General features: G+C 33.3%; 57 protein-coding genes and 1 pseudogene. 49 read left to right on the forward strand and 9 right to left on the reverse strand.

Annotation, left to right across the window (positions count from 1 at the left end):
• Nucleotides 1-554: 554 nt before the first annotated feature.
• Nucleotides 555-1,919, forward strand: coding sequence for a phenylacetate--CoA ligase family protein (locus tag ACMV0E_RS06375; protein WP_416085550.1), 1,365 nt, complete (start codon nucleotides 555-557; stop codon nucleotides 1,917-1,919).
• Between the two features lie 113 nt (nucleotides 1,920-2,032).
• Here the strand turns inward: ACMV0E_RS06375 and ACMV0E_RS06380 are convergent, their stop codons facing one another.
• The 4 genes from ACMV0E_RS06380 to mnmG all read right to left on the reverse strand — a co-directional run bounded on the left by ACMV0E_RS06380 (nucleotide 2,033) and on the right by mnmG (nucleotide 7,503).
• Entirely contained in the window at nucleotides 2,033-2,857 is an 825-nt protein-coding gene (locus tag ACMV0E_RS06380; RefSeq protein ID WP_416085551.1) for a hypothetical protein, read from the reverse strand.
• Nucleotides 2,858-4,051: 1,194 nt separating this feature from the next.
• Nucleotides 4,052-4,711 carry a hypothetical protein gene (locus ACMV0E_RS06385; protein ID WP_416085552.1) on the reverse strand — a complete coding sequence of 220 codons (660 nt, stop codon included), beginning with the start codon at nucleotides 4,709-4,711 and terminating at the stop codon, nucleotides 4,052-4,054.
• Between the two features lie 163 nt (nucleotides 4,712-4,874).
• On the reverse strand, nucleotides 4,875-5,627 hold the full coding sequence (gpmA, locus tag ACMV0E_RS06390) for a 2,3-diphosphoglycerate-dependent phosphoglycerate mutase (RefSeq protein WP_416085553.1): 753 nt from the start codon (nucleotides 5,625-5,627) through the stop codon (nucleotides 4,875-4,877).
• On the reverse strand, nucleotides 5,620-7,503 hold the full coding sequence (mnmG, locus tag ACMV0E_RS06395) for a tRNA uridine-5-carboxymethylaminomethyl(34) synthesis enzyme MnmG (protein WP_416085554.1): 1,884 nt from the start codon (nucleotides 7,501-7,503) through the stop codon (nucleotides 5,620-5,622). Before mnmG ends, gpmA begins: the two co-directional genes overlap by 8 nt.
• A 238-nt stretch (nucleotides 7,504-7,741) precedes the next feature.
• Here mnmG and ACMV0E_RS06400 point away from each other — a divergent pair, with 238 nt between their 5' ends.
• The 4 genes from ACMV0E_RS06400 to ACMV0E_RS06415 all read left to right on the forward strand — a co-directional run bounded on the left by ACMV0E_RS06400 (nucleotide 7,742) and on the right by ACMV0E_RS06415 (nucleotide 9,677).
• Nucleotides 7,742-8,644, forward strand: coding sequence for a restriction endonuclease (locus tag ACMV0E_RS06400; RefSeq protein ID WP_416085555.1), 903 nt, complete (start codon nucleotides 7,742-7,744; stop codon nucleotides 8,642-8,644).
• A complete protein-coding gene (locus ACMV0E_RS06405) occupies nucleotides 8,631-8,777 on the forward strand; it encodes a hypothetical protein (RefSeq protein ID WP_416085556.1) in 147 nt (48 codons plus the stop codon). Before ACMV0E_RS06400 ends, ACMV0E_RS06405 begins: the two co-directional genes overlap by 14 nt.
• On the forward strand, nucleotides 8,764-9,435 hold the full coding sequence (locus tag ACMV0E_RS06410; RefSeq protein WP_416085557.1) for a M48 family metallopeptidase: 672 nt from the start codon (nucleotides 8,764-8,766) through the stop codon (nucleotides 9,433-9,435). The genes ACMV0E_RS06405 and ACMV0E_RS06410 overlap by 14 nt, the downstream gene beginning before the upstream one ends.
• Before the next feature lie 122 nt (nucleotides 9,436-9,557).
• Nucleotides 9,558-9,677: a JAB domain-containing protein gene (locus ACMV0E_RS06415; RefSeq protein ID WP_416085604.1), complete on the forward strand. Its 120-nt coding sequence runs from the start codon at nucleotides 9,558-9,560 to the stop codon at nucleotides 9,675-9,677.
• Between the two features lie 19 nt (nucleotides 9,678-9,696).
• Here ACMV0E_RS06415 and ACMV0E_RS06420 read toward each other — a convergent pair whose 3' ends face one another.
• From ACMV0E_RS06420 to ACMV0E_RS06430, 3 genes are read right to left on the reverse strand one after another with little or no spacing between them, the layout of a single operon-like run.
• Nucleotides 9,697-10,149 carry a SoxR reducing system RseC family protein gene (locus ACMV0E_RS06420; protein ID WP_416085558.1) on the reverse strand — a complete coding sequence of 151 codons (453 nt, stop codon included), beginning with the start codon at nucleotides 10,147-10,149 and terminating at the stop codon, nucleotides 9,697-9,699.
• On the reverse strand, nucleotides 10,127-10,522 hold the full coding sequence (locus tag ACMV0E_RS06425) for a molybdopterin synthase catalytic subunit (protein ID WP_416085559.1): 396 nt from the start codon (nucleotides 10,520-10,522) through the stop codon (nucleotides 10,127-10,129). Before ACMV0E_RS06425 ends, ACMV0E_RS06420 begins: the two co-directional genes overlap by 23 nt.
• Nucleotides 10,522-10,758 carry a MoaD/ThiS family protein gene (locus ACMV0E_RS06430; RefSeq protein WP_416085560.1) on the reverse strand — a complete coding sequence of 79 codons (237 nt, stop codon included), beginning with the start codon at nucleotides 10,756-10,758 and terminating at the stop codon, nucleotides 10,522-10,524. Before ACMV0E_RS06430 ends, ACMV0E_RS06425 begins: the two co-directional genes overlap by 1 nt.
• Before the next feature lie 747 nt (nucleotides 10,759-11,505).
• On the opposite strand from ACMV0E_RS06430, the gene ACMV0E_RS06435 reads away from it, so the two are divergent.
• The 5 genes from ACMV0E_RS06435 (at nucleotide 11,506) to ACMV0E_RS06455 (ending at nucleotide 15,136) form a co-directional block, all read left to right on the forward strand.
• Nucleotides 11,506-11,682, forward strand: coding sequence for a hypothetical protein (locus tag ACMV0E_RS06435; RefSeq protein WP_416085561.1), 177 nt, complete (start codon nucleotides 11,506-11,508; stop codon nucleotides 11,680-11,682).
• A gap of 168 nt (nucleotides 11,683-11,850) precedes the next feature.
• Nucleotides 11,851-12,045 (forward strand): hypothetical protein, encoded by a 195-nt coding sequence (locus tag ACMV0E_RS06440; RefSeq protein WP_416085562.1) that lies wholly within the window; start codon nucleotides 11,851-11,853, stop codon nucleotides 12,043-12,045.
• Between the two features lie 131 nt (nucleotides 12,046-12,176).
• Nucleotides 12,177-13,508, forward strand: a complete 1,332-nt coding sequence (locus tag ACMV0E_RS06445; RefSeq protein ID WP_416085563.1) for a radical SAM protein — start codon at nucleotides 12,177-12,179, stop codon at nucleotides 13,506-13,508.
• Nucleotides 13,501-14,403: an ABC transporter ATP-binding protein gene (locus tag ACMV0E_RS06450; protein WP_416085564.1), complete on the forward strand. Its 903-nt coding sequence runs from the start codon at nucleotides 13,501-13,503 to the stop codon at nucleotides 14,401-14,403. The genes ACMV0E_RS06445 and ACMV0E_RS06450 overlap by 8 nt, the downstream gene beginning before the upstream one ends.
• Entirely contained in the window at nucleotides 14,390-15,136 is a 747-nt protein-coding gene (locus ACMV0E_RS06455; RefSeq protein WP_416085565.1) for a hypothetical protein, read from the forward strand. Before ACMV0E_RS06450 ends, ACMV0E_RS06455 begins: the two co-directional genes overlap by 14 nt.
• Here the strand turns inward: ACMV0E_RS06455 and ACMV0E_RS06460 are convergent.
• Nucleotides 15,133-16,359, reverse strand: a complete 1,227-nt coding sequence (locus tag ACMV0E_RS06460) for a TraB/GumN family protein (protein ID WP_416085566.1) — start codon at nucleotides 16,357-16,359, stop codon at nucleotides 15,133-15,135. The two genes, ACMV0E_RS06455 and ACMV0E_RS06460, sit on opposite strands and share 4 nt — an antisense overlap.
• A 676-nt stretch (nucleotides 16,360-17,035) precedes the next feature.
• On the opposite strand from ACMV0E_RS06460, the gene ACMV0E_RS06465 reads away from it, so the two are divergent.
• From ACMV0E_RS06465 to ACMV0E_RS06635, 35 genes and pseudogenes are all read left to right on the forward strand, one after another.
• The gene (locus tag ACMV0E_RS06465) at nucleotides 17,036-17,554 is read left to right on the forward strand and encodes a hypothetical protein (RefSeq protein ID WP_416085567.1); all 519 of its coding nucleotides are present in this window, start codon (nucleotides 17,036-17,038) and stop codon (nucleotides 17,552-17,554) included.
• A gap of 60 nt (nucleotides 17,555-17,614) precedes the next feature.
• Nucleotides 17,615-18,703 (forward strand): radical SAM protein, encoded by a 1,089-nt coding sequence (locus tag ACMV0E_RS06470; protein ID WP_416085568.1) that lies wholly within the window; start codon nucleotides 17,615-17,617, stop codon nucleotides 18,701-18,703.
• A 187-nt stretch (nucleotides 18,704-18,890) separates the two neighbouring features.
• Nucleotides 18,891-19,517, forward strand: a complete 627-nt coding sequence (locus ACMV0E_RS06475; RefSeq protein ID WP_416085569.1) for an ATP-binding cassette domain-containing protein — start codon at nucleotides 18,891-18,893, stop codon at nucleotides 19,515-19,517.
• A complete protein-coding gene (locus ACMV0E_RS06480) occupies nucleotides 19,514-20,251 on the forward strand; it encodes a hypothetical protein (RefSeq protein WP_416085570.1) in 738 nt (245 codons plus the stop codon). The genes ACMV0E_RS06475 and ACMV0E_RS06480 overlap by 4 nt, the downstream gene beginning before the upstream one ends.
• Nucleotides 20,252-20,260: 9 nt before the next feature.
• A complete protein-coding gene (locus tag ACMV0E_RS06485; RefSeq protein ID WP_416085571.1) occupies nucleotides 20,261-21,013 on the forward strand; it encodes a hypothetical protein in 753 nt (250 codons plus the stop codon).
• 138 nt (nucleotides 21,014-21,151) lie between these two features.
• The gene (locus tag ACMV0E_RS06490; RefSeq protein WP_416085572.1) at nucleotides 21,152-21,667 is read left to right on the forward strand and encodes a hypothetical protein; all 516 of its coding nucleotides are present in this window, start codon (nucleotides 21,152-21,154) and stop codon (nucleotides 21,665-21,667) included.
• Nucleotides 21,664-22,119, forward strand: coding sequence for a radical SAM protein (locus tag ACMV0E_RS06495; RefSeq protein ID WP_416085573.1), 456 nt, complete (start codon nucleotides 21,664-21,666; stop codon nucleotides 22,117-22,119). Before ACMV0E_RS06490 ends, ACMV0E_RS06495 begins: the two co-directional genes overlap by 4 nt.
• A 69-nt stretch (nucleotides 22,120-22,188) precedes the next feature.
• The gene (locus ACMV0E_RS06500; protein ID WP_416085574.1) at nucleotides 22,189-22,584 is read left to right on the forward strand and encodes an SPASM domain-containing protein; all 396 of its coding nucleotides are present in this window, start codon (nucleotides 22,189-22,191) and stop codon (nucleotides 22,582-22,584) included.
• On the forward strand, nucleotides 22,527-22,766 hold the full coding sequence (locus ACMV0E_RS06505) for an ATP-binding cassette domain-containing protein (RefSeq protein WP_416085575.1): 240 nt from the start codon (nucleotides 22,527-22,529) through the stop codon (nucleotides 22,764-22,766). The genes ACMV0E_RS06500 and ACMV0E_RS06505 overlap by 58 nt, the downstream gene beginning before the upstream one ends.
• A gap of 40 nt (nucleotides 22,767-22,806) precedes the next feature.
• Nucleotides 22,807-23,235, forward strand: coding sequence for an AAA family ATPase (locus ACMV0E_RS06510; RefSeq protein WP_416085605.1), 429 nt, complete (start codon nucleotides 22,807-22,809; stop codon nucleotides 23,233-23,235).
• Nucleotides 23,228-23,926 carry a hypothetical protein gene (locus ACMV0E_RS06515; RefSeq protein ID WP_416085576.1) on the forward strand — a complete coding sequence of 233 codons (699 nt, stop codon included), beginning with the start codon at nucleotides 23,228-23,230 and terminating at the stop codon, nucleotides 23,924-23,926. The genes ACMV0E_RS06510 and ACMV0E_RS06515 overlap by 8 nt, the downstream gene beginning before the upstream one ends.
• A 118-nt stretch (nucleotides 23,927-24,044) precedes the next feature.
• Complete coding sequence (locus ACMV0E_RS06520; RefSeq protein WP_416085577.1) at nucleotides 24,045-24,497, forward strand: MFS transporter; 453 nt, start codon at nucleotides 24,045-24,047, stop codon at nucleotides 24,495-24,497.
• 96 nt (nucleotides 24,498-24,593) lie between these two features.
• Nucleotides 24,594-24,872: an autorepressor SdpR family transcription factor gene (locus ACMV0E_RS06525; protein WP_416085578.1), complete on the forward strand. Its 279-nt coding sequence runs from the start codon at nucleotides 24,594-24,596 to the stop codon at nucleotides 24,870-24,872.
• Nucleotides 24,865-25,629 carry an SdpI family protein gene (locus ACMV0E_RS06530; protein WP_416085579.1) on the forward strand — a complete coding sequence of 255 codons (765 nt, stop codon included), beginning with the start codon at nucleotides 24,865-24,867 and terminating at the stop codon, nucleotides 25,627-25,629. Before ACMV0E_RS06525 ends, ACMV0E_RS06530 begins: the two co-directional genes overlap by 8 nt.
• A gap of 23 nt (nucleotides 25,630-25,652) precedes the next feature.
• Nucleotides 25,653-26,084: a DUF3887 domain-containing protein gene (locus ACMV0E_RS06535; protein ID WP_416085580.1), complete on the forward strand. Its 432-nt coding sequence runs from the start codon at nucleotides 25,653-25,655 to the stop codon at nucleotides 26,082-26,084.
• A 25-nt stretch (nucleotides 26,085-26,109) separates the two neighbouring features.
• On the forward strand, nucleotides 26,110-26,883 hold the full coding sequence (locus tag ACMV0E_RS06540; protein ID WP_416085581.1) for a YhfC family intramembrane metalloprotease: 774 nt from the start codon (nucleotides 26,110-26,112) through the stop codon (nucleotides 26,881-26,883).
• A 95-nt stretch (nucleotides 26,884-26,978) separates the two neighbouring features.
• Entirely contained in the window at nucleotides 26,979-27,188 is a 210-nt protein-coding gene (locus ACMV0E_RS06545; protein WP_416085582.1) for a hypothetical protein, read from the forward strand.
• Nucleotides 27,189-27,221: 33 nt separating this feature from the next.
• Nucleotides 27,222-28,268 (forward strand): DUF1648 domain-containing protein, encoded by a 1,047-nt coding sequence (locus tag ACMV0E_RS06550; protein ID WP_416085583.1) that lies wholly within the window; start codon nucleotides 27,222-27,224, stop codon nucleotides 28,266-28,268.
• Nucleotides 28,269-28,291: 23 nt separating this feature from the next.
• The gene (locus tag ACMV0E_RS06555) at nucleotides 28,292-28,456 is read left to right on the forward strand and encodes a hypothetical protein (RefSeq protein WP_416085584.1); all 165 of its coding nucleotides are present in this window, start codon (nucleotides 28,292-28,294) and stop codon (nucleotides 28,454-28,456) included.
• Between the two features lie 32 nt (nucleotides 28,457-28,488).
• Nucleotides 28,489-29,172, forward strand: coding sequence for an SdpI family protein (locus ACMV0E_RS06560; protein WP_416085585.1), 684 nt, complete (start codon nucleotides 28,489-28,491; stop codon nucleotides 29,170-29,172).
• A gap of 20 nt (nucleotides 29,173-29,192) precedes the next feature.
• A complete protein-coding gene (locus ACMV0E_RS06565; RefSeq protein WP_416085586.1) occupies nucleotides 29,193-29,396 on the forward strand; it encodes a hypothetical protein in 204 nt (67 codons plus the stop codon).
• A gap of 3 nt (nucleotides 29,397-29,399) precedes the next feature.
• On the forward strand, nucleotides 29,400-30,074 hold the full coding sequence (locus ACMV0E_RS06570; RefSeq protein WP_416085587.1) for a DUF1648 domain-containing protein: 675 nt from the start codon (nucleotides 29,400-29,402) through the stop codon (nucleotides 30,072-30,074).
• Nucleotides 30,061-30,267 (forward strand): hypothetical protein, encoded by a 207-nt coding sequence (locus ACMV0E_RS06575; RefSeq protein ID WP_416085588.1) that lies wholly within the window; start codon nucleotides 30,061-30,063, stop codon nucleotides 30,265-30,267. The genes ACMV0E_RS06570 and ACMV0E_RS06575 overlap by 14 nt, the downstream gene beginning before the upstream one ends.
• Nucleotides 30,268-30,278: 11 nt before the next feature.
• Nucleotides 30,279-30,947, forward strand: a complete 669-nt coding sequence (locus ACMV0E_RS06580; RefSeq protein ID WP_416085589.1) for an SdpI family protein — start codon at nucleotides 30,279-30,281, stop codon at nucleotides 30,945-30,947.
• 20 nt (nucleotides 30,948-30,967) lie between these two features.
• Nucleotides 30,968-31,159 (forward strand): hypothetical protein, encoded by a 192-nt coding sequence (locus tag ACMV0E_RS06585; protein ID WP_416085590.1) that lies wholly within the window; start codon nucleotides 30,968-30,970, stop codon nucleotides 31,157-31,159.
• A 57-nt stretch (nucleotides 31,160-31,216) separates the two neighbouring features.
• Entirely contained in the window at nucleotides 31,217-32,251 is a 1,035-nt protein-coding gene (locus ACMV0E_RS06590) for a DUF1648 domain-containing protein (RefSeq protein ID WP_416085591.1), read from the forward strand.
• 73 nt (nucleotides 32,252-32,324) lie between these two features.
• Nucleotides 32,325-32,750, forward strand: a complete 426-nt coding sequence (locus ACMV0E_RS06595) for an SdpI family protein (protein WP_416085592.1) — start codon at nucleotides 32,325-32,327, stop codon at nucleotides 32,748-32,750.
• A gap of 223 nt (nucleotides 32,751-32,973) precedes the next feature.
• Nucleotides 32,974-33,646 (forward strand): annotated as a pseudogene (locus ACMV0E_RS06600) (ABC transporter transmembrane domain-containing protein); the annotation flags it as partial.
• 114 nt (nucleotides 33,647-33,760) lie between these two features.
• Entirely contained in the window at nucleotides 33,761-34,561 is an 801-nt protein-coding gene (locus ACMV0E_RS06605) for an ABC transporter ATP-binding protein (RefSeq protein WP_416085606.1), read from the forward strand.
• A 482-nt stretch (nucleotides 34,562-35,043) separates the two neighbouring features.
• Nucleotides 35,044-35,202, forward strand: coding sequence for a transposase (locus ACMV0E_RS06610; RefSeq protein ID WP_416085593.1), 159 nt, complete (start codon nucleotides 35,044-35,046; stop codon nucleotides 35,200-35,202).
• 246 nt (nucleotides 35,203-35,448) lie between these two features.
• Nucleotides 35,449-37,392, forward strand: coding sequence for a PqqD family peptide modification chaperone (locus ACMV0E_RS06615; RefSeq protein WP_416085594.1), 1,944 nt, complete (start codon nucleotides 35,449-35,451; stop codon nucleotides 37,390-37,392).
• A 185-nt stretch (nucleotides 37,393-37,577) separates the two neighbouring features.
• Complete coding sequence (locus ACMV0E_RS06620) at nucleotides 37,578-38,609, forward strand: ABC transporter ATP-binding protein (RefSeq protein ID WP_416085595.1); 1,032 nt, start codon at nucleotides 37,578-37,580, stop codon at nucleotides 38,607-38,609.
• Complete coding sequence (locus tag ACMV0E_RS06625; RefSeq protein ID WP_416085596.1) at nucleotides 38,581-39,405, forward strand: ABC transporter permease; 825 nt, start codon at nucleotides 38,581-38,583, stop codon at nucleotides 39,403-39,405. The genes ACMV0E_RS06620 and ACMV0E_RS06625 overlap by 29 nt, the downstream gene beginning before the upstream one ends.
• On the forward strand, nucleotides 39,395-40,198 hold the full coding sequence (locus ACMV0E_RS06630; RefSeq protein WP_416085597.1) for an ABC transporter permease: 804 nt from the start codon (nucleotides 39,395-39,397) through the stop codon (nucleotides 40,196-40,198). Before ACMV0E_RS06625 ends, ACMV0E_RS06630 begins: the two co-directional genes overlap by 11 nt.
• A 1,450-nt stretch (nucleotides 40,199-41,648) precedes the next feature.
• On the forward strand, nucleotides 41,649-41,864 hold the full coding sequence (locus ACMV0E_RS06635) for a hypothetical protein (protein ID WP_416085598.1): 216 nt from the start codon (nucleotides 41,649-41,651) through the stop codon (nucleotides 41,862-41,864).
• Between the two features lie 12 nt (nucleotides 41,865-41,876).
• Here ACMV0E_RS06635 and ACMV0E_RS06640 read toward each other — a convergent pair whose 3' ends face one another.
• Nucleotides 41,877-42,092 (reverse strand): hypothetical protein, encoded by a 216-nt coding sequence (locus ACMV0E_RS06640; protein WP_416085599.1) that lies wholly within the window; start codon nucleotides 42,090-42,092, stop codon nucleotides 41,877-41,879.
• 374 nt (nucleotides 42,093-42,466) lie between these two features.
• On the opposite strand from ACMV0E_RS06640, the gene ACMV0E_RS06645 reads away from it, so the two are divergent.
• The 4 genes from ACMV0E_RS06645 to ACMV0E_RS06660 all read left to right on the forward strand — a co-directional run bounded on the left by ACMV0E_RS06645 (nucleotide 42,467) and on the right by ACMV0E_RS06660 (nucleotide 46,256).
• The gene (locus ACMV0E_RS06645) at nucleotides 42,467-43,102 is read left to right on the forward strand and encodes a metal-dependent transcriptional regulator (RefSeq protein WP_416085600.1); all 636 of its coding nucleotides are present in this window, start codon (nucleotides 42,467-42,469) and stop codon (nucleotides 43,100-43,102) included.
• On the forward strand, nucleotides 43,102-43,323 hold the full coding sequence (locus ACMV0E_RS06650; RefSeq protein WP_416085601.1) for a FeoA family protein: 222 nt from the start codon (nucleotides 43,102-43,104) through the stop codon (nucleotides 43,321-43,323). Before ACMV0E_RS06645 ends, ACMV0E_RS06650 begins: the two co-directional genes overlap by 1 nt.
• Before the next feature lie 12 nt (nucleotides 43,324-43,335).
• Nucleotides 43,336-45,354 carry a ferrous iron transport protein B gene (gene feoB, locus ACMV0E_RS06655; RefSeq protein WP_416085602.1) on the forward strand — a complete coding sequence of 673 codons (2,019 nt, stop codon included), beginning with the start codon at nucleotides 43,336-43,338 and terminating at the stop codon, nucleotides 45,352-45,354.
• A 218-nt stretch (nucleotides 45,355-45,572) separates the two neighbouring features.
• The gene (locus tag ACMV0E_RS06660) at nucleotides 45,573-46,256 is read left to right on the forward strand and encodes a DUF554 domain-containing protein (protein ID WP_416085603.1); all 684 of its coding nucleotides are present in this window, start codon (nucleotides 45,573-45,575) and stop codon (nucleotides 46,254-46,256) included.
• The last annotated feature ends 109 nt before the right edge of the window (nucleotides 46,257-46,365 follow it).

Raw genomic sequence — 46,365 nt, forward strand, 5'->3', positions numbered from 1 at the left:
GTAGCTTCTTAATTTTTAATCTCTCCATTTTTAACCTCCTTAAAATCTTAATATTTTTTGTTCAAAATTCAACTTCCTATTTACTTTTTATGCTACTCTCATATTGCACCACTTCCTTTAAAACATACCTCTTAATAATTCTGCTATTTTATTCCTCTGTAGTCTGTAATCCTTCTCAGCAGATTTATTTCTGCGCTAATATTCTTCTCATAAATTTCTCCTCATATATATTATAGACGCTCAAACTCCAAAAAAGTTCCATTAATTTCGAAGGAATTTTTGCAATTTTTCAATAAAACTTTTTACTTCATGCGAGTAATTCTTTAACACATTCTCTTTCTTGAATCTTTTCCTGTTTCCGCTAAAGAATATAAGACGATATATGAGTCTATATTTTTCCAACTCAATAAACTTATTTCTTAAGTAAGGCTTTTCTAAATGCCTCTAGATACATAAAAACTTACGGAGACTTGCATTTTTTTTTAAAAATTTTTAAAATAATAAGAGAAGCTCAATCTAGATTAAAAAATACTAAAGTAAAAAAGGGGTGATATATGCAAATTAGAAAGATCTTTGTAAATGGGATAGTTTACCCGCTAATGGAAAGAATCAAAGGTAACAAAATTAGAGCATATTATAAAGAACTTAAACTAACAGAAAAATATGATAGAGCACAAATAGAGGCATTACAAAGGGAAAAATTAAAAAACCTTCTTTTGTATTGTATAAAAAATGTGCCTGCTTATATGCATCTTGCGTATTTAGAACCAATGATAAAAGAAGATCCATTAGAGGCTCTTAAAAGTTTCCCTGTACTTACTAAAAAAGATTTTTCTAAAGAACCTGAAAAGTATTTATCTCTCAATGTCGACAAAAGTAGTCTTATTCATTATACTACGGGTGGCTCAACTGGCTTACCTGTAAAATTCTATGTCGACAGACCCACTTTGGAGCATTACGCGGCAGCTAGATTGCGGGGTTTATCATGGTGGGGCATCGAAATTGGAGATCCATGTGTAATGATCTGGGCCTCTCCAATTGAGCTCAATAGATATCAGAATAAATTATACAGATTAAAAGAGAGACTTTTGAGGAATATAATACTATTTTCAGCATATGATTTACAGCCAGCGAAAATAGCTGACCTTGTCAAAATAGTTGACTCTTATAAACCTGTGTACTTCTATGGTTATGCATCTGCATTGTATGTTTTTGCTAATCTAATGGAAAAGCAAAATCTAACTTTTGCCACTCGATTTAAAGGAGTGGTTTCTACCGCTGAAACTTTGTCCGATGAACAACGCAAAGTAATTGAGCGTGCTTTTGGTGCTCCAGTTATAAATGAATACGGCGCAAAAGATGGAGGCATAATAGCCTACCAATGTCCTGATGGCAATATGCATGTAACCGAAGAGAATCTTGTTCTTGAAGTATTAGATATTAAAACTAATGCAAGAGTGGAGGATGGGCAAAGTGGTCTTGCAACTATAACCGATTTAACTAATTATTCTATGCCAAGAATCAGATATCAACTTGGGGATGTTATAACATTATCTAATAAAAAAGGTTGTCCCTGTGGAAGACAATTAAAAATTCTTGAAAGAATAGAAGGAAGAGAAGATGATGTGTTTGTTTCACAAAGCGGAAGACTAATTCACGGAATCTACTGGGCCCATATTGTAAGAAATATGAACGGGATTCAACAATTCCAATTAATACAGCATGACTTAAACAATGTTACACTACGCATAGTGCCTAATCCTTCATTGTTTGATCCCAAAGAGGTTAATAACTTGGTAAAAAGAATCTATGAAGCCTTAGGAAATGTTAATGTACAGATTGAGTATTGTGACGAAATTAAACCATCTGCTTCTGGTAAAATAAGGTATTCAATAAGAAATTTCCCTTTAAACTTATAATTCTTGTATCTTTTGGATTTATTTGTGTTAATCTTGTCAAAAGCCAGGAGGAGCATATCTAAAAAGATATTGAAACTCACTCCTGGCTTTTACCTTAGTTAGGAGTAATTTACTTAATCAATTATTTCAAATTTGAAATTACCGAAGTTACCACCTGGTAGTACGTATTTAAATGTAAATGTAGTTCCAGTGCCGGTAGCCATAATCCAATAGTTGTTTGGGGAAATTTTTGTGGTAGTGTACCACCCATTAGTCGAAGTCCACAATACTATACGTGCATAATTGTTTCCTGTAGCTGACCAATTTGGCGTTATCTTAATCCTCTTTCCACCTGGATTAGTTATAGTAATAGTATAGACCATTCCGTAATTTCCACCTAGTTGTGAGCTTCCTAGAACATCAGTGCCATTTTCATATTCATTTTGATTAAGACTTGGGCGCCATTCTGACAATACAAATGATTGGTAGCTTGAAGCATCTATTAATGTTGAATTCGATAATCCATCATTTTGGAAAAAGCCTGTTGTAGTACTAGAACCAGATGCGGAGTCTCTACTGTAACTAAAAACCTGTTGTGCAGTAGCAGAAGTAGGGCCATGAAAAATTCTCACTTTTACATTAGATAGACTCGACTTTATCTTGACCTTCTCGTTTACTAATTTTGCTGTTGGTGTATCCACATATACCAAAAATGCGTAGCTGTAGCCTGACAACGAGAGTGTTGTAGCTCCTATGCCCATTTGATAGTCCCTTTGAAGAGGAGCAGTTAAATCTAACTCACTTGATTGGTCCGTATTAGAATATCCTGTTGTTTTTGCATAAACAGTAATAGTCGCACTTGAAGCATTAGGGTTATAAATTGCTATACCAATTCTTTTAGTAGTCCCTGTTAAATTGTGGTGATATAGTTCTATATCATATGTGTAACTGGAAGACAAGGTCTCTTCTATCGTATATCCGTCTGAGCTTGGGATGTTCTCCGGGTTATCAGAAAAGATATATTTATTCCCACTGTGGGAAAAGTAAGCCCGATTTGTATAGCTGAAGCATTAGACGGAATCTGGAGTATCAGCCCACTTAAGATAACAGCTATACCTATAATCCTTGCAATCTTAACTGTAGTTGATTTTAAAAAATTTTCTATTTAATGTCCTCAACATAAATGCCTCCTTGTTTTTAATTTTTGGTTTTTCTTTTTCCGCAATTTTTTCTATTTTTTTCCTTTCTCACCTTCCTTATACCAGGAGCCTTGCCCTCGTTTTAAAGCATCACTCCCCAATCCCAAGGGAGATTCCGCTCCTGCAGTTACTCAAAGAGATATTTTAAACCTAAATTGAGCGATTTTTTATCACTCTAAAAAAGTTTAGTACTTTTTTGAAAAAATTGTAAGTTTTTGGAGCATATTTTTCTATTTTTGTATTTTGTTCTATTTAAAGTAGTGTGAATGCGCGCAATATCATGAATAATCTGGATAGTTTTACTGTATTTTATGAATTCTAAGCATAGTTACCCTATCTCTAATTGTTTTGGGAAGAAAATCTTACGGAATTGATTAACCTGTCTTTAATCTTCCGAAAGCTGCATTATTCGTGAGCAAATTCTACATTAAATCCATGTTTTACCCAAAAAATATATGAAAAATTTGGAGAATCGCTCAGATTAGGTAATTAATAAAATTAATTCTTCTCTTTACAAGATAAAAACTTTTTGTATACCGATTACCAATATAATTAGTGTTAATTATTAAAACAATACCAAAACGTAATTAGAGTTCTCTATAAGGGAGTACTGCGAAAGTATTTGGCGGTCTCATGTTATTGAGCTTATGTAATTATTCCTCATTTCTTATTTAAGTTGTTATTATATTCAATTAAGTTTGATGCTTGTTCTACCGGTAATATCCGGCTTACTGCTTCTTTTGTAAGAAGTTTTAAAAGGAATTTTCTATGAGAGCATACCATGATTTGAAAAACGGGGAGGTGATTGTTACTTCCACTTTATCTTGCATAAAATTAAAGCCTTACAACGTAACTCCTTAAAACTGCAGATAATTAAATTCCATTTTCTTTTAAATCAAGAATTATTAGAGAAGTTCATGCGGAAGACAATTTTTCATCTATAATATAATCTTGCTACTTTATTGAAACTGTAATTTGTCCAGTGTAACTTATAGTAATATTCGTCGAATTGTATATAATTATATAATATCTATGGTCAATATCGAGATTGAGACTGTGACTCATTGAACCACTTGACGAAAGCCATGATCCTACTTCTGTATTTGTAGTTGAATCTTCAACCACCGCAAGGATTGGAGTTCCACTTGGTGACCAATTTAAAGACAGGTTCATCCAATCACAACTGGAAGGTAGGTTATAAATAACAGCCTCTTCTCCTCCAAGAGAACCACTTATTGGATAATAGGAATAAAACTCTGGATTAATAGATACATTTTTGTTTGATTCAGAATTTTTACTATCTAGATTTGGATTATAAGATGGAGGAAATTTTATAGATTTTTTTGAAAGCTTTGAGTAGTTTTCTGCTAATACTTTCAAATATGCATACTCTTTTGCTAGCTCCTGAGCATTTTTAAGGAAAGATATGTCTATATTTTGAGTTGTGATTTTATAAGTATCATCTGGATGAATCATAACTTTGTTTAATTGATCTGCAGCTAAAGTATTTTGATTCGATTGGGGAACGACTCCCAATAATGTTAACAAAAGCATGCCAATTAGTGTCAAAATGATTACTTTTTTCGTTTTTGCTACACCTCCAATCAAAAACATTGTAGCACTTTTTAAAAATTTATCAATATTCAATTAGAAAAATTTTTGCATATCGTTTAAGATTAGAAAAATTGAAATAGCCTCTCCATTCTGAAAATTTAAAAAAGGCTCTCTTTAATGTAAAAGAGAGCCTTAAGGAGGATAAAAATGAAAAAGTTAATCTTTATTTGGGATTTTCTTTTATCTGATTTTTAACTCTTTCAATTGCTTCCTGAAGGGTTTTTTCATCCGCAAGGTAGTAATGATTGACTGCTTTTAAGTTTTCATCAAACTCATAAACAAGTGGAATTCCTGTTGGTATATTGAGGTGTGGAATTTCTTCATCAGAAATATTATCAAGATATTTAACGAGTGCTCTTAGAGAATTTCCATGCGCAGAAATAATTACTCTTTTCCCTTCTTTTACCATTGGAGCAATTGTAGAATGATAGTATGGTAGCACTCTGTTTAACGTGTCTTTTAGCGATTCAGAAAGTGGAATTTCATCGTCTTTCAAATCTTTGTATTTGGGGTCAAATCTCGGATTTCTTGGATCATCTTTATCAAGCGGTGGGGGTGGAACATCGTAAGACCTTCTCCACAGAAGTACCTGTTCTTCGCCATATTTTTTGCTCATTTCTCCCTTATTAAGCCCTTGAAGTGCTCCGTAGTGCCTTTCATTTAATCTCCAGTGTTTGTATTCAGGTATCCACATTAAATCCAAATCTTCAAGTACAATCCACAGAGTTTTAATTGCTCTCTTTAGGACAGATGTAAAGGCAACATCAAAAATATACCCTTGCTCCTTTAATAACTTTGCTGCAAAATGTGCTTCCTCGATGCCTCTTTCTGATAAATCAACATCTGTCCATCCTGTAAATCTGTTCTCTTTATTCCAAATACTTTCGCCGTGCCTTAGCAAAACCAATTTATACATTTTCATCACCCTTCCTTTCTTTAAGGTACATTATTAACATCTGGATATCAGACGGTCTTACGCCTGTAATTCGCATTGCTTGTCCAATAGACTTCGGCTTTATCTCCGAAAGTCTTGTCCTTGCTTCCTTTGAAAGCGATGGTACTAAATTATAGTCAATATCATCTGGAATTTCAAAACTCTCAAATCTCAAGAACTCTTTTGCTTTATTCATTTCACGCTGAATGTATCCTGCATATTTTGCCTCAATTTCAATTTCCATAAGGATTTCGTCATCAAAATCAACAAACCTTGAGTCAAGTTTCTTTAAAGTATCCTTTGTAAAATCTTGCCTTTTAAGAAGATCAAAAAGGGTTAAAGGTTGGTTTATTTCCTTTACTTCAAGTTCTTTTAGCTTTTCTACGTTTTCTTTGTTTGGGTATATTGTCGTTTGTTCGAGGATTTTTTTAATCTCTTCAAGTTTTCGCTCCTTTTCCTCAAACATTCTAAATTTCCATTCTTCAACAACACCTATTTCATAACCTTTTCTTGTAAGTCTTAAATCTGCGTTATCTTGTCTTAAGATTTGTCTATATTCACAATGCGATGGTGTAATTCTATAAGGCTCAAATAGTTCCTTAGTTAGAAGGTCATCAGTCATAACACCAAGATATGCTTCATTTCTTCTTAAAATAAATGGTGCCTTACCTTGTACTTTGAGAGCCGCATTTATACCCGCAAGTAGGCCTTGACCTGCTGCTTCATCGTATCCAGTTGTGCCGTTAGGCTGTCCTGCAATGAAAAGCCCTTCAATGAGTTTTGTTTCATAAGTGAGGTTTAACTGCGTTGGTATAATGTAATCGTAGTCAATTACATATGCGGGCCTTATTATTTCAACATTCTCAAGCCCGGGGATTGTTCTTAATACTTCAAGTTGCATATCATAAGGCATTGACATATACATTCCCTGCATGTACATTTCATTCGTGCCAAACCCTTCTGGCTCAAGGAAGAATTGGTGTCTTGTTTTGTCCGGGAACCACCGTACTTTTTCTTCCATTGAAGGGCATGTTCTTGGTCCTGTCTTAACCATTAGTCCCGCAACTGATGGTGAAAGGTGCATATATTTTCGTGTCACTTCTATTGTTTTTTCATTAGTCCATCCAAGGTAAGAGGGAATTTGATTGTCGTAAACTTTTGGCTTATTCCAAAAAGAAAAGTGTAGCGGAACAAAATCACCAACTTCCTCTTGGAATTTGCTCAAATCAATAGATCTTTTATCAACTCTCGGCGTTGTCCCTGTATTAAATCGAGACATTCTGAAACCTAGTTCTTTAAGTTGATTTGATAGCGCATTTGAAGGAGGTTTAATCCACCTTCCTGCTTCCATCGACCAGGAAGAAATGTATATACGTCCACTTAGATATGTACCAGTGGTTAATACCACAGCATCAGCATAAAAGACACTGCCATCTGCAACTTGAACCCCTTTTATTCTATTTCCCTCAATGATAAGTTTTTCAACAAGCCCTTGCCTTAGGTGTAAATTGGGCTGATTTTCTAAGCGCTCTTTCATTTTTCTTGAATAGGCCCATTTATCAACTTGTGCTCTCAAACTCCAAACAGCAGGACCACGCGAAGTATTAAGCATCTTAATCTGAGTTAGTGTTTCATCTGTGGTCATTGCCATTGCCCCACCCAGTGCATCAATTTCTCTTACAACTTGTGATTTTCCAGGGCCACCAATAGCGGGATTACAAGGCATCCAGCCAATACTGTCGTTATCAATTGTAATAATAAGGGTTTGAACACCCATTCGTGCAGAGGCAAGAGAGGCTTCTACCCCTGCATGTCCTCCGCCTACAACAATTACACCATAATATTTTTCCTTCATCATAGTTTATATTATACACGTTTAAGACATATTCGTAAAGTTAAGAGAACAATCTTGCGAATAAAATCTCTATGAACGGCAAAAAGATAACTTTAGGGCAACTTGAGGAGCACATCTTTAAGGCTTGGATATTTGTAAACGGATTTAAAAGGAATAGTATAAAAGTGTAAATACTCTAAAAAAAGCTTATGGAAGATCTATTGAAAAGCGAAATTAAATTATTTAATAAAGGAGGATTAAAATGATCCCAAAATTTCATAAATTAATGAAACCTATGCTTCAATTCTTACAAGATCAAAAGGATCATACAATAGATGAAGTCGAAGACTACCTTGCTAATCTTTTTAAACTCACTAATGAGGAGAGAAACGAGCTTTTGCCTAGTGGTAAACAAAGGGTATTTAAAAATAGAGTCTATTGGGCAAGGACATACCTGAACAAGGCAAAACTTGTTGATGTCCCAAAAAGGGGAAGTATAGTAATAACAGACCGGGGGTTGAAAGTCCTTAAGGACAACCCATCGGAAATTGATGTAAAATATCTAACGAAGTTTAACGAATTTGTCGAGTTTTATAAAGGCTATAAAAAAGAGAAGTCTACCGAGATAGATATTCAAGAAGCTACTCCAGAGGAAGTTATTTTCCAAAAGATAGAGGAACTTAATAGTATCATAAAAAGTGACCTTAGAAAGAGAATTATGGAGGCTTCTCCTAGATTTTTTGAGCGCTTGATCCTTGATCTTATCGTAAGTATGGGTTATGGTGGCTCCTTTGAAGAGGCAAGTAAGCTTCTTGGGAAGAGTGGGGATGAGGGTATTGATGGTGTTATAAAAGAAGATGTCTTGGGCTTAGACAAAATTTATCTTCAAGCAAAACGATGGGATAACTCCACAATAGGAAGAAAGGAAATTCAAGCATTTGTAGGGGCACTTCATGGAAAGGTAGCAAAAAAAGGAATATTTATAACCACATCGACTTTCACAAAAGACGCACTTAAATATGCTGAAAAAATTTCCGATATGAAGGTTGTTCTAATTGATGGTGATAGATTGCTTGATTATATGTTAAAATATAATGTTGGTGTAGAGCAAAAAACAACAATTGAGATAAAGAAGGTTAACGAAGATTACTTTGAAGAATATTAGAAGTGGAGTAAAAATGTATTCAGGCTTTGATTGGAGAATTAACATAAGGGATGTAAATCCTACTGAACCAACAAGGAAAATTATTGATACTACTAATTATACTTATGGGAAAAGATTTAATGGAAGATTTTAAAATTTCAGAGATAATTCGATCAAAAAGGAAAACAATTGCACTCATCATAAGTGATAATGCTAAACTTATCGTTAAAGCACCAGATAAAACATCTATTGAAGAAATTTATGAGGTTGTTAAGAGGCATAGAAGATGGATTAAAAAGCATATTGAGTTTGTTAAAGGTCTTCCAAAAGATAAGGAAAAACAATTTACTGAGGGAGAGAGTTTTCTACTTCTTGGAAAAGCATACAGTCTCTTTCTTTCAAGAGATAGCGAAACTCCTCTTAAATTTGATAATGGTTTTTATCTTGATGAAAGATATAGAGAAAAGGCAAGGGAACTTTTTATTGATTTTTACAAGAAAACTGCAAAGGCTATCATTAGCGAAAGAGTGGATTATTATTCTAAGCTTACAGGAATAGAATATAAGGGAATTAAAATAACAAGCGCAAAAAAGAGATGGGGCAGTTGCTCAAGAAATAACAACTTGAGTTTTACTTATAATTTGATTATGGCGCCTCTTTCAGTTATTGATTATGTTGTGGTGCACGAGTTGTGTCATGTTTTAGAGCATAATCATTCAAAAAATTTTTGGGATAAAGTGAAAACAATAAAACCAGATTATGAAGATGCAAAGAAGTGGTTAAAAGAAAAGGGACATTTGCTTTATATTTGAGGTGATGAGATGGATCTAAATTCCTATGAGTCTGCTATCGAATTTCTCTTAAGGAACCGGCTTTATCCTGTGAAGAAGAATTGAAAAACAAGCCAATATCATCCATCTCATGAAACTGAACCATCAGAAGACTTGCTTTTAACAAGAGATTAATCGAAGCGCTCAATATTATAAATATCAAAGTGCTTGATCACATTATCCTCGGCAAGAATTTTGAGGAAAATTTTAGCCTTTGTAAATAACGGCCTTATATAGACATTACTACATTAGGGGTTTTATTATTTCTCTCGAAATTATCTTTGTGGTGTAAGAGTAGGGTTTTACATATCTATCTGCTAATCTTACAATAAAAATTCCAATTGAAAGAGATACAAGCGTTGTGATGAAAATTGTAAAGTCTTTCAAATTCGAAATTTTAATGTTATATCCAAATTCTAAAATTGAACCTATAACAGCGCCTACAACAATGAATATCATTGGTATGCCATAAACTATAAATAATCCTCTATTTAAGTCTTTTTCGCTAAATTCAAACTCTACATAATCACCTATTTTTGCGTCAATTGTGTTTTTTACCCAGACTGTCTGCCCTTCTTTTAAAGAGTTATTTGAGCACTCATTCTTTAAAGCACAAGAGGAACATTGGGATTCTCTTGGTGCGACAACCTCTATATATTCGCCATGGATTGCTTTAACTGTTCCTGTTCCCTTCATATTTAATCTCCTTCCAAATTGGTACAGATTTTTTAACTTCTTCAATAATCCATTTTGTAATTTCAAATCCCTCTTCTCTATGTCTTGAAGAAACACCAACATATAGAGAGGTTTCCTTTAAGGGAATATCGCCAAGTCTATGAACAATGATGACATCAAGAATACCATCTCTTTTTAAAGCCTCTTCCTCGATTTTTTTAAGTTCTTGAATTGCCATCTCTTCATATGCAGTGTATTCAATTGAAGAAACATCGCCGTCTTCGAAACCTTTTCGTGGCTCTCCAAGAAAAACAACAATACTTCCTCCTTCTTCGTTTCTTAAAAGTTCAGTAAGTTCAGATTCATTAATCTTACCCTTAGTTAGTTTTACCATTATCCGCCTCCAACAGGTGGAATAACCGCAACTTCCTCATCACCTTTAAGTTCATAGTTAAGTGTTTTGTATTCTTTATTTACCGCAAAGGCGCAGGTATCCAGAAGATAAGAGATCTGAGGTAAACTCTCTTTGAGTACATCTTTAAGCATGCCTAAAGAACCCCTAAACTCTAATTCAATTGCATCTTTTCCAGAAACTCTTTTTACTTCTCCAAATAAAAGCACCTTAATCATACATATATTATAACTAAAAAAGTAATAGTTGCGAATAAGTGATTAGAATATTCTTAAGAGTTAAAGGTAACCTTTTATCTTTTGTATAAGTTTTTTGAAAAGGGATTGCTTTGTTATATAGTTTAAATTTGTGTCTTACTTTGTGATGAAATGCATTCTTTTGATTAATTCAAGGATGGTTTTTTCACTCTTACAAAACAATAAGTTTGTTTAAGAAGAAAGAATCCTTATAAATCAAATAATCTCTTATGTGTTTAGCTCAGGGAAAGCTTTTTCCCTATCTTAATGTGGCATTTTTGTCAAATACCCTTCACTTGGTAGATGCCCTCTACTTTAACCTTATAAGGCAAAATTATTATTTGGAAGAGTATTGATGGAACATCCTAAAACTTTTCTTTCAATACGTTAAGCATGCATAGTTACATTAATAAATGTTATTTAGAGTTTAAATAGTATAGGAGTTGAAAGAACATTATATATTATGAACGTAGAATCTTTAGCGAACTCAATATAAAGCTGATACGCAAAAGCAGATCGGATTTTTTATTTCTATCCCTTTTACAGCAAGACTCTCAAAAGAAATCTTTCTTAGGCGTAGGAATACGAATACTTATCAATTTATACAAACTTCTTTGTGTAAAATGGAAATAATATCAAGTAGAGTAAGTAATGTGATTGTTGATACGAATTTAAAAAACATGTTTAAAGAAAGGGTTCTAAGAGTAGAATCTAATTATTTTATTCATTGTGTTAGTTCTTTATGTTGTACTGGATAGAATAATGGTTAGCAAAGGATTATACAAAGAGCAGTCTCTATCCAATATCATATATGAACTGAAGAAACTTAAAGTTGCTGAGACAAACAACGGCAAGAAGTTCTTAACAGAAATGTCAAAAACAAAAAACCATTTACAAGGAATTTGATGTCCCACTTCCAGAGATAACATAGTTATATAGAGTATATTTTACCTACCTAAAATTTTCGATTTTCTAAAAATTTTAAAAAATTTTTCAAAAACCCCTTGACTTAAAAAAAAATGACTATCATTTTATAGAAGTATAAAAAAGGAAAAGCATAAAAGGAGATTTAATATGGGACTTACTGAAGTAGGAATACCAGAAAAGTCCGCAGTGTCAATTAAGAATACAAGAATCTTAAGCATTACATTCCCAAACATCTTTGATGTTGCAACCAAGCGCAACTTTATCAAAGCATCCTGTTTAGTAAGCCATGGCTTAAATTTCTTAAAGAAAGGAGATGAAAAACATGGAAGTATTGGTAGATAAAAATCCCGCGGAAGAAGCCAGATGTGGGGTGTGTATTAGTGGTAACAACGTAGAGTAAGTTTATTTTTGCCATATATGCAGGGAATTTATCCCTGCATATATGGCTTCAAGGAAGGAGGATGAGTTTGTTCATGCTTAAAAAATCTCGATTAGTTAAAAGGATTTCCTATAATGAAGAAAAGGACATACTGTTGTCCAATCTAACTGGTGATTTAGTTTTGGTTAATAAGAATGTAAGTAGTTTGCTTGATAAGTTCGAAAATCCTCAAAATGAGTATAATTTTACCGGAAAAGAAAGGGATATAATAGAAAAATTAAAAAATGTTGGATGCCTAGTAGATAGTGAAATAGACGAAATGGAACTGCTAAGGAAACAATTTGAGTTTTACAGAAAAAATAGTAAATCAGGATACGCCTTTTTTGTCACTACTTCCTGTAATTTTAATTGTAAATATTGTTATCAGGAAAAGAATAATCTTTCGATGTCAGAAGAGATGGCATTTAAAATTGTTGAGTTTATAAGTAGTTCATTAGTTACATCCAACGAAGACAGTGTAATGGTCGAATTTACAGGAGGAGAACCTCTTTTGCAATTTCCACTTATAGAAAAGATTATTAATAGACTTGAAAAACTCTCAAAAGAGAAGATATTTAATATAGGATTGGCAACAAACGGGTCTTTATTATCAAAAGAAGTCTGTAGTTATTTAGGCTCACACAATTGGGCATGGGTACAAGTAACACTTGATGGACCAGAAGATATTCACAATACGCTACGTCCTTATTCTAACGGAAAAGGTAGTTTTAAAGATGTAAAGGAAGGTATATCTAATGCCTTAGGCTTTTGCCGGAAAATCGTAATAAGAACAAATATTGATAAAACTAACGAAAGTTATGTTACAACATTGTGGCAATCTCTAAAAGATGAGGGCTTTTGCAGGGAGAATGTATATCTTTCTCCTATGCTTACAGGAGCGCCTCTTCAATCTTCTAAGAACAGAAAACAAGTTTGTTACACACCGGATATGGGTAGTGAAAAACTCACTAGATATATAGACCTAGCTCACAAACTGGGATTTAAAACAACATATTACATTCCTCGTTTTATGTACTGCGGAATTTTGATGACAAGAAATAATTTGATGTTTTACCCTGATGGGAGTATTTTTACATGCTGGTATGCAACCAGTGGGTTAAAAGGGGAACTTATGATAGGTAATATTAATAATAATCCTATATTTAATGAAAACAAAGAGAAATTAGATCGTTGGAATGTGCTGGATTATGAGAAATGTAGAACATGTGATATTGTTAGTTTTTGTGGCGGCGGATGTATCGCAAATGCTTTAGCAAATGGAAAGGATAACTTAGAGCCAGAATGCCCGCCTTATGCTTATAGGTTTGAGGAATATATAAGAGGATATGTGAAATACAAAATGCTTGGAGGCAACAAAAATGGATGAAACTTCTCCTGCGGTTTTTGTAAGTAATTTATCAAAGGTATATTCAGACGGTACAAAAGCACTAGATTCTGTATCGTTTACCATTGATGATGGAGTAACATGTATAGTAGGACCAAATGGAGCAGGTAAAACAACCTTAGTAAAAATAATAGCTACTCAACTAAAGCATACATCCGGTACAGTTGAAGTCTTAGGTTACGATATCGAAAAGGAAAAAGACGAAATAAAGAAGAGAATCGCAGTGGTTCCACAAGAAGGTTTACCAGTAAACGAACTGACACCTTTTGAGCATGTTTATTACTATCTATTGGCAAGAGGTGTGGATAAAGAAAATGCATATAAAAATACAGAATACATTTTGAAGACTCTTGATTTATGGAAGATAAAGGATAAAGTTGCCTTAAATCTTTCAGGCGGCCTAAAAAGAAGGGTTTTGATAGCTATGGCGTTAGCTACCAAAGCAGATCTTATTCTTCTGGATGAACCGACCGTCGGTTTGGACCCTATTTCGAGAAAAGAAACCTGGGATTTTATAGCAAATATCGGAAAAGAAGGAACAAAAACAGTTATAACCACACATTATATGGAAGAAGCAGAAGCATTGGCAAAGGAAGTAATAATAATAAATAAGGGTAAAATAATTGACAAGGGTAGCCCTCAAGCACTCAAAAGAAACTTGCGATTTGACAAGAAAATAGCTGTTGGAAAAAACGTTGAAAGAAACTTCTTGGAGCGTTTTGGAAAAATAGTCTCTTATGGGAACGTTTGGTTCCTCTATCCGGATAACTTAAATTTTACTATTAACGAACTTTTAAGTAAAAACATCAGCGTCCAAATTTTGCCGACATCACTTGAAGATGTTTTTATAGAGGTGATAGCAAATGAAAAGAAATAAATTTAGGCAACTGTATGGGATAGTAGCAATTTATGCGATACCTCTTATTAAAAGAAATCCAATCTGGATGATTACCTCTCTAATTATACCCTTTTCTTTTGTTGTAATGTTCTATTTTGTCGGAGGTAAAAATTTAAGTGTCCAAGCTCCAGTTGGTGCTTTGACCATTTTATCTTTTAATGCAGGACTTGTGAACCTTCCACAATACCTTGTTATGAGTAAGTTTCGTAAATTCCATTACTATTTCATCTCTGCGCCTATCTCTGCAATACTGTATAATTTGGGTATTGCTATTGCAATGCTTATCCCCACAATACCTGGATTAATTATAATGTTACTTTTATGTTATATTTTAAGAGCAAAATTCTCAATCTTGGGGATTGGAGCCCTTATCCTAACAATTTTATTAACATGGGCAATTGGCAGTTTGTTTGGTTTCCTAATAGGTATGAGCTTCAATAGTCCTATGTACATAAGCGCGATTGCAAATACAGCAGGTCTTTTATTGGGGACTCTTCCTCCAGTCTATTATCCATTAAATTACGTATCTTTTGCTTGGAGAAATGTTTTGTTAATTATTCCTACTGTTAGTTCTGCACATTTGATGAGGTGGGCATTGGGAACAATAAAAGTTTCGATAGCGGAAATAGTATTATCTTGCGTTATTCTATTAATTTATGTTTTTATATTCACTATCGTTGTACAGAGAAAGACACAGTGGATGGAGAGCTAACCTCTGTATGGCAAAGAAGATTTATAAAGAATTACAGCATCATATAAGGTTGGAGAAATAAAATAACCTGCCCTATCATAAAAGGTGTAGTCTCCTAAAGTTGTTATATCTATTAATATTGGCATTTCTTTAATACTTTTCATAAGAGTTTCCTCTATTGATCCTCTGGGAACGTTTATTTTTCTTACGGTATTGGCGTAAATTGATGTGTATATTTCGCCCTCGGTAGGTAGAATATCAATAGAATAAACTTGATTTGTATAGTTCTTAGCCAGATATTCGCCTAACTTTGAAAAAGAACAATCCCATGAGAACGTATATTTTGCAGTGTGCCAGTTACCAAAAACCCCTATTACCTTTTTTCTTTTCTTTTTCACCAATTGCGTATATGTCTCAACAAACCTTTCTTTTAAAAATTTCTCGCGAAGTTCATTAGAGCCATCTTTAAGGATTTGACTGCTTAACCTATTATACTTAATAAGTTTCCATATTTCTTCGAAGTCTCTTTCATTTGTCTCCTTAATTATTTCTTCCTTATATTCTTCGAAAGTATTTTCTAATGTTTCCATTATCTTAATATTCATTTCCTTATTTTGCATCCAAAAAGGAGAGAGGCTTTTTAAAATTCTCGCTTTTAATTGAGCCCCGGATAATTTATTTACATATTTCTCAATTTGGTAGATTAAAGCGTAGTTAAAATGGTCTACATCAATGCTCCATATTCTAATCTGTTTATAAGAAGGCAAGATCGCATTAAATTCGTAAAGTCTTCTAAAAAAGTTTCCTTCGTCCCCGATAATTCTATAATATCGATAATCACCAGTTTGTAAGTATTTGTTATAAATCCGGGTAAAACTGTATGGAAATTCAACAAATAAGTCCCTATAACCAAATTTATTAAGATGTTTTATACATTCAATAAGAATATCGTAAGATTCTTGAGAGTGGTGTGCCCCTACTCCAAATAAAATAATTGGATGACACTTTGTAACTTGTCCTAAAAAGTTATCAAACTCCTCACTATTAATTTTATAGCTATTAAATTTTGCATGTTGAATAAATATTTTCCTTTTCTTCTCAAACTCTACAATGCAATTTTTGCCAAAATCCAACAGCCACAGTTTGTCTTTTCCTTTAGTAACTACCAACCAAGATTGATTCTTTTTAACAAGTAACAAGTATCCCTCATGATAATCAACTTTAGTTTTTACCTTATATTCCATGACACATATTGGATCTTCTACTTGTATTTCTTGAACTTTAATTTCCTCAACTCGCCCTTCATTATTGAACAAATTTTCAATGAACTTTTCGCTTGGAAATACGGGCTTAAATACATATTGTAAAGCTTCAGAAAATTTTTCTTCATTATATAGTTCTACAAGTTTTTATATTGTGTCCTTAGGCATCATATATTTTATTGTACCCTAAATTTAGAATCAAGCAAATTTTTTATCGCTCTAAAAAATTAGAGTACTTTTTTGAAAAAATTTGCAAGTTTTTTTAGTGTAATTTTTCTGTCTTTGTATTTTATTATGCTTAATGTGATTCAAACGCATCACAGCAATCTTTATAAGTCTTTTTCTTATTTTTGGAATTTTTTCATCTTTTTTCATCACATCACTTCAGCAATATGACACCGCTTTATCACTTAACAGGTAGAAACACTTTTTTGTGTGTGCCCAAATTTATTTCTCTGTAAACTTCGCTTTTCGTGAGCAGATTATTAAATAATTTGAATTTTTAGGTTAGGTTTTATGAAAGCAACTTTTACCTACCTAAAATTTTCGATTTTCTAAAAATTTTAAAAAATTTTTCAAAAACCTCTTGACTTTAAAAAACAAATGACTATCATTTTATAGAAGTATAAAAAAGGAAAAGCATAAAAGGAGATTTAATATGGGACTTACTGAAGTAGGAATACGAGAAGAATCCGCAGTGTCAATTAAGAATACAAGAATCTTAAGCATTACATTCCCAAATATCTTTGATGTTGCAGACAAGCGGAACTTTATCAAAGCATCCTGTTTAGTAAGCCATGGCTTAAATTTGCTCAAGAAAACAGGCATCATGTTTTTCTCTTTCCAACATCAATACATACAAACATCGCCTTCTCAATTTCTTGCTTCATACACTTCATCTCCTTTCTCTTCCTTCCGAAGAGTTAGGCATTTGCCCCTACACTTCTACCACCACAGTCTTGTTTCAAAAAAGAGATTTACCTCAAAAGACACTCCCAACTTAGTTAACAGTATTTCAGGTAGAAGGCAGGATAAGCATTCTTATTTAAGGGATAAGGAAAACCTTTTCCAAGGAGGAAACAACTTTCTCTTGCCTTCTCTTAGGGAGCAACATATTAATGCTTTTAATAAGGCTAATAGAAAGATAGATTTTAGACCTATCTACTCTATAGTCTAAACATATTATACAAGGAGGTGGAAATGAGGATTGGGAAGTATGTAAGATTTTTGACTTTTGATGATAGAATTTTTGCCTATAATGGCGATAAACGGCGGTTTATGTGAGGTAGAACAGACAGTCTATGAGAAAATAATGGAAGGAAGATTTGATGAAATAAGGTTAGTAGATCCAACTATTTATAATGAGCTTAGAAAAACCTTTTACATTGTCTCTGATGATTTTGATGAACTTTCATTTGTAAAATATCAGACATGGAAATCGAAATTTAAAAACGATGTTTTTGCTATAACTATTGCGCCAACTATGGATTGCAATTTTAAATGCTTTTATTGTTACCAACAGGATTATAAACAGCCCGAATATATGAGTAAGGAAACCGCAGATAAGGTAATCTCCTTTATTAAGCAACTAATTAACCAAAATACTAAAGTTTCGGTAGCGTGGTATGGTGGCGAACCCTTGCTTGCAATAGAGGTTATCGAGTATTTGTCAAAAGGATTAAAGACAATTTTATTTAGCGAAGAAAATAAGAATAAAATTAGTTCAAAATTTACATCTTCATTGGTCACTAACGGGTATCTTTTGAATGAAAAGAATTCAAAGATCTTATCAGAAGAATGCAATATTAAGATTGTACAAGTTACTATCGATGGTCCTCGAGAAATAAATGATAGAAGACGTCCTCACAAAAATGGTGGTCCTGTTTATGATATAATTGTAAAGAATTTAAAAGACAATGCACATTTTTTTGAGCGAATATTAGTTAGAATTAATGTAGACAAAACGAATGAGTGGTTTATTTCAGATTTGCTAGAAGAATTAAAAAGTATGCCCAATAATATTCATCCATACTTGGCACCTCTACATACTGATAACGTATCAAATGTTACTTTCTCTGGAATATGCTACGATTCCAAAGATTTCGGACTAGAGGTTGAAAACCGACCTGAACTTGTTGGTCTTCTAAAGTATCCCCAGCCAAATTATGGAGTTTGTGGTGCTACAAAAGAGAATTCTTTTTGTGTAGATCCTGAGGGTTACCTGTATAAATGTTGGAATGAAGTAGGTCAGAAAGAGAAAAGCATAAGCAGTGTCGAATCTCATATAACAAATTACAAAAAGATACTTAAAGTGGATTACATTTGACCCTTCCAACTATTCTGAATGCGGAGAGTGTCCTATATTACCGATATGCAATGCTGGCGGCTGTCCTTACAGGGTACTATTTCCCGAGGAAACGGGCCACGCAAAAGAATGTCTATCAGACAAGTTTAATTTGGAAAAGAATAACTACAATTATAAAATATTGTAAAAAGTCATAGGGAGGTTCGAAGTGACGCAAATTTTGATGGAAAATGTGAGTTTTAAATTTGGAAGATCCTTTAGAATCTTGGAAAATTTTTCATTAGAGGTAAAGAAAGGAGAGTTATTGTATCTGGAAGGTCAAAACGCTTCAGGGAAAAGTACTGTTTTGAAAATCTTATTGGGCATAATAAAACCAGACCAGGGTATAGTGAAAATTTTGGATAAAAATCCTTATTACAATCCTGAAGTATTGAAAAAAGTGGGTGCTGTCGTCGATGGAATGGGTTTCTACGTCGATTTGAGTTTAAAAGAAAATGTTCTGCTATTTGCAAAAGAAAAGGGCATAAATGACGAAAGTGTGAAGATGCTTGAGAATTATATAAAAATGTGGAATATTGATTTTGAAACTATTTACAAAAAATCATCTCATGGGATGAGAAAGATAGCACAACTCACTTTTTCTATTATGGGAGATCCTGAAATCCTTATATGGGACGAGCCAGAACTTGCTCTTGATGAAAAGCGACAGGAGGTTTTACTAAATTTAGTAAAGGACTACAAATCCAGACAAAAAACACTTGTTATTGCAGGGACAAACCCTAATTTCTATGGAAATCTTATTGATAAAACAGTTCACAAGGAGGTAATACTATGAAGATTCTATTTAAGCAAAAACATTGGATAGTGGTACAAACAATATTTTTTATCTTAGCTATATTGGCGTCAATTGGTTTTATGAAAGAGGTTGATAAACCGGTAGGTGGTCTTGCAATAGGTTTACATATGATTGCTAACACACATGAGTACACAATTCCAATTCTTTTTATTCTATTTTCAGACCTTATATTCAATGTTGAGTATGTGTACGGAACATTTCTTTCATATTTATTGTGTGGCCAGAGCAGGAGAAGGTGGATGTTAAAAAAATCAATAAGCTTTTATATCTTTATCCTGCTTCAATTTTCAATCACATTTATTGCTATGTCTTTAGTCTCAGGCTTAATTTTAGGACACATTGGATTTGAGGGATTAAAAAGTGTAGATAGTGAATTGTACCAGATGAGTACAATTAACATCATTAAAGCAATAGGTCTAAATATTCTGAAGACATTTATTCTTGTAAGTATTGCAGTGTTTGTATCAACTCTTTTCCCTCACAAACTTGTTATTGGAAGCGTTACATCGATAGGACTATTTTTTATCATGGTAAAAATTATGAGTATCCTTCACGAAGTGAACTCGAATAAAAAACTTTTTGATCTCATCGCTAGGAGTTTTTTTCTTGAAAATCCAACGAAATCTGCCATAATTCTTGGAGTTTTCTGGTTTTTATTCTTCACCTGGCTCTCCATTGAACATGTAAGTAGAATTGAAATTGTAAACCGTTGAGAGTGAATTATGAAAAGTTTGTTTAAGCAAAAACAGTGGATATTTATGCAGGCAGTATTTGCGGTTTTGGGTATACTAACAGGCATAATTGTGAAAGATATTACTAAAGGCTCTGCTGGTGGACTTGCAATAGGTTTTCATTATATAAGCAGTACTACAGAATATGCTGTTCCAATTCTTTTTATTCTCTTTTCAGATCTTATGTTTAGCGTGGAATATGTTCAGGGAACTTTCTTGACGCATCTATTGTGCGGTCAAAGTAGAACAGAATGGATGAAAAAACGATTTCTAAACTTTTATCTCTTTTTGCTTGTTCAATTTGTAATAATGTTTTTTGTTTTGTCAATCTCAGCGGGTCTTATAACTGGGCACTTTGGTCTTGAAGGTGTAAATAAGATGATATTACAGAATATCCAATTAGTAGACTTTTTAAAAGAAGATGGCAAGGCAATAAGTTCAAATATCTTGAAAACTCTTTTGTTTGTTAGCTTTGGAGTGTTTGTATCAACTCTTTTCCCTCACAAACTTGTTATTGGAAGTATTACTTCTATTGGAATGGTTCTTTTATACTTTAAATCTTTAATTTTACTAAGCCATATGTTCAAAGGAAATGAAGCTGTAATACATATCTTAGAAATAATTTCAATACAGGACCTAAAAAGTCCATGGTCCTGGATGTTCGGAATCTTCGTATTTTTAATCTTTACATGGTTAGCCACAGAAAATGTTAAAAGAATAGAGATTCCCAATCAGAAAGTTTAGAAGAATTATCTCAGAAGTGTTTAGAAGAGTTTATGGATAAAATCCCCGGTGCTAAAAGTGAGATAAGTAAATAATTTAAAGGTTAACATTAGCGTTTAAATGTACTTGTAGACACATTTCTAATGGAAGGAGGCTAAAATGCGCAAAGACCTGAAAAGTTACTTATCTTTATTATTAAATTACCTAAGAGGTAATTGGGGACCTGTTACTCTTGGTGTTGCCCTTGGAGTTATTGCAGAAATATGTACCTTAATTTCTCCATTAATTACGAGATATTTGATGGATTTCGTAATCATTGGTAAGAACTATTCATACTTTAAATCTCTAATCCTCATTTCAGTTTTTGTACTGATAATATTTCTACTTGCCTCCGTTACAGGAAGTTACGTCTTAATTAGGGTGTTTAAAAAAGTATCTGCAAACCTTAAACTTGATATGTTCAGAAATGTGGAAAAGAACATCGTAGCTTTCTTTGAGGAATTTGAAAATAAGTTAGGAATTAAGATTACTGAATGTGAAAGCGTAAATGAAATAAAGAAGTATAACTTTAGATTAACAGGTTGCAAAGAATACTTTGTACCAAGCGATCTTACCTTGGAATTAACTTATAGATGTGCTATAATAACAGTGAAATTAGTTCACAATATGAAATGAAAATGGAAGATGCTTTTAGTCTTTTAAATGAAGCAGATAAATTAGGAGTTAAGGTTATTGAGTTAACTGGTGGCGAACCTACTATTCATAATGATTTTAAAAAAATATTAGAAAAGGCTTTTTCATTAGATTTCGAATTAGTAGGGATTTTATCAAATGGTACCAACTTTTCCGAAGATATTTATGAAATCATATATAAAAATAAGAACCGTGCTGTAGTTCAGGTTGACCTTCATGGTAGTTCTAAAGAATACATGGGTTGGTTTACCGGTAACAGCAAATCCTATGATCTTGTAGTAGAAAGTATTTCGAGGTTGGCGAAATTGGGGGTTCCTACGAGGGTTGCATGTAATGTCACACCGCAGAATGTTGATCAAATGTTAGAAATTGCTAATCTCGCTTACAAATTAGGTGCTGCTTCTGTTGCATTTAGTCCAATTGTGCCAATATGACGTGCCCAGAGTACTCCCGAAATTATTTTGAATTTTCACAAAAGTGCCAATATAAAATTTGTAAAAAATATGAACATTATCCTCAAAAAATACGGAAAAGGTTTTGTATCTGTAATTGATAGTTCGGAAAATACTTATCCAAATTGCGGTGCTGGTTCAAAAATTATTGTAATTTCTCCGGATTTAGGAGTTAAAATTTGTCAAATGTCACCCGTGATTGACAACCTTGGAAGATACGGAAATTCTTTGGGGTCTTTTTTAGCATCTAATTCAAAGTTAATTGAAAGTATTTCAAAAATCCCAGCACCGAATAAAGAGATATGTGGTAAATGCGATAATCTATGGTTCTGCAGTAGTTGTATAACAAGAGGCATAATTAAAGCAAAAGAGGAAGGAGGAAAGTGTATATGGAAGAAAATAATAGTAGAAAAAGAGCCATCTCTCTTAAAAATGTTTCAAAACTAATAGATGGGAAAATAATATTACAGGATTTAACTTTCGACATTTTTTTAGGCGAAATTCTTGCGATAATTGGACCAAATGGAGCCGGAAAAACAACTACCTTAAGAATTGTAACAGGGATTCTTGATGCCAATTCTGGGATAATAGAAAAAAAATGGAAATTTAAGACTTTCAGCATTAAGTGAAAAGGATTTTTTATGGGATAGGCTTACCGGTTATGAAAACATAAGGCTTTATTGTAAATATTTCAATGGTAGTTCTGAATTGGGAAATTATTATAGCGAAAGGTTGGGCTTAAAAGACTATTTAAATAAAAGAGTTTATACTTATTCGAAGGGAACGAAGAGAAAACTTTCCTTACTTTTATCTCTACTTTTAAAGCCTCAAATTTTGATACTTGATGAGCCTATGACTGGGCTTGATCCAATTTCAAGGAAAAATACGAGGGACTTATTGTTTGAATTAAAAGAAAATGGAGTTGGAATTCTTCTTACATCTCACGATCTTGCAGAAGTTGAGAAATGTGCAGACAGATTTATATTGATAAACAACGGAAAAATTATTGCAAACGACTTAGTTTGGGATACACTTTCGAAATACAAAACACTCGAGGACTTATTTTTTGAATTAGCAGGAGGTGATCAAAATGATTAAAGAATTAAAATACAATTTTGAGATGCTTTTCAAGGGCATATTCTTCATAGAATTAGGATTTTTGTTCGGCATACTTACTTTCGTAGTTTCTGGAAGCTTGAAAGAAGGAGAACTTTCATTGATTTTAAATGGGCCTTATTCAGATACATTTATATCAAGGTATTTTCTCTTAGTATCATATTTTTTGGTAATAATGCTTCCTTACTTTACTACTTCAGAGACAATTATTTATGAAAAACTTAGTGGAAGAATAGAGCAATTACTTGTTAATGGTTTTAAACCTTTTTCTTACTTTTGGGGTTCTGCGTTAACTGTTTTTATACTTAATGAAATTATGCTGTTTATTGTATTTTCTGAATTCTATATTTTTAGGTTTTACTTTTTCCCGGGTATTTCAGTGATTTATTTAATTGAACCTTTAGTTGCAATTTCTATTTTCAGTTTTGGTCTTTCGAATTTTTTGTGTGCCGTTGTTTTAAAGATAAAGAAAGTAGATTTGATAAGAGGCTTTCTTTTTGTAATTCCATATATTCTTGTCTTTGGTGGAAATAACCTTATAACAAAGATGAAGCCCGAGTATAATATTGGACTCCTATTAGGAACAGCAGCGATCGGCCTTTTGTTATTTGCTTTATCAATTCTGATAATGAGGAACATTAATAATGAAAGTATTGTCCTAACCATACCATAAACATATGATAGATTCAAACTAACCTGAGCGATTCTCCAAATTTTTCACATATTTTCCTTGGGGTAAAAAATATATTTACCCAAAATCCCCAACCTATATAACTATATTATCTCTGGAAGTGGGACATCAAATTCCTTGTAAATGGTTTCTTGTTTTTGACATTTCTGTTAAGAACTTCTTGCCGTTGTTTGTTTCTTTTATCCCAAAGAGATATAGTTCCTTAAAATTGATTTTGTATGGGCTAATTTTAATGGGTTCTGCCACAATGTTTTTGGGTATCTTCAGGGCTTTACCGCTAATGATTATTATTTCCTTTTTTATTGGCTTTGGGAATGCGCTTACCAATATACCGCTAAGCATATTTCTTCAACAAACTGTGCCTAATGATAAGTTGGATATTGTCTCAAGTTTCATTTACACGATGGCATCATTGGGGGCTCCTGTTTCACTTTCTTTGGGTAGATTCCTTTCGGATAAGATTGCCCCGCAAATCTTGATAACTGCTACAGGTTTCTTAGTTTTATTTTTAATGATTTTTGGTTTTATCTTCCTCAAAACTGAGAAGAGTTAAAAAATCTTTTTAGAGATCTAAGAATGCTTAAAAAATCTCTTGACAAAAATCACATTTTGAATATTCTATATTTAGATAACTGTCTAAATATAGAATATGGGGTTGAATGATATATTTAAAGCACTTGGTGATGAAACAAGGAGGAAAGTTCTGATAATGCTTTCAGAAAGGGACTTGACAGCAGGTCAGATTGCAAACGCATTTAATCAATCCTGGCCTACGATTTCTTATCACTTAGAGATGCTGGAAAAAGTAGGACTAATAACCTCAGAAAGAAAAGGTAGAAACATTGTATACAGTTTAAACACAACCATTCTCGAAGAGATACTTGTTTTCTTTGCTAATGTAAAAAGTAGGAGGGATAAAAATGGATGAAACATATAAATTAAACAAAAATGTTATTAGAAAGGAAGCATTTCCAATTTCACTAATAGCAGTGAGCTATATTTTAGGATTACTTATTTACCGTAAACTTCCATTCTTTGTTCCTACAAGTTGGGATTTAGAGGGACACATAAATGCGTATCTTCCAAAAAATTTTGCGATAACATTGCTCCCAACATTTGCTTTGGTATTACTTATTATCTTTCTTCTTATTCCGTATATTGACCCTCTTAGGAAAAATTACTCTAAATTTCTTGATACTTATACAACAATAATTAATCTTCTTGTTGCCCTTCCATGTATCTTACAAATAGTAATGCTCATAGTTATCGTTACGGGGTTAAACTATCTTGTCCCAAGAAGCGCAAATTTAGGAGTTGCAGTGGTATATATCGTGACCGGAAATTTCTTTCCTCGCATAAGGCAAAATTGGTTCATTGGTGTAGGAACGCCATGGACAATGATAAGCGAAGAAATATGGAAAAAGACTCAACGATTAGCAGGTTTCTTGCTTTTTATTTTAGGTATGGTATGCAGCCTATCTATTTTTGTTAAATCTTTGCAATCTGTTCTGCTTTCAGTTGACTGGGCGCTCGTTATCCTTGTCATAAGCAGTTTTTATTCATTTTTCCTCTATTTCAAGATGAGAGAGACTTCAAATGAAATTTCCTTCGAGAGAAAGGCAGACATATTTAGATCTCTTATTTTTACTGTTGTTCATATCCCTTACTGGATTTTTATGCTTTAATCTTTCATATAAGGAGGTGTAGTATGAAGAAAGTTTTGTTTGTTTTGACAGTTCTACTTATTGTAGGGGTGTTTTTGACTGGCTGTTCTGCAAAGTTATTAAAGGAAAGTGATGTAAGTTTTGCTGGTCCAATGGTGGAAAATGTTCTTATTGCCCATAATGAAGGAAATTACGACATGTGGGCAAAGGACATGAGTGAAGAAATGCTAAAAGCAGTTCCAAAGGACAAGTTCAACGAAATGTTTAAAACAGTAACTGACAAAATTGGGAACTACATCCCTAATTCAAAGACATTCCTTGCGGCAGAAGAATCAGGCGGGAAGATTATAGTTCAGTATATGGCAAAATTTACTGACGAAGACCAGGTTAAACTAACTTTTAGTTTCAAAGATGTGAATGGTAAGAAGAAAATAGTTGGCGAATTTTATGATTCGCAAAAACTGAGAGGAAAGTAATAAAGTAATTTAAAAGTAGACTAAAATGGTAAGTGTTCTTTCAATTCTTTTCATGTCTGTTAGTTTAATATTAAGCGTTGCGTTACCAATTGTTTTAGCACTCCTTTTACATAGAAGGATACAATTTGCCTCAAGATCAATCATTGTAGGTGTATCTATTTTTCTTATTTTCCAAATTTTAACAAGAATTCCTTTGCTTAGTTATCTATCAAAAAGTGCCTGGTATGTGGAATTTTTTCTCAATTATTATCTTCTTTTCGGTTTCTTACTCGCACTTTCTGCAGGGCTCTTTGAAGAAATAGGTAGATATATCGGTTTTAAATTTTTATTAAAGAATCATTTGACTTGGGGAAATGGCGTAGGTTATGGTATAGGGCATGGAGGGCTTGAATCAATTTTTGTAGGGACTACCTTCCTAAATGAATTAGTGATTTCCCTAACGATAAACTCACAGCACAAATTACCCAGCATTCCTCACACAATTATAAAAACCCTCGTAGAAACTCCTCCTTATCAATTCCTTGTTGGTGGTATTGAACGGCTTTTTGCATTTGCTATTCAAATAGGCCTATCGCTTTTAGTGCTATATGCTGTAAAAAACAAAAAATTTCTCTTCTTGGTTTTAGCAATTCTTTTGCATACAATTATTGATTTTGTCGGGGTTGTGCTCGTAAAGACCCTTTGGTTAGCAGAAATTTTTGTAGGATTGTTCGCAATTGCCTCTCTTATATGGATTCTAAAATCAAAAAGTTATTTTAAAGCCAATTCCACTCAAATGGAATCGTTGATTGAAATTTAAAGAAAGTGGCAAGTACGCTGTTCTGAAAACGAAGGATAAATCCGTGGTAGCAGATTGGTTTAGAATATTGAGCAATGGAAGTTGGGTAAGCAACAATGAAAAACTATGAAAGCCCGACAATTGAGCAGGCAGGAGGAATAGGTGAATTAGGAACTTGGTATCATAGTGAGACGTTGGTTTATCAAGTTTACGTAGGCGCCGACGTTGCTGCTGCTGTCACAAGGCTTGTGGCTGTAGCTATTGGGGAAGTTCTTGTAGTCGTTGCCCTCATCCTACTCTTAGGAAGCCCTCGAGAAGAAAGATAGCCTCAATGTGATAAGGAAGGAGATGACATAAAAGTGAATAAAGTGACTAATGAATATTTAGTTTTTTATCCTGACATAAGAAGTGTAGGTTTTTTGAGTCTTTTTGCAACTTTTATTGTATGTGCATTTGCTGAATTTATGCTCCTTTTTAGTCTCTTTAATGACCTAAATTCTAAAAGCGGGGATATCTTTTTCTGGATTGATATTGTTTTTGCTACTGTATTTTTGCTCATTCTTATTTTTATTCTCATTGTCCTTTTTTCTCTTCCTCATATGCGCTATGAGCTAAGAGACGATGCTCTTTACCTGATTATGGGGCCATGGAGTGATAAGATTAGCTATAACGAAATCATCGATGTGTCAGTAATAGACCTTGTGCTTAACCCTCTTTCAAGTTTTCGGATGCCTGGCGTTGCTCTCTTTGATGTAGTCTATTCAGATGAAGGAACTGTTAGGATGTATTCAACTCATGCACTTAAGGATGTTGTTCTCATCAAGACCTTAAAAAAGAAATATGGTATTTCTCCAAAGGATGAAAATGGTTTTATCGCTGCTCTTAAAAGCAAATTAGCCAATAAAGAGGAACTTGTAAAAGCTGAAAAGCTCGAAGAAAAAGAACTTATAAAGAAGGAATTTTCCTCTAAGTGGCTTAGTATTATTGAAATTATTGTCTGGCTAATCGTTGTTACTTCTTTTGTCGTTGGCATGTATTTCTATCCTCGCTTACCTAACAAACTTGCAGTTCATTGGGATGCCTACGGTAATGTAAATGGCTATCTTCCAAAATTTATTGGTATATTTCTCATTCCATTTCTTCTTGTGTTTATAAGTTTAATCCCTGTTGTGATCCCTAAAGGAAGTTCTCAAGAAAGCTATAGAAGGTTCAGGTTGAGATACTACATTACAATGGTTATAATATTGAGTGTTTTATTTTTTACGCATATCTACATGCTTTTGTGGAATATAGGAGTAAAGATTAATTTCAGCGTCTTCTCTACAATTCTATTTGGAGGAATTGTAATTTCAATAATCATTCAATTGATTGTTTTTAAACCAATTAAGAGAGGAAGCTCAGATTAGAACACAGAAAGGAGGTAAAAACATTGAAAAACTATGAAAGCCCTACAATTGAGCAGGCAGGAGGATCAGGAAATGAGATTGAGCCACAGATTACAACACCGTTTGTCTTCTTAGACGGAATTGTAGCTGCTGAAGTTATTTTTGTTGCACTTGCTGTTGTTTGGAAGTTAACTGTTAAAGTTAATTAAATTAGGGAGTGCCTTAAAGGAGGTGAATAAATATGGGCAACTATTCAGTTATCTTAACACTTTCTGTGCTTTTAATTGTTCTTGGTTTTTTATTGAGATATACTCCTCAGAATAGTATATTTGGTTTGAGGACAAGATCTACTCTTTTGGATAAGGAGGTTTGGAAACTTTCCAACAGAAAAGGGGCCTACCTCCTATGCCTTGTTGGGTTTATCTACCTTCTACTTGCGTTGTTTTTATGGTGGCTTAAATATCCAGATGAAACATATGGCAACTATCTTCTTACTTCTCTTATTGTAGTACTTCTGCTTGTTACGATTTATTTGGTTATTTACTCAGATAAACTTTTCAAGATGAAAAATGCCGGGGTAAAACTTGATGGATTTGTAATCCCTCGTCATTTTATCTTTGTTGGTGATGTAGGAGCTATTTTTCTTGTCTTATTAGGACTTCTAATGCTCTTTGTTCCTCCAAATACATGGATTGGTATAAGAATTCCCAAAACTTTGACTAATCCAATCCTTTGGAGAAATGTAAATAAAATTTCAGGAGTTGGATTTATTGTAATAGGATTAATTTTTGCACTCCTGTTTTCTAAGGATGCATTAAAACCTGATAAAGAAAGGTCTGAAAGCTTTGATAAACATAACATATTATTTCTCTCTTTGACAACCTTATGGGCACTAATTTCGATTGGAATTGTATATTTATTTTAGAAGTAAGGAGTTAAGTAAAAATGAAAAACTATGAAAGCCCGACGATTGAAAGTGCAGGAAGTGGAAGCATAAAAGGAACATATTTGTATTATGAGACAACAGTTTGGCATACCCAAAATTCAACAGTTGATACTAAATATTTAGTATTTAGTTTTGCGGCACTTGCAGTTTATGCGCTTGAAATTGCTTTTCTTTTGTTAAGCAATCCACCTGAGGAGAGGTGAGACATGAAAACAAATAAACTTCAAATTGCCTCAGCTATTGTCCTTTTAATTACACTTATTGTAACCATTATCCTCTTCGCTGCACTCCCAGAGCAAATTGCTATACACTGGACTAAAGGAGTAGCTGATAAATTCACCACAAGGTTTGTAGGTGCATTTTCTCTTATTTTTTTATCTTCTGGAATTTTTATCCTACAAGTTTTAATCTCAAGAATAAATCGAGCAAAGAGAGCCTTTTACGACATCTTTTTCTTATTGGTTATTGCGGCACTAAGCATAACTCAAGCATTCTCACTCTTATGGAATAGTGGATATAAGTTTAATATATCTAACATCGGAGGAATGGTTGGAGAAATAATAATTGGGTTGATATTTATTTCTGTAGGAATTTTTCTTAGGCACACGAAAGAAAAAATACACGCAGGAGTTCATTTAGGATTTTGGTTGGCATCCAGTAAGGCATTGGATGATCCCAACATAAGAAAAAAGACAAATAACATAGCTGGTATTGCGTTTGAGATTTTAGGAACAATCCTTATTTTGATGAGTTTCTTCTCTAAACTTCAGAATGTATTGTTTAATGTGGCCTTATGGTCTACCATAGCCATAGTAGCATTTACATATATTTACTCAAGCTATGAGTACCAAAAGGAGGCAAAAAACAATGAAAAACTATGAAAGCCCTACAATTGAGCAGGCAGGAGGGTTAGGCAATAAGATTGAACCACAGTTCAACGTACTACTTGCGGTTACTGATGTGGGACTCTATCTTGAATTGTATCTTACCGCTGTTGTTTATACAACTGCTTTTCTTGTAATTGTCGCAGGTGCAGCTGCCGTTTTTACTAAAACTGCAGGCGTTAGCAATTAGGAGGAGAATATATGTCTGAAACACTGATTAAAATTCTCCTTGTTTTATCAGATTTCTCAATAATTGTTAATGGTTTCCTTATGTGCTTTCTGAAGGAAAATGGTTTTGTAGGGTTCAGAACGCCTACAACTCTCTCCAACCCATACATATGGAAAAACACAAACAAACATACTGGACTTATGCTTGTAATTCTTGGTATAGTTTGTTTCTTTCCTGCCTTGAGCGGTAATGTTTTTCTCTTTACTTTGCTTTTATTGATTGGGTCTTTGGGAATCTTTGTCTTCGGTCTAATTTACAGCAATAAGTTGAGAGATAAGTTGAGAGAAAAGAAAGACTACACTTCGAATTTTTTTATCTCAAGGCGATTTTGTTATACAATGGCTATTTTCTCGATCTTTATGGTTGTTGCAGGTTTTGCTATGCTCTTTGTTCCTCCAAATACATGGATTGGTATAAGAATTCCTAAAACTTTGACTAATCCAATCCTTTGGAGAAATGTAAATAAAATTTCAGGAGTTGGATTTATTGTAATAGGATTAATTTTTGCACTCCTGTTTTCTAAGGATGCATTAAAACCTGATAAAGAAAGGTCTGAAAGCTTTGATAAACATAACATATTATTTCTCTCTTTGACAACCTTATGGGCACTAATTTCGATTGGAATTGTATATTTATTTTAGAAGTAAGGAGTTAAGTAAAAATGAAAAACTATGAAAGCCCAACGATTGAGCAGGCAGGAGGGATAGAGAATGAACCAGAGTCGGTTGTTTTGGCTCTTTTTTTGGTTTTTACAATTGCTGCCGGTGTTTTAGATTATCTGGTTGTTGCTCAAATTTATGCGATTACAGAAGCAACTTGGCTTGTAGCAGGAGTACATAGATATATTGGCTAACTTTTTCTTTATCAAATCTAGTAAATAGTAGTTGATGAAGAAGGAGGACAAAAAGAAATGAAGGATTCATATCTTACTTTTTATTCGGATAGGAAGTTGATTAGTTTTTTAATGCTTTCTATCTTTTCGATTGTTTTTGTAGCGATATCTTTTTTCAGTATATGGACACTTCTTACAAGTAAAGGTTCTGATGCCTTTATCTTAAATCTTATTTTTATTGCCCCTGCTGTAATCATTTCTTCTATAGTTTCGATTTTAGCAATAATTGTTTTACTTTCACTTCCTCACATGCGCTATGAACTTAGAGATGATGCCCTTTACCTAATTATTGGACCATGGAGTGATAAGATTAGCTATAACGAAATCATCGATGTGTCAGTAAAAGACCTTGTGCTTAACCCTCTTGCAAGTTTTCGGATGCCTGGCGTTGCTCTCTTTGATGTAGTCTATTCAGATGAAGGAACTGTTAGGATGTATTCAACTCATGCACTTAAGGATGTTGTTCTCATCAAGACCTTAAAAAAGAAATATGGTATTTCTCCAAAGGAGGAAAATGGTTTTATCGCTGCTCTTCAAAGTAAAATTAAGAACCATGGAGTTGTAAAAGTTAAGACATCTGAAGAAGTAGGACTTATGGGAAAAGAATCTCATACTAAGAGGTTTAGTGTTGTTGAAATTATTGTATGGCTAATAGTTGTTGCTTCTTTTATTGCTGGCATTTATTTCTATCCTCAATTACAACAAAAGATTGCAGTTCACTGGGATGCATCAGGCAATGTGAACGGTTATATGCCAAAAATCATAGGAATTTTTCTCATTCCATTCATTTGTACTCTTATAGGTTTAATTCCTATTGTTATCCCTAAAGGTAGTTCTATCGAAAATTACAAAGTTTTCAAGACTAAATATTACCTTGGAATACTTCCTATATCTATTGTTTTATTCTTTGCGTTTATATCTATGATTTTGCGGAATATCGGTGTTAATTTTGACTTCGACGTCTTTTCTTTGATATTAATTGCGGGAATTTTAATTTCAATAATCATTCAATTAATTGTTTTTAAACCAATTAAGAGAGGAAGCTCAGATTAGAACACAGAAAGGAGGTAAAAACATTGAAAAACTATGAAAGCACACAATTGAGCAGGCAGGAGGGATAGGAAATATGGAATTAAAAAAAATTTCTATTTTGATTGATTTGATCATTTTTTTGTTATTTCTTTTAATGCTTAAAGTGAACATGAATCCATTTTTGGGAATTAGGATCCCTGCAACTCTTTCCGATGGAGATATTTGGATAAAAACTCATAAGAAAGCGGCTCAGTTTTATTGTACAGGATCGGTTTTTCATATTGTTTTGTTATTTTTGTTCAATTCAACCTACCTCATAAAAATGCTTGATGTTTTCTTTTGGCTTCTATTCATCTTTTTACTTTTGTACCTGATTTACTATGCAAACACCCTTTACGAAAATAAGTTTCCGCAGAAAGTAAAGAGAAAGAACATTTTTAAACAGCCATTTTTAAACAAACTCTTTTATCATTTATCGAAATTGTCCCCTGGGTTTGCAAGAATGCCGTTCTGGATTTGAAAGATTAACGGGGTAAAAAATAATGAAAAACTATGAAAGCACACAATTGAACAGGCAGGAGGGATAGGAAATGAGATTAATGGAAAGTATACTGTTGTTGTGGTCGAGATATCTCATGTTTTCTTTGTTCCTTTTTGATGGTAACACGTTTATTTTCCCCTTCCTCAAAATAGGATGGCAGATTTTCAATGTTAGATTGTAAAAAAGTGAAATATTGAATTAAATGCGCAAAGACCTGAAAAGTTACTTATCTTTATTATTAAATTACCTCAGAGGTAATTGGGGACCTGTTACTCTTGGTGTTGCCCTTGGAGTTATTGCAGAAATATGTACCTTAATTTCTCCATTAATTACGAGATATTTGATGGATTTCGTAATCATTGGTAAGAACTATTCATACTTTAAATCTCTAATCCTCATTTCAGTTTTTGTACTGATAATATTTCTACTTGCCTCCGTTACAGGAAGTTACGTCTTAATTAGGGTGTTTAAAAAAGTATCTGCAAACCTTAAACTTGATATGTTCAGAAAACTTCAATATGCACCATTGAGTTTTTATGATGCTTGCTCTTTTCATATTCATAATTCTTGGAATCCAATCTTTTGTTATCGCTCGATTTAGAGAGCCAATCCTGAACTATACGAAGAAAGTAAGAATGAAAGGACAGGAGGTTAATGGATTTACGGTAGGTCATTTCAGAAGGATTGAGTTAGTTAAGACTATTTCGACAGAAGAACTTGAGCAGAGAAATTTCTTTAAAAGACTGCAGGATCTGATTCAATTAGAGATAAAAACATTTATGATTTCTAAATTCTCTTCTGTCTTACAGACTCTTATAAGTAATACCTGGTCTCTTACCATCCTTTTCTATGGCGGAATGCTTACAATCTACGGAAAGATGACAATTGGGACTCTAATGGCACTTATGATGTTTGCTGGGATTCTTTATCAACCAATTGCAAGTCTTACCAATCTTATTCTTTCCTTCCAGAGCACGAGAGTAAATTTGATGAGAGCGAAAGAGTATCTTGAAATTCAGCCGAGTATAATTGAAAAGCCTGATGCAATTGACTTTACTGTAGAAATAGGAGAAATTAAAGCAGAAAATGTATCCTTTAGTTACGGAGATAAAATTGTATTAGAGAATGTAAAAATAGATTTCCCTCCTAACTCAATAACTGCAATTGTAGGGCCAACAGGTTCTGGCAAAACAACTCTTGCAAAACTACTTGTTAGATTCTTTGACCCAATTAAAGGTAGAATCCTCTTAGATAGTGTTGATATAAAAGATATTAAATTGACTTCCCTCAGAAAAGCAGTAAAACTATTCCTTTCTAATGATTATGTTTTTAACGGCACTTTGTACGAAAATATTACTTATGGATCAGTAGATGTTAGTGAAGATAAAATTGCCTGGGCTTTGAAAATGGCATCAATCGACTTTATCCAGAAGCTTCCTCATGGCCTTAATACAGTTATTGGAGAGGGAGGCATTAATCTTTCAGCAGGGGAGGCGCAAAGAGTTGCCATTGCAAGAGCATTAATGCTTTCTCCAAAAATCTATATATTCGATGAACCAACTTCCTCTGTGGACCTTGAAACAGAAGATAAAATAAATGAAGTTTTCCTTAAACTCAAACAGAATAGCACTGTCATTATAATAGCCCATAGGCTTTCTACGGCAAGAATTTCAGATAGAGTAGTGGTATTAGAGAATGGAAGAATTAAAGGAGTAGGAACTCATAAAGATTTGCTATCGCAAAGCGAATTCTACAAAAGAATTAACAGCATTTTACTAAAAGAAAATTAATAATTGTGAGCAAAGTGAAACTCATTCCTCTATGGAATCCACTGAAAAGGAATGTAGATTTAGTCTTTTCTAACTTTTACTCTTTTAAGAAGGTTCCAAAAGAGTAAAAAAATCCAAATTCCTTTTCTTCTTAACCATGTATTGAGTAAACTTATGTAAATCTTTTTAAAAATCTATCATAGTTCTTTGGACTTTTTTGTTTTATGGTTATTAGCTATATTGTGAGGCAAAAAGTAGGAAACCACATTTACATTTATGAGGCAATAACCATTGGGATAAAGAGCCAAGGCAAGAGAGGAAGTATCTTGGAAGAATTGAAATTGAAACAAATAGTTTTGTTAAAACAAAGATGATAAGAGGAAGAGGGGCAAAAGAGATGAGTTCGCAGAGTATAAGCAAATTCCTCATGCCTATGCCTTTTACAACAAAAGAGCTCCTTCTAAGACATAGAGAAGACTTATAAACGCCCATGAACTACTAAGATGATTGTTACTACAAATTTAGAGAACATGGATAAAGAAAAGGTTCTGTTTCTTTACAAGAGAAGAAATGAAGTGGAAAGAGTCTTTGATGTACTTAAAAATGAAATTGATGGAAATAGGTTAAGAAGCCATTCAAATGAAACAATGGAAGGGAAGTAGTTTTGGAAACAAACAACGGCAAGAAGTTCTTAAGAGAAATATCAAATACACAAAAAACTATTTACAAAGGATTTGATGTCCCACTTCCAGAGATAACATAGTTATATAGATTTGGGATTTTTGGATACTTAAAATTTTCGATTTTCTAAAAATTTTAAAAAATTTTTCAAAAACCTCTTGACTAAAAAAAAATGACTATCATTTTATAGAAGTATAAAAAAGGAAAAGCATAAAAGGAGGTTCAATGTGGGACTTACTGAAGTAGGAATACCAGAGGAATCCTCAGTACCAATGAAACACGCCAGGATTCTAAGAGGCCCATATCAAATGTCTTTTGACATTACAAATAAATGCAACTTTAGATGTCTTCACTGTTATAACAGAAGCGGAGAAAATCCTGTAATCGAAAGAGAGTTGACTGATGACGAGGTTTTAGAGTTTGCAAATGACCTTGTCAGTTTGAAATTATTTAATCTCTGCTTTTGTGGGGGTGAGCCACTTTTAAGATTTGAACTTATGTGTAAAGTCGCCCAAATACTTTCCACTTCGGGATCAAGGGTTTCATTTGTGAGCAACGGAAGTCTCATAACAGAAGAAGTAGCAAGAAAACTTTTAGTACATGGTGTCACAGCAGCACAGATAAGTTTAGACGGAGATAATCCTATCTCACATGAAAGGCTAAGAGGCGTAAAGGGTTCATTCACAAAGGCTGTAAACGCAATAAGAATTCTGAAAGAAGTAGGTTTCCCAAAGATAGATGTGGCATTTTGTCCTACAAGATGGAATATTGGCGAAATTGAAAATGTTTTCTTTCTATGTAAAGAACTTAGAATAACTCGTCTCAGAGTACAACCATTGATGCCACTAGGGAGAGGTAAGGAAAATGCTGAATTTATTGTTCCAACACCTTTGCAATACAGAGAGTTAGTAAGAAAAATCAACTATTTGAAAAAAGAATATTCTACTTCAAGCGATACAACTATTGAGTGGGGAGATCCTGTTGATCACCTTATTCGTCTTCCAACCATCCTAAGGCATTGCAGTACCCTTGCGGAGGTAAAGGCCGATGGTTCCATAGAAGTATCACCGTACCTTCCGATTACTGTAGGTAACATTAGAAGGCACAAATTTAGTGAGTACTGGAGCGCAGGTTTAGTAAGAGTTTGGGAGATTCCTAAATTACAAGAACTTGCAACTAGAATTGTATCTGTTAAAGACATGGGAAGGAATGATAAAGGAGTTCCTACTGTTTGGTTTGATGAAGATATCACAATAGATATTATTGATGATAATAACTTTGGAGGGCCTAATGAAAAAGCAAAACCAGTGTTTAGAAAAGAGAGTCTTCTTTATGAAAGAGAGGAGAAAGAGAGCTATCTTACTATTATTTCAAAGACACATCCTGAAGCAAAAGAGGTAATAATTAACCCTACTGCAAGAAAGATTTTAGAACTTGCTGATGGAACAAGGACAATAGAAGAAATAGAAACGCATTTTACTAACAAATATCCAGAAATATATAAGGAGAAGATCAAAGCTGATGTTTTAAGGGCTTTGAGTTCCTTTACCCGCCTCGGAGTCATAGATTGGGAAGATGAAAACCCTTTTCTTTATAAATATGAAGAGCCTCTTACTGGTCGTTATTATTTATGTATTGGGCAAGAAGACAATTTAAAAGATATTGAAAGCTTTATCGGTTTTGCAGAAGAACCCATAAAAGCCAGAAAGAAATTGGTTCTCTATAAAAATCCAGTAATTACCACAGATGAGTATACTAAATTAAAGTTAAGAAAAAAACTTTTTGATTTTTCAGAGGAATTCTTCCTATTAAGAAGGGACTCAGGTATCGAAGGACTAATAAGTATTGCCTTGCCCAGTCATCCAAAAGAACTTGGGGCAGTTTTGAAATTAATAATTTGCCCTGAGAATTTTTTTAAAGATTTGTTTAAATATTCAAAAGATTACTTCCCGTACTTAGCAGTGAGAGATGTTTCAAAAATTAAATTTTATGAGACAAATATGGAAAGGGTTAACGATACACTCAAAAATTTCTTATTAGAAGAAGGATTTAAGAAGGAGGGAGAGTTGAAAGACGAGCTTGGTTTTGGAAAGGATTTAGTAATTTATTCGCTTGGCTATACACAAGAGTTTATAGAGAAAGCTAAAGAGGCTAGAAAGGAATTTATCTAATTTTTTAAAAAATATATAATAATGAAAGGAGGTGAACAAAAATGAAAAATTATGAAAGCCCGACGATCGACTTCATAGAAGGTTATGAGACTGAAGCAGGTACTGAAGCACCACTCAATGCTGTGAAGGAGGAGTAGTAATTGCTTTGCTATGTGCCTTCCCGCGGGAAGGCACAAGCTTGTAATATGAAGAGAACTACTTGGTCTTTGGGAGATATAAAAATCATGGAAAAAGTTATTGAGGCACAAAACCTTAAAAAAACTTACATTACTAAAAAGAAGGAAGAGGGTTTTCTAAACGGAATTAAATCCCTTTTAAAAACAGAATATATTCATATCGAAGCACTAAAAGGAATATCTCTTGATGTGTTTGACGGAGAAAGCTTAGCATTTATTGGCCCAAATGGTGCAGGAAAATCAACAATGATTAAAATCCTAACAGGCATTCTTTATCCAACATCCGGGAATGTAAGTGTCCTTGGGCTCACTCCCTGGAAAGACAGAGCAAAATTAGCATATCAAATTGGTGTTGTTTTTGGACAGAGGTCGCAACTATGGTATCATCTCCCACCTATTGATTCTTTTAATCTTTTCTCTAAAATCTATGAACTTGAAAGAAAAACATACCGAACAAGATTAAATGAGCTTATTGAGATCTTTGAAATAAAAGAGTATATCAATGTACCCGTAAGAAAGCTTTCTCTTGGTGAGAGGATGCGTTGTGAAATTGCACTTGCTCTATTGCACAGTCCAAAAATTTTGTTTCTTGATGAACCGACCATTGGTCTTGATGTCGTAGCCAAAAGCAAAATGAGAGATTTTATAAGGAGAATAAGTGAGAAAGATCATGTTACAGTATTTCTCAGCTCTCATGATACTATTGATATAGAATCTCTTTCAAGAAGGGTTGTGATCATTAATAATGGCATCATAGTTTATGAGGGTGACATAAATATGCTAAAGAGATATGTGAGAAAGAAAATTGTAAATTTAAAGTTCAAAGAAGCAAAAAGAGACTTTGATATAAAAGGTATTAATGTGCTTGAAACAAAGGATTATGGCGCAAGGCTTGAGATAAACCTCGAAGAAATTTCTCAAGATGAAGCAGTAGGAGAGATCATCAAAAAAGGGCAAATCCTTGACATAACTATCGAAGATCCTCCACTGGAAGAGATAATTAAGATAATCTATGAAGAAAAAGGGAAATTGGAAACATAATTTTTTCAAAGTAAAGAAATATCTTGAAGTAATGAAAGTTTCTTTTTTGTCTTCATTAGCTTATAAGGGTGATATTCTGATATCGCTATTAAATTTGTTTGTTTTTCTTCTTATCTTTTGCTTTCTCTGGAAGGCTGTATTTTCTTCGGGCAAAATCAAAATAGAAAATTTTACTTCTACAAAGATGATCTGGTATTACACATTAATTTTCCCGCTTGAATTTTCAGCGTCAAAATTTAGAAGGAAGGCAAGTGCTCTCATACACTCTGGAGACATAGCAAATTTTCTCACAAAACCATTCTTCTATCCTCTATTTCTTCTTTTTGATTCGCTTGGTTCATCTGTCTTTAATTTCATCGCGTGCTTCCCTCTGGCACTTTTAATTACATTTGGTTTCACTATGAAAGTAGGATTCACAGTTGAGGGATTATTATCTTACAGTATCTTGGGCTTTCTCGGACTTATACTTGACACACTTATTGCGATATCTATTAACCTCCTTGCTTTTTGGGTTGAAGATGTAAAACCGATCCTTTTTGTTTATATTGATTTACTTTATATACTGGGTGGGCAAGCCGTTCCCCTTGATGTAATGCCAAAAATCGTTCAAAAAATTTCGCTATATACTCCTCTCAGATTTTCTTTCTATAGTCCTGCAATTTCTTGTATTAATTTTACATTAGAATTTTTTCTTCAGGCTTTAGTGGGAACCTTAATTTCAATTTTTGCGATACTACTCATTATATCCTTAGAATTCTTTATTGGCTCAAGGAGGCTCTCAATTAATGGAGGTTAAGAAAAAACTATACTGGAACTGTGTAGTTTTCATTGAATACCTAAAGATCAATTTCCTTTCCCTAATAGAGTATAAAGCGTCCTTTTTTGTAGGAACATTCGGAATGCTTCTGAATGATGTGGCGCTCCTCTTTTTCTGGTGGGCTCTTTTTAAAAGAATTGATGTTATAAAAGGTTGGAATATGAAGGACGTTTTTACTCTTTTTGCTCTGGTTACAGCAAGCTTCGGCCTCTCAACTGGATTTTTTGGAAATGCAATGAGACTCTCCTCAATGATAATACAAAATGAACTCGACTTTTATTTAACCTTACCAAAATCACCACTTTTGCACTTACTCGTAAGCAAAACCTCGTTCTTTGCTTGCGCAGATGTTATATTCGGTTTTATTTTATACATCTTTCTTGTAGGAACGTCATTTAAAGGTTTTTTGTTGTTTCTCATCATGGTAGTTCTTTCATCATCAATTCTTACGAGTTTCTCTATTTTGATTTCTTCACTCTCCTTCTACATTGAGACTGGAGGATGGGTTTTTTCGGAAATAGTATATTCTCTTAATAATCTCTCAATGTATCCTTTGCCAATTTTTCCGGAAGGAATAAAGGTGATCCTTTATACACTACTTCCTGCTGCTTTTATCGGCTATGTTCCCGCTTCCATCGTAAAGGAATTTTCTTTTAAATATGTCTTTATCTTACTAATAGCACTTTTTTCATTTGCAATTTCAGGATTAGTGCTTTTTAATAAAGGCTTAAAGAAATACTCTTCAGGAAGCGTAATTGGATCAAGGATGTAATTTAATTCTAATCTTACCAATTCTCCAAACTTTAATCATATTTTTTCTTGAGTAAAATAGATTTAATGTATAATCTGAACATATACAAAAAAGATAGTGCTTTCACTTATTGGGTGATAAAGCACTATCGCAATGAGGTGACGATATGATATTCGTAAGAAGAGAAACGAATACAAAGAAGTAAAACAAAAATAAAAAACCCAAACAGAAGAACATACGGAAAGAGAAGCTTGATATCATTATCAAAGGCAACGCACTATGGTGATGGATAATAATGATACAAAGATACGACAAGGTGTTCACCGACGTACAAAAGATTAAAAGGCTTTCAGCCGCTACAGGTCTATTGGAATGGATATCTAATTGATGCTGTCTTTAGAGGTCGAATATCCATAAACCATTCTGATACAGTGAGAGAATCTCTCGCTCATATCAGAATCCACTGAAAAGGAGTGTAGATTTAGTCTTTTCTAACTTTTACTCTTTTAAGAAGGTTCCAAAAGAGTAAAAAAACCCAAATTCCTTTTTTCTTCTTAACCATGTATTGAGTAAACTTATGTAAATCTTTTTAAAAATCTATCATTGTTCTTTTGACTTTTTTGTTTTATGGTTATTAGCTATACTGTGAGGCAAAAAGTAGGAAACCACATTACATTTATGAGGCAATAAACCATTGGGATAAAGAGCCAAGGCAAGAGAGGAAGTATCTTGGAAGAATTGAAATTGAAACAAATAGTTTTGTTAAAACAAAGATGATAAGAGGAAGAGAAACAACATACCTACACCAGCATAGTTATGAAAAGAGTAGAGATTTTGTGGTCAAATTATTAAGGTAAAATCTTAATTTTATTGATAAGACTGTTAATGACTTATCCACAGTTTTCCACAGTTTTCCACAGAAAAATGTGGATAAGTTAAAAATTGATGTCATAAATTATTACCTGGGCGATATAGCATTAAGACTTACATTTAATGAGGTTTCTTTATTTCCACAGAATTTTTCACAACGCCCCTAAAAGTGTTAATAACCTGTGGATAAAAAGTCTCGGAACTTAACAAATGCTAAAAGTGTGTTGAATAGAGTTTTATTAATAATCAAGAGTTAACTTAAATAGAGAAAATCTTGATTTCCAAACTAAAAGGTTCATAGGAAGCTCTTAAAAAAAGATTACAAACGATATACAAAATTTTATATTGTTCAGCATAATTAAAAAATTTGATGAATTCATAAAACATATTAAAATTGTATATGCTAACCCTATTTAGAGTTTTTAGAGGTATTGCTGCAACAACAGTTACTACAGCCTTCTCAGGTTTGTTTTTCAGTTTTCTTAAAGATGCTTATAGCAAAAACTTACCTTGCTTTTTGAAGTATTTCTCCTTCCTATAAGCACACTTCTCATTTATATGTCAAATAATTTATTCATAATCTTTCTTGAAGCAATGCTTGGTGGAATATCCGCCACTGATTCTATTTTATGTGAAAGATAAGTTAAAAAATACAATTCAGAATAATAGAAATAAGTTTGCCCTTAAAAGCGCACTCACAATAGGAAAATTTACTTTAACAGGTATTCTAAATGGTTTAAGTCAGGGTTTAGCAACTCCTTTTCTTATTCCCTTTTTCGTGGTTGTTTATAAATTAAGCAAAACAAAAATGGCATAGCTGCATTAAGAGTTATGGCGCTTCCGATAAGCAATCACCAATAACAGATTTTGTTGAATCTGATGTAGTAGGAATAGAACTTGGTTTGCACCGAGTAATAAGACTTTCTTCTTTTTCGTTTGGAACACTCTTCTCGGGGTATATGCTTGATATACAAAGCACTGAAGCGCCATTTTTCAGATATCGAGCTGTAATGGAAATCAATGTTTTCCTTTGTAATCTTTTCATTAAGGACATTAAAGAATAGTTTTAAAAATCTTTTCAGCTTAAAATAATTTGATTAACGACTTAAATAAGTATTGACTCAAAAAATTTTTTTCTATATAATAAGGTTAGCCTAATAAAATTAGGTTATCCTAATTAGGAGGTTTTAATGCAAGATTTTATTCTATACCTTGTTTATAAGAAAAGGATTTTCAACTTAAGAGAGCTACAAACTATAACAGGCTTATCAAAAATAGATATCATAAGAAGTATCGAATTTTTATCACAAAAAAGAGGAATTAGCTTTATTAATTTGTCAACATTTCGGAGCAATATTTGTAAAAGGTGCCCATTACAAAGTTTATGCAAAAGAAAAAATAATGAGGTAAGGAGGATTGATGGACTTTTCATTAAGTGAAAGCCTTGAAGATTATCTTATTGACCTTTTAGAACTATCAGAAAAGAGCTTTGCTGTAAGATTAGTTGACTTAGCAAGGAAAAGGTTAGTTTCTCTTCCTTCTGCTTTGGAAGCTGTAAAGATACTTGAGAAAAAAAACTTTTTAATACATGAAACACGCGGATACATAAAGCTTACAGACTATGGCTTAGAACAAGCTAAAAAAATTTATGAGAAAAAGAAAATTTTACTCCAATTTCTTGTGGATGTGCTTGGAGTGGATTTAGAAGTTGCAATAAGAGATGCACACAAATTAGAACATGATATTTCTCAAGAGACATTTGAGGCAATTAAAAAATTCACCAAATTAAACTCATCAAATATCAAAAGAAAGGAGGCTAAAATGCCATTAACATTGGCAGATTTAAAGGTTAATGAAAGCGGAAAAGTAGTTTCAATTGATGAACAAGCTCAAAAACTAAAAAGCAAGTTACTTTCTATGGGTGTGGTTCCTCACACCATTGTAAAAGTCGAAAAAGTTGCACCACTAGGAGATCCTATTGATATCTTAGTTTTAGGGTATCATCTCTCACTTAGAAAAAACGAGGCAGAAAAAATATTTGTTGAGAGGATATGATGCCTTTAATTTTTGGAAGACCTAACGAAGAATTTGTTATTGAAAAAATTTTGGGTGGGTCAAGTATTTCTCTGAGATTAAAAGAAATAGGTGTCATTCCTGGTGTAAAAGTATTGATAGTTTCAAATTCAGGTGGCCCCATAGTCATTGGCATTGGTAATATGAGACTCGCCTTAGGAAGAGGCATTGCTTCAAAAATAATTGTAAGAAAGATTGTATGAGAGGAGGCTTTCATGAATGAGACTTTAACAACAAAAGAAAGAACAATTAGGGTTGCATTAGTTGGGAACCCTAACTCAGGCAAATCAACTATTTTTAATGCACTCACAGGGGGACATGCTCGGGTAGGAAATTGGCCAGGTGTTACTGTTGAAAAAAAGGAGGGCAAATTTCATTTTGAAAATCATGAAATCATCCTAACGGATCTTCCTGGGACTTATAGCTTGACTTCCTTTTCAATTGATGAACGAATAGCGAGGGATTTCATTGTAAAAGAAAAGCCTGATGTAGTAGTTGTAATAGCAGATGCAACTAATATCCTAAGAAGCCTCTACCTGTTTGTTCTTATAAGAGAACTTGGAGCAAATACCGTACTTGTCCTTAATATGATAGATATGATAGAGGGAAAAATAGAAATTAACAAGAAACATCTTGAGGAAATTCTTAATGTACCAGTTGTTTTAACTATAGCCTTGAAGGGAGAAGGTATTGATGAACTTAAAAAGGCAATAATAAAAGCAAGTTCAACAAAACAGCAGACTCTTAGGATAGATTACGGAGAAGACATTGAGAAATGGGTTTCGGAAATTGAAAATAGACTTGGGAACTATCAAACACCATATAATAAGCGCTTTATTGCGCTAAGTCTTTTACAAGGTGATCTTCAAATAATTGAAGAAGTAAAAAGTGAAGGCTTTGAAGAAGCAGTGAACTTAGCTTTGCATGCATCATCTCAATTTGAAAATAAATTTGGCATTGATATCGAAGAAAAAATAGTAGAAAATCGTTACGGTTTCATAGAAAGTGTTATTAAACAAACTACAAGGAAACTCCGCTCTATTGAAGAAAGAATTACTTTGTCAGATAAAATCGATAGATTTGTGACAAACAAATACCTTGGGATCCCAATATTTGCTCTTTTTATGTATATCACTTTTGAATTAACATTTAAGATAGGAGGATTGTTCGCCGATTATATTGATCAGTTTTTTGGACTAATTTCACAACTTGTTTCAAGACTTCCTCTTCCTGAACTTATCTCATCATTTCTAACAGATGGAGTTATAAGTGGAGTGGGCTCTGTTCTTGTTTTTCTTCCGAATATTTTCATTCTCTTTATGTTCTTATCCTTTCTTGAAGATGTAGGTTATATGGCGAGAGCAGCCTTTGTAGTTGATAAATTGATGTATGCAATAGGACTTCCTGGGAGATCCTTTATTTCTCTTATTCTCGGGTTTGGGTGCAATATTCCTGCCATAATGTCTACAAGAACTATTCCTGAGGAAAGAGATAGATTACTTACTATACTAATTAACCCATTCATCTCCTGTAGCGCAAGATTACCAATTTATATAATGTTTACAAGCATATTTTTTAAAGAAAAACAGGGACTCATTGTCTTCTCATTATATGCCCTTGGAATTATTGTAGCAATTCTTTCAGCAAAACTTTTTAGATCAACAATACCGTCACTAAAAGGACCCATTTCACCACTTGTAATGGAACTTCCCCCATATCGTATACCCTCACTTAAAGGTATTTTAATTCATGCCTCTGAAAGAAGTAGGGAGTTCCTCAAAAAGGCAGGAACAATTATCTTTGCAGGCGTTGTAATTGTATGGTTACTTTCCACCATGCCGCTTAATCATGGAGAAAGTCTTAAAGGGACATACTTATGGAGGATTGGTTCATTCTTTGCTCCAATATTTAAGTGGGCAGGCTTTGGTTTCCCTGAGGCAGCTATTGCTCTAATTTTCGGAGTCATTGCAAAGGAACTAGTAGTAGGTACATTTGGAACACTCTTCGGAGGTGAAGAAAATATTCCTCAAGCATTACAAAGTCTTTTTACGCCATTATCTGCTTATGCGTTTATGGTGATGAGTTTACTTTACATACCATGTATAGCATCAATTGGGGCCATTTACAGAGAAACAGGTTCTGTTAAATGGGCGATTTTCTCCACAATTTATAGTTTAATTGTTGGATATTCATTTGCTTTATTAATATATAGATTGGGTTCTCTTATATTATAATTTTAGATTAATCCAAAAAAATTAAGGGGAGCTAAACGGAACTCCCCTTACACTATTTCAAGTAGCAACACCCTCTCACACCTTAAGAGAGCGGCTTCCTCTTTCACAGAAGGAAACTTACTCAGACGTAAGTGTAATTTATCATTTACTTTCCGGGTCTTGACTAAAAATACATTTTTCTTATAATTCCTTAAACTGCTTCCGAAAGGAGAAATTGTATGAAAGGAACAATTATCAATGTTATTACTGTGCTTGTGGGAAGTACTCTTGGACTTATAATTGGTGAAAGATTCCCAGAAAGAGTCAAGAAAATAGTTATACAATCAATCGGACTTTTTACAATGCTTATTGGTATCACAATGATTATAAAATCAACAAAATTCATTGAAATTTTCCTTTCACTTATCCTGGGAAGCATAACTGGTGAGTTACTTCGTATCGATGAAAGATTGGAAGGCTTAATGGAGAAGATTAAATCCAAAATATCACCAAATTCTCCTCATTTTGTCGAGGGATTTATAACAGCAACTCTTGTTTTCTGCGTTGGAGCAATGACTGTTGTTGGCTCAATTCAAGAGGGACTAACAGGTGATGCAACACTTCTTATTACAAAATCAATAATGGATGGAATAACATCTCTTACACTTGCATCAGGACTTGGTATTGGTGTAATGTTCAGCGCAATCTCAGTTTTTTTAATCCAGGGTAGTTTAACGCTTTTAGGCTCAAAGTTATTGTTCTTAATGCAAGATGTTTATATAAACAATTTTACAGGGCTTGGAGGAGTGCTTATCTTAGCAATTGGCATTGAGCTCTTAAACATTGAGAAAATCAAAATTCTCAATATGCTTCCTTCCTTAGTATATCTTCCTATTATTATTTACATTTCAAGTTTATTATAGGTTAAGTTAATTTTAACTATTTGAAAGGACTTTTTTTTGAGATTAAATTTCTTAAGACTCTTTTCACATATGTTATAAGCCTATACATCTTAATAATGTAATCTATATA

The sequence above is a fragment of the Caldisericum insulae genome, assembly GCF_047785965.1.
GTDB classification, from domain to species: Bacteria; Caldisericota; Caldisericia; order Caldisericales; family Caldisericaceae; genus Caldisericum; species Caldisericum exile_A.

Coding starts and splice junctions, on each gene's coding strand:
- ACMV0E_RS06530 (WP_416085579.1), top strand. CDS start 24,865: ATGGATGAAACATATAAATTAAACAAAAATGTTATTAGAAAGGAAGCA.
- ACMV0E_RS06515 (WP_416085576.1), top strand. CDS start 23,228: ATGATTAAAGAATTAAAATACAATTTTGAGATGCTTTTCAAGGGCATA.
- ACMV0E_RS06490 (WP_416085572.1), top strand. CDS start 21,152: ATGCGCAAAGACCTGAAAAGTTACTTATCTTTATTATTAAATTACCTA.
- ACMV0E_RS06650 (WP_416085601.1), top strand. CDS start 43,102: ATGCCTTTAATTTTTGGAAGACCTAACGAAGAATTTGTTATTGAAAAA.
- ACMV0E_RS06445 (WP_416085563.1), top strand. CDS start 12,177: ATGCTTAAAAAATCTCGATTAGTTAAAAGGATTTCCTATAATGAAGAA.
- ACMV0E_RS06610 (WP_416085593.1), top strand. CDS start 35,044: ATGATTGTTACTACAAATTTAGAGAACATGGATAAAGAAAAGGTTCTG.
- ACMV0E_RS06640 (WP_416085599.1), bottom strand. CDS start 42,092: ATGAAAAGATTACAAAGGAAAACATTGATTTCCATTACAGCTCGATAT.
- ACMV0E_RS06375 (WP_416085550.1), top strand. CDS start 555: ATGCAAATTAGAAAGATCTTTGTAAATGGGATAGTTTACCCGCTAATG.
- ACMV0E_RS06620 (WP_416085595.1), top strand. CDS start 37,578: ATGAAGAGAACTACTTGGTCTTTGGGAGATATAAAAATCATGGAAAAA.
- ACMV0E_RS06605 (WP_416085606.1), top strand. CDS start 33,761: ATGAGAGCGAAAGAGTATCTTGAAATTCAGCCGAGTATAATTGAAAAG.
- ACMV0E_RS06565 (WP_416085586.1), top strand. CDS start 29,193: ATGAAAAACTATGAAAGCCCGACGATTGAAAGTGCAGGAAGTGGAAGC.
- ACMV0E_RS06545 (WP_416085582.1), top strand. CDS start 26,979: ATGAAAAACTATGAAAGCCCGACAATTGAGCAGGCAGGAGGAATAGGT.
- ACMV0E_RS06440 (WP_416085562.1), top strand. CDS start 11,851: ATGGGACTTACTGAAGTAGGAATACCAGAAAAGTCCGCAGTGTCAATT.
- ACMV0E_RS06420 (WP_416085558.1), bottom strand. CDS start 10,149: ATGAAGGGAACAGGAACAGTTAAAGCAATCCATGGCGAATATATAGAG.
- ACMV0E_RS06525 (WP_416085578.1), top strand. CDS start 24,594: ATGGGGTTGAATGATATATTTAAAGCACTTGGTGATGAAACAAGGAGG.
- mnmG (WP_416085554.1), bottom strand. CDS start 7,503: ATGATGAAGGAAAAATATTATGGTGTAATTGTTGTAGGCGGAGGACAT.
- ACMV0E_RS06450 (WP_416085564.1), top strand. CDS start 13,501: ATGGATGAAACTTCTCCTGCGGTTTTTGTAAGTAATTTATCAAAGGTA.
- ACMV0E_RS06535 (WP_416085580.1), top strand. CDS start 25,653: ATGAAGAAAGTTTTGTTTGTTTTGACAGTTCTACTTATTGTAGGGGTG.
- ACMV0E_RS06540 (WP_416085581.1), top strand. CDS start 26,110: ATGGTAAGTGTTCTTTCAATTCTTTTCATGTCTGTTAGTTTAATATTA.
- ACMV0E_RS06480 (WP_416085570.1), top strand. CDS start 19,514: ATGAAGATTCTATTTAAGCAAAAACATTGGATAGTGGTACAAACAATA.
- ACMV0E_RS06560 (WP_416085585.1), top strand. CDS start 28,489: ATGGGCAACTATTCAGTTATCTTAACACTTTCTGTGCTTTTAATTGTT.
- ACMV0E_RS06505 (WP_416085575.1), top strand. CDS start 22,527: ATGGAAGAAAATAATAGTAGAAAAAGAGCCATCTCTCTTAAAAATGTT.
- ACMV0E_RS06470 (WP_416085568.1), top strand. CDS start 17,615: ATGATAGAATTTTTGCCTATAATGGCGATAAACGGCGGTTTATGTGAG.
- ACMV0E_RS06575 (WP_416085588.1), top strand. CDS start 30,061: ATGAAAAACTATGAAAGCCCTACAATTGAGCAGGCAGGAGGGTTAGGC.
- ACMV0E_RS06580 (WP_416085589.1), top strand. CDS start 30,279: ATGTCTGAAACACTGATTAAAATTCTCCTTGTTTTATCAGATTTCTCA.
- ACMV0E_RS06570 (WP_416085587.1), top strand. CDS start 29,400: ATGAAAACAAATAAACTTCAAATTGCCTCAGCTATTGTCCTTTTAATT.
- ACMV0E_RS06660 (WP_416085603.1), top strand. CDS start 45,573: ATGAAAGGAACAATTATCAATGTTATTACTGTGCTTGTGGGAAGTACT.
- ACMV0E_RS06485 (WP_416085571.1), top strand. CDS start 20,261: ATGAAAAGTTTGTTTAAGCAAAAACAGTGGATATTTATGCAGGCAGTA.
- ACMV0E_RS06400 (WP_416085555.1), top strand. CDS start 7,742: ATGATCCCAAAATTTCATAAATTAATGAAACCTATGCTTCAATTCTTA.
- ACMV0E_RS06410 (WP_416085557.1), top strand. CDS start 8,764: ATGGAAGATTTTAAAATTTCAGAGATAATTCGATCAAAAAGGAAAACA.
- ACMV0E_RS06430 (WP_416085560.1), bottom strand. CDS start 10,758: ATGATTAAGGTGCTTTTATTTGGAGAAGTAAAAAGAGTTTCTGGAAAA.
- ACMV0E_RS06590 (WP_416085591.1), top strand. CDS start 31,217: ATGAAGGATTCATATCTTACTTTTTATTCGGATAGGAAGTTGATTAGT.
- ACMV0E_RS06455 (WP_416085565.1), top strand. CDS start 14,390: ATGAAAAGAAATAAATTTAGGCAACTGTATGGGATAGTAGCAATTTAT.
- ACMV0E_RS06425 (WP_416085559.1), bottom strand. CDS start 10,522: ATGGTAAAACTAACTAAGGGTAAGATTAATGAATCTGAACTTACTGAA.
- ACMV0E_RS06625 (WP_416085596.1), top strand. CDS start 38,581: ATGAAGAAAAAGGGAAATTGGAAACATAATTTTTTCAAAGTAAAGAAA.
- ACMV0E_RS06460 (WP_416085566.1), bottom strand. CDS start 16,359: ATGGAATATAAGGTAAAAACTAAAGTTGATTATCATGAGGGATACTTG.
- ACMV0E_RS06500 (WP_416085574.1), top strand. CDS start 22,189: ATGAACATTATCCTCAAAAAATACGGAAAAGGTTTTGTATCTGTAATT.
- ACMV0E_RS06595 (WP_416085592.1), top strand. CDS start 32,325: ATGGAATTAAAAAAAATTTCTATTTTGATTGATTTGATCATTTTTTTG.
- ACMV0E_RS06495 (WP_416085573.1), top strand. CDS start 21,664: ATGAAAATGGAAGATGCTTTTAGTCTTTTAAATGAAGCAGATAAATTA.
- ACMV0E_RS06465 (WP_416085567.1), top strand. CDS start 17,036: ATGGGACTTACTGAAGTAGGAATACGAGAAGAATCCGCAGTGTCAATT.
- ACMV0E_RS06630 (WP_416085597.1), top strand. CDS start 39,395: ATGGAGGTTAAGAAAAAACTATACTGGAACTGTGTAGTTTTCATTGAA.
- feoB (WP_416085602.1), top strand. CDS start 43,336: ATGAATGAGACTTTAACAACAAAAGAAAGAACAATTAGGGTTGCATTA.
- ACMV0E_RS06585 (WP_416085590.1), top strand. CDS start 30,968: ATGAAAAACTATGAAAGCCCAACGATTGAGCAGGCAGGAGGGATAGAG.
- gpmA (WP_416085553.1), bottom strand. CDS start 5,627: ATGTATAAATTGGTTTTGCTAAGGCACGGCGAAAGTATTTGGAATAAA.
- ACMV0E_RS06385 (WP_416085552.1), bottom strand. CDS start 4,711: ATGTTTTTGATTGGAGGTGTAGCAAAAACGAAAAAAGTAATCATTTTG.
- ACMV0E_RS06645 (WP_416085600.1), top strand. CDS start 42,467: ATGGACTTTTCATTAAGTGAAAGCCTTGAAGATTATCTTATTGACCTT.